The sequence below is a fragment of the Galbibacter sp. L-19 genome, from assembly GCF_056857615.1.
The window spans coordinates 1-57,671 of record NZ_JBSXNL010000042.1; the positions used below are offsets into that span (position 1 = coordinate 1).

The window sequence follows — 57,671 nt, forward strand, 5'->3', positions numbered from 1 at the left end:
CGCTAAATTTACCACTTTCAAAATCTGCAACAATAGATTTTTTATACGCTTCAGAAAACTTACGGGATTTCTTAATTAATTTTATAGTTGCTTTCATATAAATTGACTTTAAGTGGTCAACCTATATCAGGGAAGTACAACATCCCGCTTTCAGACTTCCAAAAACAGCTCACGGCCTACACCGGGGGAGTTCCCTTGGGCCTAAATGCCGCCAACCAACCCACGCCCTCGCCGGCACAGGCAGCTATGACGGGCGGCCTGCAAATAGGGGAGCTACAGGATGGGGAACAAATGCGGAGGATATTGCTCAGGTTTACGGACTTTGACAAGAATGACGTTGAAAAACTTAAGGAACAATTGATTTTTCTTCCGAATGGAACTACACGTCCGCTATCATTTTTCAGTAAAGTAGAAGTTGTCCCCGGGGAGATCGAGCAAAAGAGGGAAGACCTTAAATCGGTCATTGGCCTTACGGCAAGGCTCGATAATCGGGATCTGGGGAGCGCAGTTTCGGAAATCCAACAAAAGCTCAAAGAAAATCTGGCGCTGCCTAAGGGCTATAGCATTGTTTACGGGGGTGCCTATGCAGAACAGCAACAGTCCTTTAATGAACTTTTGCTTATTCTGGCAATGGCATCGCTCTTTGTGTTTGCTGTGATCCTGTTCCTTTTTAAGGATTGGGGGATCGGCCTGATCTTGTTGTTTATTTCCGTAATGGGGATTTCGGGGTGCATATTGGCCTTATTTATTTTCGGCATTCCGTTGAACGTCAGTAGTTATACGGGCATTATAATGATCGTAGGGATCATTGCCGAGAACGGGATTTTTACCGTCAACCAATTTAAACAGAACCTATTGAAAAGTAAGGATATTGATTGGGCTATAAATTATGCGACCGCCCTTCGTCTCCGGCCTATACTAATGACTGCCTTGGGGGCTATTTTAGCCTTGATGCCACTTGCACTCGGCATTGGTCTCGGTGCACAGATGCAGCAACCTTTGGCAATTGCCGTAATCGGGGGTTTTGTTGTTGGCCTGCCCTTATTGCTTTTCGTACTTCCCAGCCTGATTAGGGTTTTGTATAGAAAGAGAAGGCTGTGAGAATAAATTCAATCAAAATAGAATGAAAAAGATGTCTGTGAAAAATTAAAACCTATGGGATAAACTTTGCACACCCTATGCATCACAATTTTGTTATCTTTGCAACGTGAAATTACTAACATTCATATTCGGTTTATATGTGCTAACGCTCAATGCGTTTCCCTGTACTGATGTTAGTGCGGATGTGGTTTCCGATAATTCTCAGACCGTGGTCGTAGCCGCTTCAAATTTGGATCATAACCATAGCTTGTCAGATACTTGCCCCCCTTTCTGTACCTGCCATTGCTGTCACGTACATACGGTGGAATTTGCTTCAGCGAATTTTAAGCCAATTAATACAGAAATATCTTCTAAGGTTTTCCTTCATTTTGATAGTTTGGGCGAAGAGCCTATTTCGTCCCTTTTAGATCCTCCAAGAGTTTAATTCATTTTTTATAGGATAGCTATGCTATATCCTTTTTCGACAGGTCAAGATTCTTTTGGCCACTCTTTTACATTTCAAAAACTGAATTAAATTTTCAACTTTTATGATCAATAAAATCATCGCTTTTTCCATCCGGAACAAGCTTATCGTGGGACTGATGGTACTCGCACTCGTGGGAGTGGGCGTCTATTCAATGTCCACCATTAACCTGGGCGCACAGCCCGATATTACCAATAACCAGGTACAGGTTATCACACAGTCGCCCAATCTGGCCACCGAAGACATCGAGCAATTTGTAACCTATCCCGTAGAGTTGGCGATGGCCAACCTACCGGGCGTTACAGAAGTAAGGTCTATCTCGCGTTTTGGGCTTTCGGTGGTGACCATTGTTTTTAAGGACGATATGGGCACGTACCTGCCCCGCCAACTGATTTCTGAAAAGCTCAACGAAGTAAAATCCGAGATTCCCGAACAATTCGGTAGTCCTGGAATGGGGCCGATCACCACCGGTCTGGGCGAAATCTATCAATATTCCCTAGTACCACAAGAAGGCTATGAGGATAAATTTTCTCCGACCAAATTACGAACCATACAGGACTGGATCGTAAAACGCCAATTGGCCTTAACGGAAGGTGTTGTGGAAGTCAATGCTTTTGGTGGGAAGATCAAGCAATATGAAATTGCCATCGATCCCGCCAAACTCAATGCGATGGATGTAACAATGACGGAAGTCTTTGATGCCCTTCAGGAAAACAATGTGAATACCGGGGGCGCTTACATCGAAAAGAACAAAATGGCCAATTTCATCCGTGGGGAAGGTTTGGCACGTTCGCTGGACGATATCCGTCAGATCGTGATAAAAAACGAAAATGGCCTGCCTATTTTAGTGAAAGACGTTGCCGAAAAAGTACATTTTGGGAGCCAAGTCCGCTACGGTGCCTTTACGCAGGATGGTCAAGAGGCTGTAGGGGGAACAATTATGATGCTGCGCGGTGATAACCCCAATTCAGTCGTGAATACCGTTAAGGACAGAATTAAAGAAGTACAGAAATCTTTGCCGGAAGGATTGAAGATCGTGCCTTTTTTAGATCGAAGCGAACTCATCGGAAGGACTACGGCAACCATAGAGAAAAACCTTATAGAAGGGGCACTTATCGTGATTTTTGTACTGGTGCTGCTCCTCGGTAGTTTCCGTGGAGGATTGGTTACCGCTTCGTTAATTCCGCTTTCCCTGCTGTTTGCCTTTATTTTGATGAAAGCTTTTGGGGTCTGGGCCAACCTGATGTCCCTCGGGGCAATCGACTTCGGTATCATTGTCGATGGTGCTGTGATTATTGTGGAGGGAACGGTACACGAGATTGAAAAACGCATTAAACGTGGAAAACAGAGTTTTAATCAGTCCGAAATGGATGAAGTGGTCTATGATGCGAGTAGTACCGTAATGAATTCGGCCTTCTTTGGACAGATCATTATCCTGATCGTATTTACACCTATTTTATTCCTGACCGGGATCGAGGGCAAAATGTTCCGCCCTATGGCATTTACCTTCGGGTTTGCAGTATTAGGGGCGATTATATTATGCCTTACCTACGTACCGATGATTGCCTCGCTTACAATGAAACCGGCGACGAAAAAGAAAAATTGGTTTCATAAGATTGAAGATAAAATCTCGGGCTTTAGCAACGGGATGATGAGCCGTATCAACAACGGCTATCGGCCGGTAATCCTGAAATCCCTGAACCACCGCATTATCGTACTGGTCATCGCAGTTGTACTGCTTGTCGGTGCCGGATATTCTTTTAGCCGAATGGGCGGGGAATTTATCCCAAGTATCGATGAAGGCGATATCGCAATGCAGGCCTTGTTAAGGCCGGGAAGTTCTTTGACCGAATCCATCGAGACTTCAAAGAGGATAGAGAATATTGTGCTGGACAACTTTCCCGAGGTGGAAACGATGGTGGCCCGGATCGGGGTGGCCGATATCCCGACCGACCCGATGCCAATGGATATTGCCGATTCCTACATTATTTTGGACAAGGACAAGGATAATTGGACTTCGGCGGAAACAAAAGAGGAATTGATCGAAAAAATCAAAGAAAAATTATCGGTCGTTCCCGGGGTCAACTTCGTTTTTAGTCAGCCCGTGGAACTGCGATTTAACGAACTGCTTACCGGTGTTCGGGAAGATGTAGCGATTAAATTGTATGGTGAAGATCTTGATGTTTTAACTGAAAAGGCTTCTAAAATGGCCAATATAATCAAGACCGTGCCCGGTGCCGGCGATGTGAACCTGGAGGCCACCTCGGGACTGCCACAAATGACAGTTCGATTTAACCGAAGAAAGGTAGCCCAATACGGCCTGAACATCCAAAAACTGAACCAGTACGTAAGCACTGCTTTTGCGGGGAGTTCCGCAGGGGTCATCTTTGAGGGCGAAAAGCGCTTTGATATGGTTGTAAGATTGGACAAGGAACATCGCCAAAGCATCGATAATCTAAAAAACCTATTGATCGACCTGCCCGGTGGAAACCAGATCCCCATAAAAGAGGTGGCCGATATCAGTTACCAACCGGGACCGATGCAGATTTCCCGGGACAATACCTCTCGAAGGATTTACGTAGGGGTGAACGTACGGGGTCGAGATGTAGAATCAATGGTGCACGATATCCAGGCAAAAATGGATGAGCAATTGGATCTGCCGCCCGGCTACCATATTGAATACGGCGGTGCTTTTGAAAACCTGCAACGGGCGAAAGACCGTTTAGTCATTGTGGTTCCCATTGCTTTGGCGCTTATTTTCCTATTACTCTATTTTGCGTTGGGTTCGTTATCACAATCCATTATGATCTATATGGCGGTTCCCTTGGCGGCCATCGGCGGGATTTTTGCGCTTGCCATACGTGGGATGCCCTTTAGTATCTCCGCGGGTGTTGGTTTTATCGTACTCTTCGGGGTTGCGGTATTAAACGGCCTGGTACTCATCAGTAGATTGAACTCATTAAAAGAAGAAGGTGTTATGGATATACAGGAACGTATTTTAATAGGGACACAGGAACGGATCCGTCCCATTTTATTGACGGCCCTGGCCGCAATAATGGGCTTTTTTCCGATGGCACTTTCCCACGGGGCGGGTGCTTCGGTACAGCGACCATTGGCAACGGTTGTCATTGGCGGATTGATAACCGCGACCTTGCTTACGCTTATCGTAGTTCCCATTTTATACAGTTTTGTTGAAAAAACTGGAAAAAACAACAACGGAAAATCGGGTAAAGTTGCTATAAACCCTGCCCTGATCGCCGTTTTATTGGGTCTTATATCAATGGCCATCCCGGCAAGTGCAAGTGCGCAAACGCAGGATAGCCTCCAGCAAAATGCGCCCCGGCAGGATAGCCTTCAGGTTGAACAAGGGTTTACCCCAATTTCTTTACAGGATGCGGTTGAAAAAGCCAAAGCGAACTATCCCAAGTTAAAAGCGGCCCAATTGGAAATAGAGAATCAACAGGCTCTGAAAAAAACGGCTTGGGATTTGGGAACTACTAATATTTTTACGGGCGGTGAAGAGTTGCCGGACAGTCCCAATGGCGATGAAGGTATTTATACCACCATTGGCGTCCAGCAGCAGAATATCGATGTGTTCAGTATCGGTGCCAAAAATAGGGTACAAAATGAGAAAATTGCCCTAAGTGAAACGGCACTCGATCTAACCTCCCTTCAAGTCGAACGGGAAGTGAGCAAGGCCTGGGGCGATGCCTACACCTCCAAACGGAAGTACCAATTGTATGTGGAACTCGATTCCATTTTTAGCGATTTTGAACGGGCGGCGCGTATCCGTTATGAGACCGAGGCTTCCTCGAAGCTGGAATATTTGGCCGCCACCAATCAGGCCCGGCAGGTAAGCCTTCAGAAAATGCAGGTCTATCGGGATTATCTGGGCAATCTGCAAAAACTGAATTTATGGCTGGTGAGCGATACGCTCTTTACCGTTGCGGATGCAGGTGTAGATGAAATGGACACGCCCATACTACAGCGAAAGGATTCGATCACGAGCCACCCGATGCTGCAATATTATGAGCGGCAGATCGAGGTGGCCGATGCCGAGCGTAATCTCAGCAACAAAGCGTTTTTCCCAAAGTTCAACGCACAATATGGGCGGCAGAAAATTGCGGGACAGAACGGATTCTTCAACTTTCAGGTCGGGATTTCCATTCCGCTCTTTTTCGGCCCTGAACTGGGGCAGGCGCAATCGGCCAAAATACAGACCCAGATTGCGGAGCAGAATTTCAGGGAAAAACAGCTTCAGGTCAATTCAAAATATAAGGACCTGCAACAGGACTATCTAAAATGGCTGGAATCTTGGCAGTACTATGAACAGGAAGCCCTTCCGCTGGCCAAAGAGCAACGGGACGGGGCGGTTTTTGCCTATAAAGAGGGCGGTATCGATTATACCACCTTTCTGCAAACGGTACGCGACGCCATAGGCATTCAAAGTAAGTCCTGGGATGCACTTAACAATTATCTGAGATCAAAATACGAACTGGAATTTTTCCTCAATTCCGCTAAACAATAAAGACAGAAACTATGAATTTCAATATAAAATCAATTTTTTACGCAGCCCTGGTCCTATTCAGTTTAAGTTCCTGTAAACAGGAAAAAACCGCTGAAAGTGGGCACGAAGAGCATAATGAAACAGCTTCTGCCGAAAATGGTGGCGAGCATCAGGAAGAAAGCGCAGGCCTCGAGGGCAAAAAACTGCACCTGTCCCAACAAAAGTTTGAAGCGATGGGATTGAAGGTGGATAGCCTGCCCACCAAGAGCCTTACTGGGCTCGTGGAGGCCAACGGGCAATTGGAAGTGCCCCCGCAAAATGAAGCTGCCGTTACCGCAATTATTGGAGCCAACGTGACGAGCATAAAGGTCATTGAGGGCGATAAGGTGAGCAAAGGGAGCATTTTGGGGTATTTGAGCCATCCCGATCTTATCAAATTGCAGACCGATTATTCCAATGCCTATAATCGGATGAACTTTTTAAATAAGGAATATGACCGTCAAAAACGCTTGTACGATGCCGAAGTGGCTTCCGGAAGAAAATTTCAGGAAACTGAATCGGAATACAACAGTATGAAGGGGATGGTTAAGGGGCTGGAATCCAAGTTACGCTTATTTGGAGTTAGTCTGGACCGCATCAGGAACGGGAATGTTTATAGCCAAGTTCCCGTGGTAAGCCCAATCAACGGTTACGTGGAAAAAGTGAATATTAAAGTGGGACAATTTGTCCAGCAACAGACCGAAATTTTCGAGATCGTGAATACCGAACATATCCACGCCGACCTTATGGTATATGAAAAGGACGTCAGCAAGGTTAAAGAGGGACAGACGGTGGAATTTAATATCGAATCCCTTCCCGAATCCGATCTGAGTGCAAAAATTTATTCCGTAGGAAAAACATTCGAGCAGAATCCCAAAGCGGTTCACGTGCACGCTGAGATCGAGAAGAAGCAGGGCAATCTGTTTCCTGGTATGTACATTACGGGTAAGATAGCCACTTCAGAGAATCAGGTACCCGCCCTTCCCGAAGAGGCGATCATTACCGAAAACGGGGAGCCGTACATTTTTACGGCCAAAAAGGTAACCGAAGGTGGCGAGGAAGAATGGGCGTTGAGCCCCTTAAAAGTCGTAACCGGCCAAGAAGATGATGGATGGGTTGAGATTAAACTATTACAACCTTTGCAGTCCGGCGAAAAAGTGGTCTGGAACAAGGCATATTACCTGATCTCGGAAATGAAAAAAGGGGAAACAGAACACGGGCATTAAATTTATCATTAGCTGGGCTTGCCAAAGACTGTTTGTCAATAGGTTAGTAAAGATTTTGGTAAGTCCTGTTTTTACAAAAAAGTTTAACAGATAAAATCAGAAAAATGAAAGAAATTAAAGCATTTATAAAGCCCAACAGGGTACAAAAAACAATTGAGGCATTGAGTGATGCCGGATTCAAAAGTATGACGCTCTCACAAGGCGAAGGTACGGGCAGGTTCAAAGCTAAAGGAGCTTCCCCGTCTTTGGACTTTCATATAACCGATAGCCCGGTGGTCAAACTGGAACTGGTGTGCCAAAACGAAGAAGCGAAAAGGGCCATTGATATTATTATTGAAAATGGAAAAACACCAACCCCCGGTGATGGGATCATCTATCTTTCCAATGTAGAAGATGCTTTCCAGATCAAGACCGGAAAGTCGATAAAGCAATTTCAGAAGTAAAATGCATTGAAATATGAGTGAAATCGAAACCCTTCTGAACAAGCATAATGTGCGGCCCACCGCAATGCGCATCCTTATTTATAAGTTTATGGCGAAAAAGGAAAGGGCCGTAACATTGACCGAGATAGAGCAGGCCTTTGTTAAATCGGACAGGGCTACGCTATCCCGAACCATTAAAACCTTTGAGACCAATGGAATTGTACATCAAATAGACGATGGCACCGGCATACCCAAATATGCCCTCTGTGAAAGCGGGTGCAATTGTGAGGTAGATCAGGATTTGCATATTCATTTTCATTGTACCAACTGTGATGAGACGGTTTGCTTAACCGATCATAAAATACCCCACATCAACCTGCCGGAAGGGTATATGGCCGAAAATGTCAATTTGGTTGTTAAAGGTATATGCGAAAAATGTAGTGTCGTTTGATTATTTAAAGATGAAAGAAGCTGAAAAAATACTTGCTGGCAAAGGGATTAGACCTACCGAAACGAGGTGTACTATTTATAAATACCTCAAAAGGAAGTTTTATGCCATAACATTAAGGGAAATAGAAAAGACTTTCATCAAAAAAAACGATGATAATAAAACAGCGGACAGGACAACAATTTTTAGAACCATAAAACTATTTCAAGAAAAGGGAATAGTACATCAAATAGATGACGGAATGGCAGTCGCCAAATATGCGCTTTCCGATGAAAAAGGTTTGGATCTTCACCTGCACTTTCATTGTACACATTGCGGAAACACATTCTGCTTGCCCAATAAAGTACGCCGGGATAGTCTGCCGGATAAGTATGAAATAACCGATGTGAATTTAGTTATAAAAGGCCTGTGCATAAAATGTAGAAAAGCAAAAAACACAAAACGGAAAACGGATCAATCAGATTATAAAAATTTAAAGTTATCGCGTTAAAAATCAAATCAGATATAAACAAAACACCGATGGAAAATTATTCAAATGTCTTGATGTACGGTGCTATTGCCCCAATTGCGCTATTGCTGGGTGGAATCGTTTCCATTTTAAAAAAACCAAATGTCCAAGTACGGAGTGCTATCCTACATTTTGCCGCAGGGGTGATATTCTCGGTGGTTTCAGTTGAAATCCTTCCGGAAATTATGGCTAAGCACGACGTTCCGGAAATTGCAATCGGTTTTGGTGCAGGTGTACTTCTAATGCTGGGGATTCGCTATTTTTTAGAACCTCAAAAAGAGCAAAAGAAAGAAACCGGATTCCCCACAGCTTTTATACTGGTAATCGCGATCGACTTGTTGATCGACGGGGTGCTTATGGGCATCGGTTTTGTCACCAATCAGGAGACCGGAATTTTTTTAGCCGTGGCAATTTCTGTGGAACTGCTTTCATTGGGGATGGCCACCTCCATCACGCTGGGAAACGCTAACATCAACCGCAAAAAAATAATCTTTACCATACTTGGGTTATCCATTTTGGTTTTTGGAAGTACCTTGTTGAGTGCTGCCTTATTGGCGGGGGTTTCGACAGGTTTTCTGGAAATCATTTTGGCCTTTGGATTGGCTGCCCTATTGTACCTGGTTACCGAGGAATTGTTGGTGGAGGCGCACGAAAGCAAGCAAAATATTTGGTTGACCGCCGCTTTCTTCGGAGGCTTTTTGTTGTTTATGCTGCTGCCGGGAGGTTGATGAAATCGACGATAAACACTCCCGAATGAATATGAAGTAAATAAATATAAATCTGATTTTAAAACGGAGGTGGAAAAAAGGAAATTTAATCATATCGTTCTAAATAATAACGTAATAAGATGGACTCGATGTTCGAAGATTTTAAAACAGACCTAGATTCCCTTAATCCCCTTGTTAGGAAAAAGGCACTGGAAATTGCCAAACAACTGGTGTTAAAGAAAAACTATACGGAAAAAGAAGCTATCACTAAGGCCATTATAAAAGCAGAGGAATGGTTTTACGATTTAGAAGGATAATAATCACTTAACACCTAAAAAAAATGTTACATATAATCGAGTTGGAAGAAAAAAATATTGTTGCAACAAAAGCGACCGGCACACTGGGAAAAGAGGATATAGAAAAAATCTATCCGCTTATCCACGCTATACTGGACAAGGGAATGAAGGTTCGGTGGTATTTTGAAATGGAAGATTTTACAGGCTGGGATTTTCCCGGGTTATGGGAGGACCTGAAAATGGACACGGCCCACGCAAAAGATTATGAAAAAATAGCGATGGTGGGTGAAAAAAAATGGCAGGATTGGATTGCCCAATTTATGAAACCGTTTACCAACGCGGAGATCAACTATTTTGATTTGGAAAATAGGGAAATAGCTAAACAATGGATAAAAAAATAAAATAGATAATTATGGCACACGATCATTCACACGGTTCACAGAACTACGGAAAGGCTTTTGGTATAGGAATAGCACTAAATAGCATCTACGTTGCAGTAGAACTCTACTACGGATTTGTGGCAAATTCTTCCGCGCTCTTGGCGGATGCAGGCCACAATGCAAGCGATGTATTTAGTCTGATACTTGCTTGGGCGGCAATTAAAATAGCCACAAAAAGACCCTCAAAACGCTATACGTATGGTTTACGAAAAACCACTATTCTCGCCTCAATGATCAATGGCCTGATTATTATTGCAGCTGCGGGACTGATCGCTTGGGACGCCATTCAAAAATTCCAAAATCCAGCAGAAATTTCCGGTAACATCGTAATGATTGTAGCGGCTATTGGTTTGGTGGTAAACACCGGTACGGCTTTCCTTTTTTGGAAAGGTTCAAAAGGCGATTTGAACATACGTGGTGCATTTTTACATATGGCCGCCGATGCCGGGGTAACTTTAGGAGTGCTTCTTGGTGGACTTGCCATTAAATACACAGGATTAACGTGGATAGACCCTGCGCTTAGTTTGGTCATTGTCCTGGTCATTTTATATAGTGCCTGGGGGCTTTTGAGGGACTCCGTAAAAATAGCCATTGATGCCGTTCCCAAAAACATCGACATTGATGAAGTGGAAAAATATTTAATGAATATTGAAGGGGTCGAAGAAGTACACGATTTACATATCTGGGCGATGAGCACTACCGAAACCGCACTTTCTACCCACTTGGTCGTTCCCGATGGGCACGAAGATCAATTTTTATATGATATCCGGGAACAATTGCACGATAAATTTGAAATAACCCATACCACTCTGCAAATAGAACAAGAGTTCGGGGATAAAGAATATAAACCCTATCAAGGTTTGAAATAATAAAATCAAGATGAAGAAAAAACAAAATCTAAGGGATATCGATAACCAGAAACATTCTGGCGAACATAGCCACGATGATGGCCATAACCATAGTAGTCCGGAAAAGGCATCAAAATTTAGAACCTACCTACCCGCTATTTTCAGCTTTGTAATGCTGATTACGGGTATTGTCATCGATTATTTTGATGCCTTCCCGTTTTTCGAGGGTTGGGTTCGAATAATCTGGTACGTTGTAGCCTATATTCCTGTTGGGTTTCCCGTTATTATTGAAGGTTGGAAAAGTATAAAAAATGGGGATTTCTTTACCGAATTCCTTTTAATGTCAATCGCAACATTGGGGGCATTTGCCATAGGCGAATATCCCGAGGGCGTGGCAGTAATGCTTTTTTACGCTGTTGGCGAGCTCTTTCAAAGTGCTGCGGTCAAAAAAGCGAAGGGCAATATAAAAGCGTTGTTAGATGTGCGTCCCAATGAAGCCTTGGTATATCGAAAAAGTGATTATGTACCCGTTGACCCAGAAACGGTAGAGATCGGCGAAAAAATTCAGGTTCGCGTAGGCGAAAAAATTCCTTTGGACGGTAAGCTTTTATCCGAAAAAGCTTCGCTGAATACTGCTGCCATTACTGGCGAAAGCAAACCCGGTACCGTTACAAAAGGCGAGAAGGTTTTTGCCGGAAGCATCAACCTCGATGGCGTTATTGAAATCGAGACCACAAAAGAATTCAAGGACAGTTCCATTGCCCGTATTCTCGATCTGGTACAGAACGCCACTGCCCGCAAATCAAAGACGGAATTGTTCATCAGAAAATTCGCAAGGATTTATACGCCTATAGTAGTATTCCTTGCTATTGGACTGACCTTTTTACCATATCTATTTGTCGATAATTATGTTTTTGAAGATTGGTTGTACCGTGCCTTGATCTTCCTTGTTATTTCTTGCCCCTGCGCCCTGGTTGTTTCGATTCCGTTGGGCTATTTCGGTGGTTTGGGTGCTGCCTCTCGCAACGGTATTCTTTTTAAGGGAGCGTCATTCTTGGATACAATGACCAAAGTGAATACCGTGGTAATGGACAAAACGGGAACGGTTACCAAAGGCGTGTTTAAGATCAAGGATGTTGTTAATAATAATGCCTTCCCGGAAGCGGAATTTATGAAATACCTGATGGCGATGGAAGAACAGTCCACCCATCCCATTGCCAAGGCGATTCTGGAATATAAGACCGAAGGTGCGGATTTTGAAGCTTCCGAAGTATCCGAGGTGGCAGGAAAAGGCTTGAAAGGCACAGTAAACGGTAAAACGGTTTTAGTTGGTAACAAGGCCTTAATGACCTCAAACAATATTCAAGTCCCTGCGGAAACTGAAAGCATTGTAGAATCTATTGTAATGGTTTCAATTGATGGTCAATTTGCAGGCTACGTAACCATTGCTGACGAACTGAAGGAAGATGCCCACGAAGCAATCAAACAAATCCGTAAAGCGGGGATATCAAGAATCATAATGCTTTCTGGCGACAAGGATTCCATAACCAAAGAAGTTGGTAGGGAAATGGGTGTGGATAGTGCAATGGGAGGATTATTACCGGAAGATAAACTCAACGAAGTTGAGCGTCTCAAAAGGGAAACCGGTACCACAGTAGCATTTATTGGGGACGGTATCAACGATGCCCCCGTTTTAGCCACGAGTGATGTAGGTATGGCTATGGGAGGTCTGGGCAGCGATGTGGCCATTGAGACCGCAGATGTCATCATCCAAACCGACCAGCCCAGCAAAATTGCAAGGGCCATTCAAATAGGGCGTTCTACCAGACGAATTGTTTGGCAGAATATCGGTTTGGCATTCGGGGTTAAAATTGCTGTTATGGTCTTAGGTGCTTTTGGAATGGCTACAATGTGGGAGGCCGTATTTGCAGATGTAGGTGTCGCATTCCTGGCCATACTCAATGCCATACGTTTACAGAAAATGAATTGGAAATAATATAACTAGATGTCTCAAAACAGAAGAAATAGAAGAAAGAAAAAAGTTCAGAAGCCATCTAAGAACAAAATCACAAAAAAGGATAAGGTCAAGGGTATTATTGTACTTATCCTTCTGGTTATCGCCGCATTTCTGCTTTACTTTTTTGTGCTAAAAGGGAATATTCATAAGCATTGAGATTTTTTAACAAGGTGTAACTAACGGCTTGCTTCAATCAATGGTGTCTTTGTATTGATAAGCGGTTTTACCATAAGCTTTTTTAAAAATTTTGTTAAGGTGACTACCATCTGTAAAATTCAGTTCATCGGCAATTTCTGAAATGCTAAGGTTACTGAACTTTAACCTGGTTTTAATAAGTTCAATCTTATAAGCATTGATGTAGCTTTTAATTGTTTTGCCTGTTTCCCGCTTAAAATACCGGTTTAAATGATCGGGCGATTTATTAAAATTGTCAGCTAATGATTTAAGTTTAATAAGATCCTTTTCATAAATATTTTGTTGTATATAGGTAATGATTTCATATATCTTGTTTTTTGGATCCTTTAGTTTAGAATGTGCGATAATGTTTTCTTGAATATTTCTAGCCACAAGATGAAGTAGTAAAAAAACGATGTTTTGTGCTATAATAAACCTGTATTGTCGATTATTGTCTTCCTCATTTAGCAACTGATCGATCAGTGCCCGGTAAATCATTTTATCGTTCTCCGTAATAATATTCCCCTGTATATTGTGGTGGTTATGGAAAACATATTCCAGTTCTTTAAAGAACCTGCTCAAATCCGCTTTCCCAGTTTTCTTCTTGGGATTTTCGCTAAAAAAGCTTTCCGTAAAATCTATGATACAGAAGGTAGTTGTTTCGGCAACGGCAAAGTTATGTATATCTTCAGGAGTCAACAAAAACAGGTCTCCCTTTGAAAAATCATAGTGGTTTTTGTTGATCGTATGCTTGCCTTTTCCTTTTAATACATATATCAACTCAAAATAATTATGACTATGCGACCGTGATGTATTGGAACTAATGGTCTTGGTGAAAATTTTTACATCGGTATAAATATGGGCGGAATTCATTTCGCTAAGGTACTCAAAAAAGTCGTTTTTTTACCTAAATAATTTTACTTTGTTGCCATATATTTGTACGACACGGTCAATTTATATTCAAACAAGGGGTTATGGAAGCTACGCTCAGTACTAAAAAAGGTTTTTCGTTCGGTTTATGGGAAAGTCACGGGTCGGCAATCGTTACTTCGTTTTGCCTTCTATTTATCATTCTGGCCTATTTGGCGAGGATAAATGACCATTTCTTTCTTGAAATTACCCTATTTCTGTTTGCATATCTTATTGGAGGGTATCAAAAAGCACTAGAAGGTCTCCATACGCTGTTCAAGGAAAAGGATTTAGATGTCGATCTGCTAATGGTGATCGCCGCAATTGGTGCTGCCGCAATAGGGTATTGGATGGACGGGGCCATTTTGATTTTTATTTTTTCGTTGAGCGGCACTTTGGAAGGATATACGATGGAACGGACCAATAAGGATATTCGCTCCATTCTGGACCTCCGTCCGGAAAAGGCGGTTTTACTAAGAAATGCCAAACAAGTACCGATCAAAGCAGAAGAATTAAAGAAAGATGACACTATTTTGGTCAAGCCCGGGGAGCGTATCGCAGCTGACGGTATTATTTCCCAAGGATATTCTGCAATATATCAAGCTACCATAACCGGAGAATCGGTTCCCGTGGACAAAACTGTTGATGATGAAGTTTTTGCAGGTACGGTAAACGGTTACGGCGCCATAGAGGTCAAGGTAACCAAGCTGGCGGGAGAAACGATGCTCTCCAAAATTATTCATTTAGTGCAGGAAGCTACAAAGGAAAAACCGCCCAACCAGCTTTTCTTTGAAAAATTTGAGGGTATATATGCAAAAATCGTTGTATTAACGGCCATAGTCCTAATGATTGCCCCTCCTTTTTTGATAGGTTGGTCGTGGAAGGAAACCATTTACAGGGCTATGATTTTCTTAGTTGTGGCTTCCCCCTGCGCGTTGGTATCCTCTATTATGCCGGCTATATTGTCGGCAATATCGAACGCTTCCAAGGAAAGGGTTTTGTTCAAAGGGGGTGCGCACCTTGAAAATATCGCAGGGGTTAAGGCAGTAATTTTCGACAAAACAGGAACCCTTACTTACGGCCAACCCGTTGTGCAGGAGATCATTTCATATGAAGGTACTCCTGAAATGGAATTATTGAAAATAACGGCTTCCATAGAGGCTTTATCCGAACATCCCATCGCAAGGTCAATAGTTCAATATGCCATAAATAATGATCTTGAACTGGAGCACTCCACAAACTTACGGTCTCTTCAAGGTTTGGGGGTTGAAGGCTCATTGAATGGAATAAATTATAAAGTGGGCAAAAAGGATATGTTAGATAACATAGCCCTGACCAAAGAACAGGAAAATTTGGCGCTCAAATTTGAACAGCAGGGAAGGACGATCATATTTGTTTCCAACGAACAAAGCCTTATAGGAATGATTTCAATTTTTGACCAAGTAAGGCTCGAAGCTAGAAGTGTGATCAAACAGTTAAAAAATATGAATATTCGTGTAGCGCTTTTAACGGGTGATAACGAGGTAACGGCTAAAAAAATTGGGGAAAACGCAGGGATAGAAGAAATTTATTCTGGTCTTTTACCGGAAGACAAGGTTGAATTTATAAAAAAAATGACCACTAAATATGGGAAGGTGGCAATGGTTGGGGATGGAATAAATGACGCACCTGCCCTGGCCGCTGCATCCGTAGGTATCGCTATGGGCGCAGCAGGCACGGATATAGCAATAGAAGCTGCCGATGTCGTTTTAATGGCCGACAATATCGAAAAAATACCATTTGCCATTTCCTTGGGCAAAAGGACCAACAGGATCATCAAACAGAACGTGGCCTTTGCCATTGGCGTAGCGCTTACCCTTATTGTCTTAAATTTTATAGGAGGAATTATAAATTTACCAGAAGGTGTCGTTGGGCACGAAGGAAGCACCGTGTTGGTTATACTTAGCGGTTTGAGGTTACTGCGATAACTAAAAAAAACAGTAATACTATTTAAGATTTTCGATGATGACGCTTAATAGGTCTCAAAATATGATACCTTTGTTTATATTTAGTCTAAATAATAATTAGTTATTTAATATTATCCCAATGCGATTACAACTTCATTCAATCCCGTCATACTTCCTATATATTTTTATATTTTTCTCGTCTCTTCAGGTTTCTGCCAAAGAAAAGGATACTAATATTCAAAGTGTAATCCACCTTTTGGATTATCTTTCAAAAGATTATCCAATGGCGGTAAGGGATGGTGAGATACTGGATAATGCGGAGTATGCCGAAATGCAGGAGTTTAGCGACAAAATTTTCAACTTAGCACAAAAAATAAAATTACCATCCGAATCAGGGCAATCTATCCTTTCTGACTTAAATGATTTAAAAACCCTTGTTCGGAATAAAGCTTCCAGTAAAAAAATCAAGGATGTAGCGGAAAAAGCAAAATGGGCGATCATTAAAGCGACCGGTTATGAAGTTGCGCCCATAAATTGGCCGGACAATGCAAATGGCAAAAGTCTATATATGCAGAACTGCGTTCAATGCCACGGACCAAAAGGCGGAGGAAACGGAACTTTAGCCGCCGGCTTAAAACCTGCACCTGCAAATTTTTTAAATGATTCATTAATGGCAGGCCTGTCCCCATTTGAAGCCTATAATACAGTCAAACTGGGCGTGGAAGGAACAGCTATGCGGTCGTTTACAGAACTAACCGATAAAGAAGCTTGGGATTTGGCCTTTTATGTCAAATCATTACGGTTTCAAAAACAAAAAATAGATTCTGTATCCTTGAAAAAAATATTCGATGAAGAATATGGCAATACCACTCTAAAATATGTCGCTACCCTATCCGATAATGAATTAATAAACAAACTCGGCCCGGATATACAGGGTCAAAAAAAGTTGAAGGCGTTAAGGATTTTTTCCCCTTCGGGAAAACTATCGCAATCCAGTTTGACTGTTGCGAGAGATTACCTTCATCAAGCATTGTTAAACTATAAAAATGGCAAGAAAGACGAAGCCCGTCAAAAAGCCTTGGCTGCCTATTTAGAGGGTATTGAACCCGTAGAAGTAAGGCTAAAAGCCAATGACCCTGCATTTACTTCCCAATTGGAGCAAAAAATGATGGATGTTAGGCAGGTCATTGAACAAGGCAAAAATTCAAGTGAGGTCGAAAATAAAATAAATAATGCTCTCTCAACAATAGACAGCGCCGAAAAAATGATGAAAGATGAAAAGCTCAACTATTGGCTTTCTTTCTTTTTGGCAGCATCTATAATGCTTCGGGAGGGACTGGAAGCCTTTTTGATCATTGCGCTTATCTTGGCGCTAATACGGAGTACACCAAAGGCTAAAAAAGCCCTGCCCTATATACACGGCGGATGGATAACCGCTATTTTAATGGGGGTGGCAGGATGGTTTCTTTCAGATTGGATTATTGGCATAAGTGGACAGAATAGGGAGATAATGGAAGGGATTATTTCCCTGATAGCGGTAATCGTACTTGCCTTTGTCGGTTTTTGGCTTCACAACCATTCCCATTCCAAAAAATGGAAGGAGTTTATTGAAAAAAAGGTCGGGGCACAATTGAAGGGTGAAAGAATGATCGGGCTGGCATTCTTTTCATTTATGGTGGTTTTCCGCGAAGCTTTTGAATCGATTCTTTTTCTACAGGCTATTGGTTTGGAAACCGAATCCGGTGATCAATCATCTATCGGGTTTGGAGTGTTGGCGGCTTTTGCATTGATAGGTCTGCTCGCATTCCTTTTTCTGAAATATTCAAAAAAAATTCCGGTAAGGCAACTTTTTAGATATTCTTCTTGGGTAATTACCCTTCTGGCTATAATTCTAATAGGTAAAGGTATTCACGCCATTCAAGAGGCTGGTTGGCTTTCTGTAACAGGTTTCCCTGTTTCTCTTAAAATAGATTGGTTGGGGATATATCCTACCACAGAGACTTTAATATCACAAGTGGTCTTGTTAGGGTTTCTATTGCTATTATATTATTTGAGCAGTCATAGAAATAGGGTTGTTCAAGTCAAATAAGGAGGTGCGTAGAGTTGGTTTCCTCAATTATTTTTGAAAATTAAATACAAACTGAGAACATTTCAAAAGTTTTAAATCAAAACACTTAGACTATTTTTATTGTTAAAAAAATTAAAAAAATGTTAATAAGAACCGAAACTCTTAAATTTTCGTAAATTTGCTAAAGTGAAAAAAATCTTCAATAAAATACTATCTGTTTTAATGGCATCTATAGTGCTGTTTACTACAATGTCGTTCGCGGTAGATATGCATTATTGTGGAGATTCTCTGGTTGATTTTTCTTTATTTCATAATGTTAAGACCTGTGGAATGGAGAATCAACAACCCCAAAAAAGCTGTGAAAAAGGTTTCTCTGAAAAACCTTGCTGTTCTGATACGCAAATAACGATTGATGGTCATAATGAATTAAAATCATCATTCAATAATCTAACTTTTGAGCAACAAGCTTTCGTTGTCACTTTCTTCTATACTTACATTAATCTTTTTGAGGGCTTGGATGAGAACATCATCCCTTTTAAAGATTATACGCCGCCCTATCTCATACGGGATGTGCAAGAATTAAACGAGACTTATTTAATTTGATTTTAAAACAGTTCCCGATGATTATCGGGAAAATTAGCCCTATGGTTTCTACCATTTTGGGCTCATTTTGTTGTGTTTAATTTTCTGATACGATCAGGATTTTATTCAATGTATAACTGTTTAATTATCAATACCTATGTTAAATAAGGGTATAAAATTCCTCATAGAAAATAAACTTATCGCTGTACTTATGCTCACGATTTTTGTGGGCTGGGGCATCGTTAATGCCCCATTTAATTGGGACACCGGTTTTCTTCCCACAGATCCAGTTGCGGTAGATGCAATCCCTGATATTGGGGAAAACCAGCAAATCGTATTCACTAAATGGGAAGGCCGTTCCCCACAGGATATTGAAGATCAGATAAGTTATCCGCTTACCACCGCGTTATTGGGTATTCCGGGGGTAAAGACCATCCGTAGTTCTTCAATGTTCGGATTTTCCAGCATCTATATTATTTTTGATGAAGATGTTGAATTTTATTGGAGCCGAAGCCGCATTCTTGAAAAATTGAATTCCCTGCCCAATGGTCTTTTGCCTGATGGCGTAAACCCAAGTTTGGGTCCAGATGCGACCGGATTGGGTCAGATTTACTGGTACACTTTGGAAGGCCGTGATAAAGACGGAAATGTAACCGGGGGATGGGATTTACAGGAACTGCGCAGTATTCAGGATTATTACGTGAAATACGCCCTTTCTTCCGCTAGCGGGGTTTCTGAAGTAGCTTCTATTGGTGGTTTTCAAAAGGAATATCAAATAGATGTAGACCCCGAAAAAATGCGGCAGTACAACATCGGTCTAGGAGATGTTGTAACCGCAATAAAAGAGAGCAACAAGGATATTGGTGCACAAACCCTTGAAATAAACCAAGCTGAATATCTGGTGCGCGGTTTGGGCTATGTGAAATCGGTAGGGGATATTGAAAATGCAGTTGTTACTTCCGAAGATTATACTTCGATACGGGTCAAAGATATTGCCCACGTGCATTTAGGCCCTGCCCCACGTCGTGGGATTTTGGACAAGGAAGGCGCCGAAGTGGTAGGTGGTGTTGTAGTGGCCCGAAACGGGGCAAACCCGATGGAGGTCATCAACAACGTAAAGGGCAAAATAAAAGAACTGAGTTCGGGATTGCCGACCAAGAAATTGAAAGATGGCCGGACTTCCCAATTGACCATCGTTCCTTTTTACGATCGAACAGAGCTTATTAACCAAACATTAGGTACGCTCGATGAAGCACTGACCCTTGAAATATTGATAACGATTCTGGTGATCATCGTGATGGTCTTCAATTTAAGGGCGTCTTTACTTATTTCAGGATTACTTCCAGTCGCGGTGTTGATGGTGTTCATTGCGATGAAATTTTTTAATGTGGATGCCAATATCGTGGCTCTATCGGGAATTGCCATTGCCATTGGGACAATGGTGGATGTGGGGGTAATCCTCTGTGAAAATATTATCAGGTATTTAGACGAAGAAGATAAACGGGTTCAACAAGGGGAAATCAGACAGCCCATCAACACGCTTGTCTATAATGCTACTGCGGAAGTTTCAGGGGCAATTATCACTGCGGTACTGACCACAATCATCAGTTTTATTCCCGTATTTACGATGATAGGTGCGGAAGGAAAGTTGTTCCGCCCATTGGCTTTTACCAAAACAATGGCATTAACAGCATCTCTTATTGTTGCTTTATTCCTTATTCCGCCATTTGCCGCATTCCTGTTCCGAAGAAAAAGCATCCGAAAAACGACCGCGCATATCATCAACGTAGTATTGATCTTTTTGGGGATCACCGTGATAGTTTTTGGATATTGGTTGGGCCTTATTTTGATTGCCTTCGGAATTGTGGGTCTTTTAAAAGATGAAAAAATTGCATCAAGGGTTTCGGACAGACTGTGGCTTTCTGAAAAGCGTGCGAACATCGTCAATATGATTATTTCCGCAATCGCCATCATATTTCTTTTGGCAGAATACTGGCGACCCTTGGGCTTTGACCGAAGCATTATGATCAACCTTCTTTTTGTGGGGATTATCTGTTTTGGTCTTTTGGGTGCATTCTGGGTACTTAAACATTATTATTCCAGCATTTTGAAATGGGCTTTGCGCAATAAAGTGTTATTTCTTTGCATCCCTACCACCGTTTTCGTCTTGGGCGTTTTAATAATGACAAATATTGGCAAGGAATTTATGCCCTCGCTCAACGAAGGTTCATTCTTGCTAATGCCCACATCGCTGCCACACGCCGGTGTAGCGGAAAACAAGCGGGTATTACAGCAACTGGATATGGCCGTGGCAGGAATACCCGAGATTAAGACCGTAGTGGGAAAATCGGGACGGACGGAATCGGCGCTCGATCCCGCTCCCTTGTCGATGTATGAAAATATCATCCAGTATAAATCGGAATATATGGAGGATTCCGATGGAAGTCCACAACGCTATAAAGTGAACGAAGATGGGTTTTTTATACTGAAAGATGGCGGTTTGGTGACCAATCCTAACAATGAGGTTACCAATTCGGAAAACTACAAAAATGCTAAAATTGAAGATCCGCTCCTTATTAACACAGGAAACCTTATACCGGATGAAGACGGGGAATTCTACCGAAACTGGCGTCCAAAAATACAATCCCCCGATGACATCTGGAACGAGATCATAAAGGTCACCAAACTTCCCGGGGTCACTTCCGCTCCTAAATTGCAACCTATCGAGACCCGTTTGGTAATGTTACAGACTGGGATGAGGGCACCAATGGGTATAAAGGTCAAAGGTCAGGATCTGAAACAGATTGAAGCCTTCGGTTTAAAATTGGAAGATATTTTAAAACAGGCGAAAGGTGTAAAAAAGGAAGCTGTTTTTGCGGACCGTATAGTCGGTAAGCCCTATCTGTTGATCGATATAAAAAGGGAACGGCTTGCCCGTTACGGCATTTCCATTGAAGATGTACAACAGGTTCTTCAAGTTGCCGTGGGTGGGATGCCTTTAACGCAAACCGTTGAAGGCCGTGAACGTTATGGCGTTCGAGTGCGGTATCCAAGGGAACTTCGCGGAAACGCTAATGAAATAAAAGATATTTATGTACCCGTGGAAAAAGGCAACCCGGTGCCCCTTGGGGAATTGGTGGACATCCGTTACGAAAAAGGGCCTCAGGTCATTAAAAGTGAAGATACATTCTTGGTTGGTTATGTCCTCTTTGATAAACTCGATGGCTTTGCAGAAACCAATGTAGTGGAAAATGCCCAGGCACTTATCCAACAGAAAATCGATACCGGTGAACTTACCGTCCCAAAAGGGATCAATTACAAATTTACGGGAACTTATGAAAACCAGATACGAGCCGAAAAAACCTTATCGATAGTCGTTCCGCTTGCACTCATCATTATCTTTTTAATCCTTTATTTTCAGTTCCGTTCAGTATCGACTTCTTTAATGGTTTTTACTGGGATTGCGGTCGCTTTCGCGGGTGGATTTATAATGATCTGGCTGTATGGGCAGGACTGGTTCTTCAATTTCAACTTCTTTGGGGAGAACCTCCGGGATCTTTTCAATATGAAAACCATCAATTTAAGTGTGGCCGTCTGGGTGGGCTTTATCGCTTTGTTTGGTATTGCCACCGATGATGGGGTGGTTATGGCGACTTACCTCACCCAGACATTTGATAAAAATGACCCAATGGACAAAGCGGCCATTAGGGAATCTGCTTTGTTTGCGGCCCAAAAACGTATCCGCCCCTGCTTGATGACCACGGCAACCACCATACTTGCTCTGTTGCCCGTTTTGACCTCCACCGGCCGGGGAAGTGATATTATGATCCCAATGGCGATACCAAGTTTTGGTGGGATGATCATTGACGTCACCTCCTATTTTATTGTACCCGTATTATTTAGTTGGAAAAAGGAAGCTGCACTTTCGCGGAAGAAGAAAGCACTAAAAAACAAATCAGGGAATACCAAAAATATTTCGAGATGATAAAAAAAAGAAAATACAAAATAATTTTGGTACTTGTTTTTTGCTTGTATGCAGGTTTTGCCGAAGCACAACAACTGCAATCCTACATTCAGGAAGCCGAATCCAACAATCCGGATATCCAAGCGTATGAATTGCGGTATAATATTGCAGAAGAAAAAGTGAACGAGGTAAACTCGCTGCCCAATACCGAATTTGGGGCGGGCTATTTTGTGAGCGAGCCGGAAACCCGTACCGGGGCGCAGCGGTCTCGTTTTTCGGTCAAGCAGATGCTGCCTTGGTTCGGTACAATAACCGCAAGGGAAAATTACGCATCTTCAATGGCCGATGCAGAATACGTGGAGATTGCCATTGCGAAAAGAAAATTGGCACTTTCTGTTTCACAATCCTACTATCAGCTGTATGCCATTACCGCCAAACAGCAGGTTTTGGAAGAAAACATCCAGTTGCTCAAAACATACGAGCGGTTGGCACTTACATCGGTAGAAGTTGGTAAGGCTTCTGCCGTAGATGTACTTCGGTTGCAGATCAGGCAAAATGAACTGGAAAAGGAAAAGGATATTTTGATGGAAGATTTTCTTGCCGAAAAAGTCCAGTTCAACAACCTGCTAAACAAGGCAGAGAAAGCTCCAATATCGGTAGTTGATACGATGATCGTTCCTTTGGAAAAAGCTGATTTTTCTTCCGAAGACTTAAAACTTCATCCAGAGATTTTAAAGTACGACAAGTTATTTGAATCGATAGCACAGTCAGAAGCACTCAATCAAAAAGAGAGTCTGCCCAACATAGGTGTGGGACTGGATTATATACCCGTTGCCGAACGCCCAGCGATGAATTTCAGCGACAACGGAAAAGATATATTAATGCCAATGGTGTCTGTATCCATTCCCATATTCAACAACAAATACAGCTCACTTACCAAACAAAACAAGTTGAGGCAGCAAGAGATAACGGCTCAAAAACAAGACCGTTTAAACAAATTGAAGACCCTTTTTGCCCAGGCGATCCAAAACCAGAATTCAGCAAGGATAAGCTACGACACCCAATTAGAAAACTTGAAACAAGCAAATGATGCCGAAGATATCCTGATCAAGAACTATGAAACGGGAACGATAGATTTTAACGATGTGCTTGATATTCAGGAACTGCAATTGAAATTTCAGATGAACCAAATCGAGTCGGTTAAAATGTATTATGTGCAATCGGCCATTATTAATTATTTAACCAACTAAGAATGGAAACAACACTCTACATAAAAAATATGGTCTGCGACCGGTGCATCAAGGTTTTAAAGAATGAGCTGGCCGATGAAAACATTAAAGTATTGGGTATAAAACTGGGAGAAATAACGGCAGACATTCAAATAAGTAAGGAGAAAAAGATAATACGAAAAGTCGTGGAATCAAACGGGTTTTATATTATCGATGGCGAAAATTTTAAATTGGTCGAACAGACAAAATTAATATTGATCAACCTCCTGAAAAACTTGCCATTAGCTGGAAATGAGAAGCTTTCAGAAATACTTTCAAATGAGATGTACCACGAATATTCAAAAATAAGCAAGATTTTTTCTTACAATGAAAAGATCACCATTGAAAAATATTTCATCAAACTGAAGATTGAAAAAGCCAAGGAGCTTATACACTACAAGGAACTCAACTTTACGGAAATAAGTCAACTGTTAAATTACAGTAACCTCACACATTTGAGCAATCAATTTAAAACTGAAACAGGGATGAGCCTCACAGAATATAAAACTATGGAAAAGAATTTTAGGAGTTCATTAGACCAAATTATATAAGTATAAACCAAAATTATTAAACAACAATTTTAAAGTAAACAATATTTTTATTAAAAATCAATTCAATGAAAAAATTAGTATTGACATTTTTGGCAATGTTTGCGCTTATTGATTTGCAGGCTCAGACCGCCAACGGTTCAGAGGAAAATGTGGATAATTGGCCTGTTCACGAATATAACCTCACTATCGATTATGAAACGGTAAACTTTACAGGGAAAGATGTAAAAGCAATGACCGTAAATGGCGGGATTCCGGGTCCTAATCTGGTATTTACAGAGGGTGAATTTGCGGTTATAAACGTAACCAATAATATGGACGAGGAAACATCGGTCCATTGGCACGGAATGATATTGCCGAATTTCTATGATGGCGTACCCTATCTTTCCACTCCCCCCATACGGTCCGGTGAAACGTTTCAATACAAATTTGCCATCAAGCAGACCGGTACATATTGGTATCACTCCCACACGGGCTTGCAGGAACAGCGCGGTGTTTATGGTTCCATCCAGATCAACCCAAAAGAAAAAACCTTGGATTATGACAAAGATTTGGTTCTTGTACTTTCTGACTGGATGGACGAAGACCCATCTTCCCAGCTTAAAAACCTAAAACGGGGCAATGAATGGTATCTGATCAAAAAAGGACAGATCCAAAGTTGGGATAAGATCATAAAGAAAAAAGCAGTCGGCGCCAAGTTAAAAATGATTTGGCAACGGATGCCCGATTTTGCCATTTCCGATAATTTCTATGAAAACTTTTTTATAAACGGAGTTACTAAACAGGAATATCCAGATTTCAAACCCGGTGAAAAGATACGCTTGCGGTTTGTAAATGCTTCGGCAGCTTCTTACTTCTGGTTGACTTTTGGCGGCCAAGACCCGATGTTGGTTTCGGCAGACGGTAAGGACGTTGTACCCGTAAAGCATAATAAAACTCTTATCGCGGTAGCCGAGACTTATGATTTTATTGTTACCGTGCCCCAAAGTGGTAAGTTGGAAATTAGAGCAATGGCACAAGACGGCTCTGGTTTTGCAACTGCATATTTAGGTCAAGGCCCTGTGCTAAAGGCTCCGGTCGTCCCCAAACCTGATCTTATTGAAAATATGAAACGGATGATGGCTATGGATATGAAAATGGGTGCACCGGCTTCAAAATTTAACCCTTCAAAAAATGATTCCATTAAATATATGAAGAAGTACAGTATGGATATGGGTGGAATGAAGATGGGCAATATGAAGGATGGCGATGACAAGATGAAAATGAATGCAATGTCTATGAAGGATGAGAGTATGGATATGAAAGACAAAATGAAAAAGGATTCAACCAAGATGTCTCAAATGGATCATTCCAAAATGGAGATGAAAAAGGAAGGAATGAAAATGGATAGCAGCAAGGATATGGACGAGATGAAAATGGGCTACGTTGTCCCAGCTGACAAGGTTATTGGTGATAATATGAAGACTGGTGGAAACCCGCAGTTCAATTATGATTATTTAAAATCGCCCGTAAAAACCACTTTTGAAGGCGATAAACCCGTCAAGGAAATGCTTTTTAACCTGACCGGGAATATGAACAGATACGTATGGAGTATCAACGGTGTGCCACTTTCAGAGACCGATAAGATCAAGATCAAACAAGGGGAAGTCGTTCGTATTACGCTAAATAACCTGACGATGATGCACCACCCTATGCACCTGCACGGACACTTTTTTAGGGTGCTGAACAAAAATGGTGAGTATTCTCCATTAAAGCATACGGTGGATGTTGCGCCTATGCAGAAAGTGGTCATTGAATTTGATGCCAACGAAACGGGTGATTGGTTCTTTCATTGCCACATTTTATATCACCTTAATGCTGGTATGGCTCGTGTTTTTAGCTATGATGGCCCACGCGACAAACGCCTTAAAGGTTATCCCCTTACCAAACTGACCAATGAAGCCGACCATATGTTTACCTGGGGCGAATTGACCGCCGCAAGCCATATGACCGAACTCTATGCCACAGCGACCAATATCAGGAACCAGTTCACCTTTAGGGGCGAATATGGTTGGAACAAAAATATGGAAATCGAGGCGACCTATGAGCGTTATCTTAACGATTATTTTCGGGTCTTTGGTGGTGTGAATGTTGAAAACGAGCTCGATGATAGTTTGGATAAGATCAATACCACGGCCATAGGGGGAATCCGGTATTTAATGCCGCTGCTTATCAATGCCGATCTTAGGATAGACAGTGAGCTACGGCCACAGATCAGCTTTTCCAAAGCGACGATGATCTTCCCCCACGTCCTGCTTTATGGGGAATATGAATATCAAGCTGATTTTGGATGGGTCAATGATTTTGAACCCGGTAGGGATTATGAGAAAGAAACCACTTGGCAGGTGGGCCTTGAATATATTTTGGGAAGGAACTTTTCCTTAATGGGAAGTTATGATAACCGCTTCGGTGTTGGAGGGGGGCTTTCCGCGAGATTTTAAAAAGCAATGTTATGATGTACGAGTGGGACTGGTTGATTTTAATAGGCGTGATAATACTTGGTGTTTTTATCTATTCCGGGAGAAAAAATAAAAAGCTGAAAAAGCGGAAAGATGCCCTGAAAATACTGGATGAACGGTACGCCAAAGGCGAAATTACCAAGGAAGAGTATGTAGAACATAAAGAAACGATAAAACAAAAATAAAAAAGGATGAGGGTAGCAACCGCTCAATTTTAACAATTAACTCAAATATTAATTAAAACCAGAAACTATGAAAAATTCAAAATTGATTGAAGCATTGAACAACTGTGTTGCTCATTGTAATTATTGTGCAGATGCTTGTCTGGGCGAAGATGACATCAAAATGATGGTAGATTGCATAAAAACTGACAGAGCTTGTGCAGAAGTATGTAGTGCAACGGCAAAACTACTTGCCGCAAATTATTCAGATGCCCAGGAAATGGTGGAATACTGCCATAAAACCTGTAAAAAATGTGCTGATGAATGTGCAAACCACGATGCCCAGCATTGTAAGGATTGTGCAGAAGCGTGTAAAAAATGCGCAGAGGCCTGTGAAGCTTATTTAAGCTATTAATAATTAGTAATCTTCCCCTATTTAAAGGGGGAAGATTAATCAAAAATCCAATCTGGAATAGACCCTAAAATATGGGTATGACAGAAATTAAATTTTTAAACAACAATTAAAATTAAATCAAGATGAAAAAAATAAGAATGACAGTAGGTATTTTGACAATGGCATTGGTTTCGCTAATTACAATGTCCTGTAAGGATGGAAAAAAAGAAGGGGCTACAGAACCAATGTCCAATGAGATGCATCAAGAAGATGCAGCATCTGAAATGATGGCAGATAATTCAAGTAAAGAAGGTTCATCTGCAATTTTAGATAATTACCTGAAAATCAAAAATGCTTTGGTTGCAGATAACCAAGAAGATGCCGCTAAGGCCGGTGGGATGTTATTTGCAGATTTTAAAAAATTTGACAAAAGTAGTTATTCCTCTGATGAGCAGCAGGAATTGACAGATATAATTGAAGATGCTAAAGAAAGTGCGGAACATATCTCAGACAGTCCTATTGAACATCAAAGGGAGCACTTCGATATTTTGAGCAAAGATGTTATTGATATGATCGCCATAACGGGAACTGATCAAAAATTATATCAGGATTTTTGTCCGATGTACAACGATAATAAAGGGGCTCAATGGTTGAGCACCACTGAAGAAATTAAAAACCCATATATGGGCAGCAAAATGCCGGGATGTGGAAAAGTACAGAAAGAGATCAAGTAATTGAAGGTCTTTAAAACCATAGCGTGGATTTTATTGATTGCTTTTGTGGGGATTCAATTTTTCCCCACAGACCGCAATCAAAACGAAGCCGTGTATGTTTCCGATTTTATGAGGGTCAATAATGTCCCTCCTGTGATTCAAAATAAGATAGAGGTATCTTGTTATGATTGCCATAGCAATAACACCAAATATCCCTGGTACAATAGAATACAACCGGCTGCTTGGTTTCTCGAAGATCACATTAAAGAAGGCAAAGACGAATTGAACTTTAACGAATGGGACGATTATTCAGACCGAAGAAAAAACAGCAAACTACGTTCGATTATCAGTCAGATTGAAGATGATGAAATGCCGTTAGATTCCTATACCTTAATTCATAGGGATGCGAAATTTTCAGAATCGGAGAAAAAGGAAATTATAAAATATATGACCAAACTTAAAAATAATCTATAACATCTAAAATTTAAGTGGTTATTGAAAAATAAAGTAAATAAAGTTATACCCGAAAAAAGGAAAGAAATTTTTTCATTGATTGGTTAGTTAGAACTTTCCTTTTTAGGGTATAGTGATAAAGTCCTGTAAGGGAAGGGTATTCTTAATTTGGTTAGTTTAAAAAACCCCTTCCCTTGACAGGCACAAAAAGAAAGCCGATGAAAGATTGTTGCAAAACAGGAAATGAAAAAGAACAAAAGAAAGGTGGCTTTAGAAAGTGGTTCAACTATATCATTTATGGAATTATAGCCATTATAATTATGGGGGCATTGTGGCTCCAATTAACTGGAAACTAATTTAAAAACCATAGAAATGAAAACTAAACAACTATTTTTTACCGTATTGGTGTTGGTCTTTTTTGGAAACTTTTCAAACGCCTTTGCGGCAAATAATTCACTTACAGATAGTGGCGCAACTGAAATCTCAAATGAGAAATCTGTTGCAGCCTTTGAAAAAAGTGGTTCTGTACCAAATTTACAAACCGATCCTAAAGCCGATTTAGATGAATTTCCAAACCTGCACCCCTTGGTTGTTCATTTCCCCATAGCACTATTGCTATTGGCTGTTGTATTGCAATTGATACAACTTTTTACAATGAACCGGACGATGGATTGGGTTGTCCTGCTAACAGTAGGAGCAGGATTTATAGGGGCTTATGTCGCTGGAACATTTGTACATCCACACACCGAAGGACTTACAGAAGCTGCAAAAAAGGTATTGGAACAGCACGACAAATATGCTATGTGGACAATGTGGTCCAGTGCTGCCGCCGCTGTTTTAAAACTGGGAAGTCTTTTCCTTTTAAAGCAAAGAAGATGGTTTGAGGTTTTAGTGTTTTTGGTGCTTGCCTTTTCAGGGTATTCTGTTGGCTGGGCAGGACATTATGGTTCCCAACTGGTTTATATTGAAGGTGTAGGTCCTCAAGGAAAGTATTTGGGAAATGAATCTGAAGAAGGTCACGGTGGACATTCACATTAACCCTTATGTTCAATTTTGCATTTATTAGAATCCTTAAAATAAAATAATATATGAACGATTTTTTAAAACAATGGGGCGAAGCCGCATATACCACCACCGGATTTTTCTGGATGGCCTTGTGGGCATTCGTATTGGGCTACATCATCAGTAGTATGATCCAGATTTTCGTTACAGAAAAACGGATGCAAAAAACAATGGGCGGTGCAGAATCCAAGGGTGTATTGCTGGGTACGTTTTTTGGATTTATAAGCAGTTCGTGCAGCTTTGCGGCACTTGCATCCACAAAATCCCTTTTCAAAAAAGGAGCTAGTTTTATATCGTCCATTGCGTTTTTATTGGCTTCGACCAATCTCGTCATTGAGCTTGGGATCATCATTTCCATCTTTTTGGGATGGCAGTTCGTAGTGGGCGAATATGCCGGGGGAATTTTATTGATAGGGATCAGCTGGATTTTAATACGGCTCATCAATCCCAAAAAGCTTATTGACAAGGCAAGAAAAAATCTTGAAAAAGAGGACGGAGATTCAGGAATGGACGACTCCAAGGATTGGAAAAAGCAGATGCAAAAAGAAGATTCTTGGGCAAAAGTGGGCAAGAAATATAAGATGGAATGGCAAATGGTCTGGAAAGATGTAACCGTGGGCTTTACCATTGCCGGTATTGTTGCGGCATTTGTACCTGATGCGTGGTTTCAGACCCTCTTTATTGGGAGCGGTCAGGGAAATACGGACTTTTCTTTTTTTGAAATTCTGGAACACATTATAGTTGGCCCCGTTGCAGCGTTTGTAACATTTATAGGGTCTATGGGCAATATTCCCTTGGCTGCTTTGCTCTTCGGAAAAGGGGTCAGTTTTGCGGGGGTAATGGCCTTTATTTTCAGTGATCTGGTCGTTTTTCCAATTTTAAGGATCAATGCGAAGTACTACGGTTGGAAAATGTCATTATTTATTCTCTTCTTACTATTTACTTCGTTAATTGGAGCCTCACTTATTTTGCACTATTCTTTTGACTTGATGAGCCTTTTACCAGATCCATCACAGGTACAGGTTCAGGATAGCGAATATTTTAAGATCAACTATACCTTTTACCTAAATCTTGCTTTTCTGATTATATCAGGATACTTGATTTATCTGGGCTTTTTCAAAAAGAAGGATGTGGACAGCAAAATGGGTGAAATGGCTCCAAAAAGCCAATTGCTCGAAAACATCTTAAAATATGCGGCCTTTATCAGTTATATATGGATTGCGGGAGGATTGGCTGTAAAATTTTTAATCCAATAGATATGAAGGTTAAACTGAAAAATATGGTTTGCGACCGTTGCAAAACGGTCCTAAAACAAGAATTAAAGCAAGCAGGAATAGATATTTTATCTATTGAATTGGGCGAATTAATTGTTATGGATGAAGCGTCAGTTAGTCAAAGTGTTTTAAAAGAGATAGCAGAACGTAATGGATTTGAAGTTATTGATAGTAATACTTCCGTTCTAGTAGAGAATGTCAAAACAGCTTTGATAAAGAAAGTCGAAAGCCTCCAAGGCTTAAACGAAAAGACGTCCACTTTCCTTTCCAATGAACTCAATGTTGATTACTCTGTCATTAGCAAGTCTTTCAGTGCTTCAACAGGAATTACAGTCGAAAAATATCTAATAAAACTGAAAGTAGAAAAAACAAAAGAACTATTGCAAATGGGTAATAAGACTTTTGCTGAAATAGCATATTTCTTGGATTATAATAGTGGAAGCCATCTCGCAAAACAATTTAAAAATATGACGGGGATGTCGATGACCCAATACAGAAAACTACAAAAATGGAATCGTAGGACGCTGGATAGAATTGTATAAGAATTAACCTGAATTATCAAAGCTTCCACCTTGAAAGCTGCATAACTTGTTCACCTTAACATTAAATAGTTTTTAAGATGAAACATACATATCAAATTGAAGGAATGACCTGTAAGGGTTGTATGAGAAACGTTAAATCAGCCTTGTGCGATGTTCGAGATGTTATCGATGTTGATATAGACTTAGATGCATCAACTGCAACCATTGAAATGCAAAACCACATCTCAATAGATAAATTTGAAGAAGCGGTACAAAAAAAGAAAAGCAAATACCATATACATCCAGTTAAAGCCAATGGTATAAAGACGCGCACCTACCCGATTAATGGAATGACCTGCAACGGTTGCAGGTCTCACGTTGAAGATACACTTTCCAAAGTAAATGATGTTGTAAACGTATCTGTAAGCTTGGAAAAAGCCGAGGCGGTTGTTGATATGAAATCTGAAATATCAATAGAGAAATTTCAGGATATCCTAAAGAAAGATGGTGGCGGTTATACTATTTACAAAGCAGGTCAGCGTCCTGAACCTACCAAGGAAAAGATTGAAAAGCCAAAAGGCAAAGGAACGGGCGCGTTCTATTGCCCAATGCATTGCGAGGATGATAAGACCTATGACAAACCGGGTGATTGTCCAGTATGTGGGATGGATTTGGTCGAAGAACAAAATTTATTTGCTACTTCAGGTGATCAATGGACCTGCCCGATGCACCCTGAAATCGTAAAGGACGAAGCGGGTGCCTGTCCTATTTGTGGGATGGATCTCGTCCCGATGGAACCAGATCTTTCTTCTGAAGAAAAGACCTACAAAAAACTGCTTAAAAAATTCTGGATAGCACTGGGTTTTACATTGCCCATTTTCTTAATGGCAATGAGCGAAATGATTCCAAATAATCCATTGTACGATTTGATGGAACAGAAATGGTGGAACTGGGTTCAGTTTGGTTTATCCATTCCTGTAGTATTCTATGCTACGTGGATGTTTTTTGAACGCGCTTACCGCAGTATCAAAACGTGGAATTTGAATATGTTTACGCTTATTGGCATAGGGGCGGGCGTCGCGTGGCTTTTCAGTGTATTGGGGATGTTCTTTCCAGATTTCTTCCCCGAACAATTTAAAACGGATTCTGGCGCAGTACACGTTTATTTTGAAGCTGCTACCGTAATCCTCACATTAGTATTAATGGGACAAGTATTGGAAGCCCGTGCACATAGTAAAACCAATTCCGCAGTCAAGGAATTACTAAAATTGGCACCTAATAAAGCGGTGCGTGTGGTAAACGGTAACGAAAAAGAAGTTTCTATTGACCAGATTGAAAAAGAGGATATCCTAAGAGTTAAACCAGGTGATAAAATTCCCGTGGATGGCGTAATTACAGAAGGAAATACAACTGTAGATGAATCTATGATCTCGGGAGAGCCTATTCCAGTTGATAAAGCTGAAAATGATAAGGTAAGCAGTGGAACCATAAATGGCAATCAATCTTTCTTGATGAAAGCCGAAAAAGTGGGTAGCGACACCTTACTTTCCCAAATTATACATATGGTAAATGATGCGAGCCGCAGTCGTGCGCCTATTCAGAAATTAGCTGATACGGTTTCCGGTTATTTTGTTCCAGTAGTGGTTCTAATTTCCTTAATTACTTTTGCAGTTTGGGCGATATGGGGACCAAATCCAGCTTATGTATATGCCTTGGTCAATGCCATTGCAGTGCTTATTATTGCGTGTCCCTGTGCATTAGGATTGGCTACGCCAATGTCTATAATGGTAGCGGTTGGCAAAGGAGCGCAAAATGGGGTATTAATAAAAAATGCTGAAGCGCTGGAGAAAATGGACAAGGTGAATACCCTTATCGTAGATAAAACAGGAACGATTACAGAAGGAAAACCTACCGTCGAAAAAATAGGTGTTTTTGGTTCAAATTTTTCCGAAAATGAAATTCTAAAATTCATCGCTTCCCTAAACAGTTCCAGTGAGCACCCACTTGCAGAAGCGACTGTAAAATACGGAAAAGAGCAAAATACCGAATTCTCTAAAACCGAAAACTTTAGCGCAGTAACAGGAAAAGGAGTAGAAGGAACGGTTGATGGGAAAAAGCTCGATCTGGGAAATGCAAAAATGATGGAGTACGCTAATGCAACTATCTCAACAGAAATGGAAGCCGAAGTACAATCTTTTCAGAAACAAGGAAAAACAGTTTCATATTTGGCGATAGAAGGTAAAGTTTCGGGTTACGTAATGATAGGCGATAAAATTAAAAAGACAAGTGCCAAGGCCATTAAAGAACTGCAAGATAAGGGTATCGCGGTAATAATGTTGACGGGCGATAATCACGACACCGCACAAGCCGTGGCAAGCGAACTCAATCTCGCTGATTTTAAGGCAGGAATGCTCCCAGAAAATAAATTGCAGGAAGTGGAAAAACTGCAAAACGAAGGCAAAGTAGTTGCAATGGCAGGCGACGGTATCAACGATGCACCTGCTTTGGCCAAAAGTGATGTGGGGATTGCAATGGGAACGGGAACAGATGTGGCGATTGAAAGCGCAATGATCACATTGGTCAAAGGCGATCTGCACGGTATCGTAAAAGCAAGGAATTTGAGCGATGCGGTTATGAAAAACATTAAGGAAAACCTGTTTTTCGCCCTCATCTATAACACCTTGGGAATCCCCATAGCCGCTGGTTTACTTTACCCTTTCCTTGGAATTTTATTATCCCCTATGATTGCGGCCTTGGCAATGAGCTTCAGTTCGGTTTCCGTTATAGGAAATGCACTCAGATTACGAACAAAATCTATCAACTAACCAATAAATTATAAAAAAATGAATTCAACTGAAAAAAATAACATCGGAACGAAGAAAAGCAACTATGGCAAATTTATAGTGATGCTGGTGCTTTCATTTATAGCAATGTACATTACAATGTATTTGAACACCTATGAGTGGAACCACGTCTATTTCAGCCTTACACGGTTTTATATGGCTTGTTTGGGGATTTCGGCAATGGCGGTAATTATGCTTTCCTTGATGCACCAAATGTATAAAAACAGAAAAAAGAATATCGCAATTTATCTCGGCAGCCTAGTACTTTTTATTGGTGCCCTGTCTTTGGTACGTACCCAAAAACCGATTGGAGATGTGCTTTATATGAAAGCTATGATCCCCCATCATTCCATAGCCATACTTACCAGTAAAAGAGCCGCGATCAAAGATCCTAAAGTAAGGAAATTGGCAGATGGGATTATTAAGGCACAGGAAAAAGAAATCGCTGAAATGAAAGCATATATCAAGCGATTGGAAAATAATGAATAAATAAACTAAGGAAATAAGTTATGAATAAGAACCTAATATATATAGGCATTGCAGTACTCGTAGGACTGCTTGCGGGTTGGCTCATTTTTGGAACATCGGTAGATAAATCAATGGCGGTTAAGGACGTGTCAACTATGTCAGATGATCACGATCATTCCGCTGAAACCGCAGAAGGAATGTGGACGTGCTCAATGCACCCTCAGATTATGCAGCCCGAACCCGGTGACTGCCCCATTTGTGGGATGGATTTGATTCCGGCAGAATCGAGTGCGGATGGTCTTGCAGCCGACCAGTTTAAAATGACAAAAAATGCAATGGCGTTAGCAAATATTCAAACCAGTAGGGTTGGGAATGCAGAAGGGAAAAATGGGAACACCATTTCGCTTACCGGAAAAATTGTAGAAAATGAAGAAGCAAATTCCGTTCAGGCAAGCTACTTCGACGGAAGGATAGAACGCCTCAATGTAAGTTATGAAGGACAGGAAGTCCGGAAGGGACAGCTCTTGGCAACCATATATGCGCCCAATCTTGTCGCAGCACAACAGGAGCTTATTACAACTGCATCGCTTAAAGAAAGCCAACCGGCACTTTATAAATCTGTAAGGAATAAATTAAAGCTTTGGAAACTTTCTGAAGGCCAAATCAACAGTATTGAAGAATCAGGCAAAGTACTTGAAAATTTCCCGATTTATGCCACGGTTTCTGGAACAGTTTCCGAGAAAATGGTGGAAGAAGGCGATTACGTAAAACAGGGTCAGCCTATTTTAAAATTAAGCAACCTAAACTCTGTTTGGGCAGAGTTTGACGCCTATGAAAACCAAATTTCTCAATTTAAAAAAGGGCAAGAAATAAAAATGACCACCAATGCCTATCCCAATAAGGAATTTGATGCTATCATCTCTTTTATTGACCCGGTATTAAACACCCAAACCAGAGTGGTAACGGTACGGGCTACCATACAAAATAATAACAACCTTTTAAAACCGGGAATGTTTGTTGCTGGAAACATAGAGGGTGTTAGTGCTTCCAAGAAACAGCAACTTGTTGTTCCAGCATCTGCGGTAATGTGGACAGGAGAACGTTCGGTGGTGTACGTAAAAACCAATCCTGACGAACCTGTTTTTGAAATGCGGGAAGTAACCATAGGGAATAGAAACGGTGAAACCTATACCATAATAGATGGTCTTGAAAATGGTGATGAAATCGTAACCAATGGTACATTTACGGTAGATGCAGCTGCGCAGTTACGCGGTAAAAAATCAATGATGAACCAAGACAATGTTGAGGATGAAACCACGATACCAGAAATGAAGATGGAACTGTCTCAAGAAGCGCAAAAGACGATTGAGAAAAGCTTAAAACCATATCTAAATATGAAAGATGCATTTGTGGAAGGGAATATTGCCGATGTTTCTGCTTCCGCCAAAACTACATTGGAGCAACTAAAATTGATACCAGAAAGGGATTTGGGGAAAATGGAACAATCCCACATTTCCAAAATCAAGCGAATGCTAATTGCTATTAATGAAGCGGACAACATCAAAAATCAAAGAGATCATTTTGTTGTATTGAATCAAAATATGGTGCCCCTTGTAATGAATATTAAGAATATCGATCCTCAAATATTGATTCAAAAATGTCCTATGGCCAATAATAACAAAGGTGCATTTTGGCTAAGCACCAATAAAGAAATCCGCAATCCATATTATGGAGAGCAGATGATGACCTGTGGGAGTACAATTGATTCTTTGTAATAGATAATTCAGAATAAGACGTCGAATAAGCAAAACGTTAATCTTCTAATCAACCTGCCAAGCGTAAATTCTTAAACCCAAAAGTATAGTATAACTTTTCAATGATTCGGATTTTATTCAGTGAAGGCATACACCTTGATCAGTTTTGAGAGAAATTTTTACTCACTAAAAATACCTTTTCTGTTTTTTTAAGAAAAAACTTATCGCTATTTTCGCAAAGAAATTTTAGAATCAAATTTTTGAAGCTATTTAGAAATATATTATTCTTTACGGCAGCCTTCATTATGATAGGTCACGACATCGTGCCTCATAATGACATATCCTCTGATGGCAAACAGATTTCTTTTTCTATTGCTTCAACAACAGGTTCTCAACAAATAGCTCAAGAACATTTAGAACTAGGTCATATATTTGAACACTTTCAGCATACTTCTAATGAAAGGACTCTAAAATATGTAGTTGGAACGGCTAAAAACCTTAACTTTAAAACTAAAATCCTTCAAAATACCGCTTTAATAGTTGATATAGAAAATCAATTTATTTGGCATACAAACCTTGAAAAGCAACGCTTTCGGGATTGTCCCATAATTCCATATTTTTCAACATTTTCCTCCTATACCCTTCGGGGACCTCCTTCTTGTTAATTCCCTAAAGTGATATTTATATTCAAGTCTCAATTGAACTTGATACTACCTATATCACGATTTAGTTATGTAATACTCTTTTGTCATAACTATATTCATCTTTAGCATTAAAAAAATATAAGCACTTTTTTTAAAAAGGTTTATAAACTCAGCTCTTGGTGATTTCTATTTTCGTTTTTCCATTTTAAAATTCTTCTACTATAATGTTAGATAAAATCATTCAATTTTCGATCAACAATAAGCTTGTTGTCGGAATATTAACCTTGTTCCTTATTGGGTGGGGAACCTATTCACTTACCAAACTGCCCATAAGCGCCGTACCGGATATTACAGATAATCAGGTAATGGTCATAACCGTTTCCCCCACCCTTGCCGCGCAAGAGGTCGAACAGCTTGTTACTTTTCCGGTCGAACAGACAATGGTAAGTATCCCTGAAATAAAGGATATGCGGTCATTTTCCCGGTTTGGGCTTTCCATAGTAACCATCGTTTTTGAGGAAGATACCGATCTGTATTGGGCACGGCAGCAAGTGCAAGAACGCCTATCATCCGCAGCAGACGAAATCCCGGAAGGCGTGGGAAAACCTGAAATGGCACCGGTCACAACAGGACTTGGGGAAATATACCAATACACCGTACTTCCCGAAGAAGGTTATGAAGACCAATACGATGTTACCGAACTGCGAACGATACAGGATTGGATCATTAAACGGCAGTTATTGGGAACGAAAGGAGTTGCCGAAGTGAGCGGTTTTGGTGGCTTTGTAAAGCAATATGAAATTGCCATAGACCCCAATAAGCTTCAAAGTATGGATATAACCATTGAAGATATTTTTACGGCACTTGAAATGAACAACCAGAATACGGGCGGGGCTTATATTGATAAAGGCCCCAATGCATACTTTATTAGAAGTGAGGGCTTGGTCAACAATCTGGATGAAATAAATAAGATAGTTGTCAGGGAAAGTAATGGAACCCCCATACTGATAAGGGATGTCGCCAAAGTACAGTTTGGCCACGGGATCCGTTATGGTGCTGCAACCCGCAACGGTGAAGGCGAAGTGGTCACGGGAATTGTAATGATGCTCAAAGGAGCAAACTCTTCCGCAGTTATTTCCGATGTAAAGGAAAAAATTGAACAAATTAAGCAAACCCTTCCCGAAGGGGTGACCATTGAGCCCTTTCTAGATCGGAAACATCTTGTGGATCGTGCAATCGGCACCGTGACCACAAACCTTGTAGAAGGTGCATTGATCGTTATTTTTGTTTTGATACTCTTCTTGGGTAACCTACGTGGTGGCTTGGTGGTAGCATCGGTGATACCGCTCTCAATGTTATTTGCAATAGCAATGATGAACCTCTTTGGGGTCGCGGGTAACCTGATGAGCCTGGGTGCGATAGATTTTGGCCTTATTGTAGATGGGGCGGTGATCATTGTTGAATCTGTAATGTTCGGTATTCATAGCGGTAAAAAGAAGTATGCCGGGGTTGAAAAGTTGTCTTCTGGACAAATGGATGTTGAAGTAAAAAGCTCAGCAGGTAAAATGATGAATTCCGCTGCCTTTGGACAAATCATCATACTCATCGTTTACCTGCCTATTTTGGCTTTGAGCGGGGTCGCAGGAAAAATGTTCCACCCAATGGCACAAGCGGTGATGTTTGCTATTCTGGGGGCATTGATATTATCGCTTACATACGTTCCGATGATGTCTGCCCTTGCATTGGGCCGCAAAACAGCACATAAGAGGAATTTTTCCGATAAAATGATGGATTTTTTCCAGCGTATTTATAGCCCCATTATAGAAGCTGCCCTTCGCGCGAAGCTTTTGGTCCTTGGATTGGCAATAGGTTTATTCATTATTACGCTAATAATGTTTTCCTATATGGGTGGCGAATTTATTCCTCAATTGGACGAAGGGGATTTTGCGGTGGAAACCAGAGTACCTGTGGGAAGTTCCGTTCAGCAGTTGATCGATGTTTCCCAAAAAGCGCAGACCATTTTATTAAAGGAATATCCGGACGAAGTAACACAAGTGGTCAATAAAATTGGTTCTGGGGAAATCCCAACAGACCCTATGCCCATTGAGGCCGGCGATATGATGGTGATCCTGAGCCCGAAAGACGACTGGACAAGTGCCGATGGTAGGGAAGGTTTGATAGCGGAAATGCAGGAATCTTTATCAGTTATTCCTAACGCTACCTTTAGTTTTCAACAACCCATACAGATGCGTTTTAATGAATTATTGACCGGGGCAAAACAAGATGTGGTACTGAAGATTTATGGGGAAGAATTGTCCACGCTTTCAGATTTGGCCAATGAAGTGGGACAGAAAATAAAATCTGTAGAAGGGGTCAACGATTTATATGTGGAGAAGATTACGGGTTTACCTCAAATCAAGATCAAATTAAACCGTGATAAAATTGCGCAATATGGCTTGAATGTGGCCGATATAAATAACGCCATTGAAACCGGTTTTGCCGGAAAATCGGCGGGAATGGTATTTGAAGGGGAAAGGCGTTTCGATCTCGTAGTACGTCTGCAAGAAGAAAGCCGTGGCGATATAACAGATGTTGAAAATCTATACATAGGTACTCCCGAAGGCCAACAAATCCCGCTCAGTGAGGTTGCCAATGTATCCTTTGAGCCCGGCCCCGTCCAAATACAACGGGATAATGCAAAACGTCGGGTTATGGTTGGCTTTAATGTACGTGATAGGGATGTTCAAAGTATTATTGAGGACATCAAGCAGATTATGGCTACTAATGTTGATATGCCACCAGGTTATTATGTAACCTACGGCGGACAATTTCAGAACCTGAAAGAGGCCAATCAACGGTTAATGATCGCACTACCTGTAGCTTTACTATTAATCCTAATACTGCTCTATTTTGCTTTTGGCTCTATAAAACAAAGTTTACTCATTTTTACGGCCATACCTTTATCTGCTATTGGTGGCGTGTTTGCGCTGCTTCTTCGTGGTATGCCATTTAGTATTTCGGCCGGAGTTGGTTTTATTGCCTTGTTTGGAATTGCTGTTTTAAATGGAATAGTGCTTATTGCAGAATTTAACAGGCTAAAAGAAGAAGGGGTCACAGATACTTATGAACGTGTTCTTAAAGGTACACGCGTGAGACTCAGACCCGTATTAATGACCGCTACCGTAGCTGCCCTTGGATTCTTGCCAATGGCATTGGCCACATCATCCGGTGCAGAGGTACAGCGGCCATTGGCCACGGTGGTAATAGGTGGGCTAATTACGGCTACGGCATTAACCCTAATCGTGCTTCCTGTCCTGTATATATATTTTACGGAAGGAAAGCTAAAATTGAATTTAAAAAGAAAGAAAATTTCCACTGTTTTAGTTGTAATTGGAGGAATGTTCTTTCCGGCGATGCAACTTCAAGCACAAGAAATGGATCAGGTGCAGGAGCGGGAACTTACTTTACAGCAAGCCATTGAAATTGCACTTCAGAATAATAACCGTATTAAGATCGCACAATATGACATAGATGTTGAGGAAACAGGAAAGTACGGTGCGATAACCATTCCCAAAACAGAATTTTCCTATTCAAGTGGCGAATTTAACACACCCACAATAAAGGATAATTCATATGGAGTTATCCAGCGGATCAATTTTCCTACAGTTTACACTAGTCAGTTCAAGTTGGCAAAAGCCAGGGTCAAAAGTAGTGAACAACTTAAGGCCATAGCCGAAAATGAACTGATTGCCGACGTAAAAGTTGCCTATTTAAGGTATGTGTTCTTAATGGAAAATAAACAATTGCTACAGCGCCAAGATAGCCTGTACAGCAACCTTGACAGATCCAGCTCGATGCGTTATAAAACCGGCGAATCCACAAAGCTGGAAAGTGTGACCTCGGCAACACAATCGATGCAAATAAAGAACAAGCTTCAACAGAACGAGGCCGATTTGAGAATTGCCAATAAACGGTTACAGGTAGTCTTGAAAACCAATGATAATATTAGTGTTGCTGATGCTGAACTGGTTCCCCGGGAGATTGATTTGGATATCGAAAGCCAATCCGTGGAGCAAAGTCCCTTGTACGTTTATTTAAAACAACAATTGGCCGTAAGGAAACGGGAGACCAACGTGGAAAGGAACAAAGTATTACCTGACCTTATGTTCGGTTATAACAGCCAAACCTTTGTAGGGGATCAATTTATAGATGGTCAGGACATTCAATATGATAGTGGTGATCGGTTTTCCTATTTTCAGGTAGGTGTGGCTATCCCTATTTTTCCGGGAGGGCACCGTTCCAAGATCAACGCGGCAAAAATTGAAGAGGATATCGCCCAGTCTCAAATGGAGCTGAAGCAGACCCAATTGGAAGGCGAGTTACAAAACTTGTTACAGGAATATTACAAACTTCAGGGCACTTTAAATTACTATCAAAATGAAGCCCTGCCACAAGCGGAACTAATCATTAATAATTCGGAAAAGAGCTTTAAAAGCGGTAATGTTTCTTATGCCCAATACCTGCAAAACCTCACTTTGGCGAATAGTATTCAGACAGAATATTTAAATACACTTTATCAATATAACCAGTCCATCATAGTAATCGAAGCCTTATTGGGCCTGTAACAAACTTAATGCTACCATTAAAATATAAAAAGATGAAAATTCAATTCAATACAAAAATTTCACTGCTCATTTTATCCACCCTATTTATAGTGGCTTGCGGCAACAAGGATTCAGAAAAAATGGAAACTTCCGCAGGATCTTCTATGCCAAAAGAACAGCCTGCTGCAAACGGGGCCAAACAGATCACTTTTACAAAGGATCAATACAATCTTGCCGGAATAGAAACCGGGGAGATCGAAATGAGAAATCTTAGCAACATTATTAAACTCAACGGTGTTATTGATGTGGAACCCAAAAGTATGGCCTCTGTATCTGCCCCGTTAGGTGGGTATGTAAAAACCGCCGGAAAGTTACCTGGAGAAGAAGTCAAAAAAGGACAGGTCCTGGCAACGATCGAAAACCCTGAATTTATCCAAATCCAACAGGATTACCTTGAAAGCTTAGGCAAGCTGCAATTTCTTGAAGAAGAATATAATAGACAAAAACAATTAAGGGAAGAGGACATCAATTCTGCAAAAACTTTCCAACAGGTTTCTTCAGATTATAAAATAACACAAGGCCGGGTCAAGGCGTACGAACAACAACTTGCGCTTGTCGGAATCAGTAGAAAATCTGTTCAAAACGGGAACATTTCACGGACAGCAAACCTTTATGCACCTATAACAGGTTTTGTAAAAACAAGCAATGTGAATATCGGTGATTATGTGTCACCACAAGATGTGCTCTTTGAAGTGGTTAATTTGGAGGATATTCATTTGGCATTGAATGCCTTTGAAAAAGATCTGGGAAAAATCGAAGTAGGCCAAACCGTAAAATTCTCCCTTGCCAATGATAATAAATTCAACCGTACAGCAGAAGTTTTTTTAATAGGAAAAGCTACAGGAAACGATCGCATCACACCTGTTTACAGCCATATAAAAAAAGAAGACAAAAAAGGCATATTACCGGGAATGTACGTGAAAGCCTGGATAGAAAGCGGTACAGATAAGCAAAAGGCGATCCCATCGGAAGCCATTGTTCAATATGAAGGAAAGGATTTTATAATCCTTCAAACCGAAAAATCTGATAATGCTTATACTTTTAAATTGGAACAGGTAAAAAAAGGAATTGAGCAGGAAGGATACACGGCCATAACCTTTGCTGAAAATGCTGATGTCAGCAATTTCAAGCCGGTGGTCAAGAATGCCTATTCCATTTTGTCCGCATTGAGAAATTCGGAAGAAGAAGAATAGTCCCAATTTGAAAAATAATTTTAAGATATCAGGATGAAATTCGGCAAGGCCATATCCAAATTAACAGAACCCTTTCAGGCACTGCAAAACAAGCTGTTTGCGAAAGTATATCTGGCACAGACTATTATCCTGCTGGGGGATGCCTTTACCTGGGTTGGCCTTGCATTACTGGCCTATCAATTTGGGAAAGGAAGGGCTGCGGTAATTTTGGCCACGGCACTCACTTTACGGGTAACCGCTTTCATCCTCTTTTCTCCATTTGCCGGTGTGCTTGCAGACCGCATAGACCGGAAAAAGATTCTGTACACGACCCATTTTATCAGAATGGGGCTTGTCGCCTTGCTGCCGTTCGTTAGCGCCGAATGGCAAATTTACGTTTTGGTGTTTCTTATGAATGTTTTCAATGCCTTTTTTAGCCCTACCTATCGTTCTGTGATTCCTCAGATCGTAGATAAAAAATTATATCGGCAGGCTATCGGTTTATCGGCTGCCACGTATCAGTTATTAGGAGTTTTGGGTCCAGGACTGGCGGGCATACTTGCAGTTTGGTTGGGTGCCAGGGAAATATTCCTGGTTGATGCGGGAACATTTATTATCGCAGGGATTTTGCTCCTAACACTTCCGAAAAGCTTTTTAAATGCTCCAAAAGAAGAAAAGGTTCTACAGAAACACCCTACTACCTGGCAAGATGTTACAAAAGGGGCCAAGCTCTTGTTTCAAAATAGATATATATGTTTTGCCCTTTTCATAGAACTGGTATCGGCGATGGCCGGAGCTTTCATATTGGTAAATACCATCATTCTCGTAAAGGGTGGATTGAGCCTGACCGATAGGGAATATGGTTTGATTATGGCCGCTTTCGGTATTGGCGCAACGGTGGCCGCCTTCGTTTCCGGGGTTATTGATAAATCCAAATCGAGGCAGGTTTCCTTAATAGTGGGAGCACTGGTATTGGGACTGTCAATTAGTGCCGCAAACTACCTGAATTTCTCTTTGCTTTTTGTGTTCTGGATCTTTGCCGGTTTGGGGCAAAGTCTTGCAGAAATTCCTTCGGAAACGCTTATCGGTGAAAATATCGCTGACGAAGAACAAGGCAAAGTATATGGCTCCCATTTTGCATTTTCACATCTGTGGTGGGCTATCGCATATCCGATAGCCGGATTATTGGGAACTAATTTTCCTGAAAAGGAATTTCTCTACGGTGGTATCCTGGCATTATCGCTGTTACTGATAATGTTTCTACTGTTAAGGCCAAAAGAGAAGCCCAATATTAAAATCAATTTAAATTAAGAACATAGAATAATAAATTTTTTAATCACTAATATCAAAATCAATAAATTATGAAAAGAGTATTTTTTATTACAGCCGTTACAATGACCTTATTGGCATCTTGCAAGGACGAACCCAGAACTAAAATGGGACCAACAACGCAGGATGAGATTAAGAAAGACAATAATGCAGAAATGCTTAGGACCCAGGATAGCATCCAAATGGCCCACAAAAAAACAATGGATAGTTTAGAACAGGTAAAATCTCACGGGCACGCCCATTAATAACTATAATCCCATTTTAGCGTAATGCAAGATGGGATTTAATCAAGTTTACTATGAAAATAAAAAAGATAATATCCTTTCTGATACTGACCATCGTTTGCGCACTTTGTAGTACTGCATTTGCGCACGGTGTCGATGAAAACACACAAACGTTTTTATTAGGAAATAGTGGTGTTGCATTTGGCCCCTTTCTTTACATAGGAGCAAAACATATGATTACAGGCTATGACCATCTACTATTTTTGGTAGGCGTTATCTTCTTTTTGTTTAAACCGAAAGAAGTGCTTTTGTATGTTAGCTTTTTTACAATTGGTCACAGTACCACTTTACTATTAGGTGTTTTAGCCGACATCAATATTAATGCATACTTAATAGATGCTATCATTGCGCTCTCTATTGTATATAAGGGATTCGACAATTTGGGAGGTTTCAAACGTTTCTTTGGCAAACAACCAAACACGAAAGCAGCAGTTTTAATATTCGGGCTGTTTCACGGTTTTGGTCTTGCCAGTAAACTGCAAGAATTCAAGTTTGATAAAGAAGGTCTTTTCACTAACCTGATTGGTTTCAATATAGGTGTAGAAATAGGACAATTTATTGCTTTAGCGGTAGTGTTGATTCTTATAACCGTATGGAGAAGACAACGCAGTTTTATGAAATTTTCAACAATTACGAATACAGCTTTGATGGCCGCTGGGTTTTTATTGCTCGGTTTTCAATTAACAGGCTACTTTACATCTTAAAAAAAATAACTATGTCAGAAATGAAACATCCAGTATTGGAAAAAAGTAAAATTATAAAAGCAACCGCCATTTCACTAATCGTCGGTGCGCTATTATTGGTTATAGCGGTTTTACCGGCAGAATTTGGAATGGATCCCACGGGTGCGGGAAAATTATTGGGATTTAGCAAACTTTACGTTCCCGAAGAAACCGGCACATCTAGTTTGGGAGCTATGTCAACAAATCCCTCGACTCAAATAATCAAACTCGAAAAAGCAGGTTCGGGGCCCAAAGTGGAAAGACCTGTAGAGGCTGATAATCCTCCTCCGACCACGCAATTAAGTTCACGTGAAGATGAAACCAAAGTGGTTGTTCCAGCAGGGAAAGGTATCGAATTCAAAATAAATATGCTTAAATACGGGAAAATGAAATACGAATGGACTACCGCAAATGGTGAGGTTCTTTATTTCGATTTTCACGGTGAGGTAAAACAAGAAAAAGAAGTAAAGGAAGTTTACTTCGAAAGTTACACCATTGCCAATTCCAACAATATGGTGGGTACTTTTTTAGCCCCTTATGAAGGAAAACACGGATGGTTTTTTAGGAACACCGGTGATGAGGACGTTATAGTAAATTTAAGACTGAAAGGTCAGTATGCATTATAATTTTAAGTCCTGCAATGGAAGGTCAATTTCTACAACCTAATAGAAATAGCCTTCCATTCAGCAGGCACAAATCATATCCACATATTTCAAAAAATTATTGCTATTCCGGCAATTCAAACATATTTAAATTTTAAAAGTGAACTTATTTTGATATTACTCTACTCAAATAAATATGCAGTCTATATGATTGTCAAGGAAAAGGTTGATTTTCAAGATTGCAATCAGGCACTAACTTTCTTAAAATCAAAAGTTACGGAAGAGATTGATATCAGGCTGTACTTAGAAGTTAATGAATTTGCTATAGAGGAATTGTTGCGGGAAATCAGTTTCAAATTTCAAAGTAATATAAAGAAAATGGCAATCGTTTGTAACAACGAATCTATAGAAAGTATTCGAAAAATAACCAATAAATTTTATGATTCGGAAGTTAAATTTTTTGAAATTCAAGAAAATACAAAGGCTAAAAAGTGGATTCAATTGAAAGCTTGAAAGAATTATTTATGAACCCGGATTAGAGTTTTTGTCAATGTGGGTCTATTTAAATTAACAAATAAACCCAGATAGGATTTGGAAAAACTTTTACTTAGAATAATAGATGACTACAAAAAAGAAATGAAACCCGTAGAAGAATCCAACCTCAATGATTTCAGCATCGTTGAAAAGGGAATCTCGATTTCCAGACAGTATTTACAGAAATTACGAATATGCGTTCGTGAAAATGAGTTCAAAAATTCAGAGGAAGAAATCACATTTTTCAAAAAGCATAAGCCCTATGTTTACAGTCGCTTGAAATATTATGCTAAACTTTATAATTTTCTGATTAACCGGCCTGCCGGAACCATTAAATCGCAGCAACTTTTCATAGACGATGAGATTAAAAAACTTCAGGAAAGCAATCGCCGCCATTTAGACTTTATAAAGTATTATAGAGAAGGATCAACCATTCTCGATGAGTTCTATTTTTTGCGGGGAAAAGACAAAATCAGCTTGGTTTCAGACACCTCGCATTTTTATACCGATGCAGAATTTTCCACGAGCCACGATAATGCCGTTGCCAAAATTATGGCCTATGATCTTTTAGTCAACCACTACATTCAGGAACTGGACGATTTAAGGGATTTAACTTATGGCAAATCGCGGAAAATAAACACTTTAGCCAATGGAGATCGACTGAGTTGGACCGCTTCAAAAACCGACTTGATCGAATTGATATATGCTTTACAAGCCTCTGGAGCCATAAAAAGTGGAACTGCCGGAATCAAAGAAATGGCTATTGCTTGTGAAAGTATTTTTGATCTTAATCTTGGAAATGTCTATCGAACTTTTTTAGAAATACGTGAACGAAAAATTGACCCTACCAAGTTTATTGACAGGCTAAAATCCACACTTTTACAAAGAATGGAAGAAACTGACGGTTAATTTATATCAATCCTGAAAATGTTAAATTTTCTCCCAAGTGGGGTGCGACTTGGGAAAAAATAAGATTAATTTTTTTTAATGGTATTTGGTATTGGCTTTCCAAAGGCAAACAATCAAATAAAACCAATTTAACTCATTGAAAATGAGAAAATAAAAACACCCAACTTGGATGTAACTTGGGAATAAAACCCAATAAACCACCCCAAATTTGTAGAACGAAAGTCAAATCCTGCGAAGGGCTATCAAATTAGTTTAGACTGAGGCGATAGCCCTTTTCATTTAAAACCGTTCTATTATGCCAACAAGTATCATTACCACAGACGATCTTCGGGAATTCAAAATGGAATTGCTCGACGACATTAAAAAGCTCCTATCCCGACAAGCCACAGGGAAAATCAAAAAATATCTGAAATCTTCCGAAGTAATGGAACTGCTTCAGGTCAGTCCGGGAACACTTCAAAATCTTCGCGTCAATGGCACGTTACCCTACACCAAAGTGGGCGGTATCATTTACTACGATGCCGAGGAAATCCAGAATGTGATGACCGCAAACCGTGTGCAGCACGGATTAAATTCTTAAGCGATGAATTATATAAAGCTACTCAATGCGGCTTTTGAAAAATTCTTCTTCGATGACCGCTTGAACCCAACGCACATTAGCCTGTATATGGCCCTGTTCCAAGAATGGAACAGCAGCCGCTTTGCGGATGAGTTTTACGTCAACCGAAGGGAACTGATGCGCGTGGCCAAGATTGGTTCAAAATCTACGTACCATCGCTGCGTAACCGACCTTGATACGTGGGATTACCTATCCTATATCCCATCCAACAATCCGTACAAAGGCAGCAAAATCAAGATGGCCATTATCGGGACAAGTGATGAACCGGATATGGGACGGTACAATCCCGAATTGGAACAGCTTGCGGAACGGTACCATCCCATACGTGAACCAGTAGTGAACCAGCACCGTCCCACCAACGGACAAGCATTGGTATCTAATATAAACAATACCAAACAGGTAAACATTAATAAACAACCAAAGGGCAGGCAGGCGGTTTTGGATTTTTTTATTGAAAAAGATTTTAATGCTGATGAAGGAAAAAAATTCTTTGCGCATTATGAAGCCAACGATTGGAAAACAAGCGATGGAAAAGCAATTAGGGATTGGCGAGCCCTAGCCACAAATTGGATGGATCGAACCGAATTGTTTGCCGAAGAAAACACACCAAACAAGAAGGGAGCGTCCCAAAATAGGGACAACCTCAAAACCACTAAAACCAAAGATTATGGACAACCCCTCTAAAATAACCGAAGGCGGCGTGGAATACTCGCTGGGAAAATTTGACGGGAAATGTGTGCTTTACGACTTCCCAAAAATCCTGATTTATCTCAATGCCAAGGGCAAATTGCTTTTTGGCAAAAAATTCAAAATCTATGAAGAGGACAAGGATATTTTACTGAAACTCTGTTCCTACTTCATCAAGGATAAAGAAAACTGTCAAAAATTTGATCTCGATGTTGAAAAAGGGATTTTGTTATCGGGCCCAGTAGGGTGTGGTAAAACGAGTTTATTAAAACTTTTACGGCATTTAGTGCCGTTACAACGCCCTTATGAAATGATCCCTTGCCGAAATGTTGTGTTCAGTTTTAACCATCTTGGTTTTAAAACCATCGAGGATTATGGAAACACGAAATTCTTCTGTTTTGACGACTTGGGCGTAGAACCTGCCGGAAGGTTTTATGGCAAGGATCTGAATGTGATGGGTGAAGTTCTACTATCCAGATACGAGCTGTTCCTACAGACCAAACACAAAATCAAGACCCACGCCACTACCAACCTAAATGCCGAGGAACTGGAAGAACGCTATGGGAACCGCGTTCGTAGCCGGATGCGGGAACTTTTTAATTTGATTGCTTTTGATGAGAAGGCTGGGGATAAAAGGAAATAGATTTGAAAAAAACTGACACTATTCAAAGTATACTTGCTTCTGTTTTTTTTCAATTTCTCGGTGCATAATAAATAATGCAAACACCCAATAGTGCAATCAATGCTCCTATTATATCGTATTTGTCGGGCGAATAATTGTCAAACTTCATCGACCATAGTAGTGACATTACAATAAAGACTCCGCCATAAGTTGCATAAACTCTCGCAAAGCTTGCGGTTTGCAAAGTTGCAACCACACCGTAAAATGCAAGAATTAGGGCCCCTATTAAACCATACCAAATAGGCTTATCTTCCTTCAACCATAGCCAAATAAGATAACCTCCACCAATTTCGCAAAGTCCTGCTAAAATGAATATGGGAATTGATTTAATAATCTGCATTAGCAACAACTTTTGTTTTCTTGAATTGGCGGACAAGGTACAGTTCCATAAGAGCAATAAACACAACAATTACCTTCGTTTGGTTTTAGAACCGTTTTACAATTCTCACACTCGTAAAAGAATTGACAGGCGTTTGTTGGCATATCTTCCACTTTTTTATGTCCGCAGGTTGGACAGGTAATTTCTGATTTTAATATAGTTTCCATTCGATTTTTTGTTAAAGCATATGTGTTATGTCCGAAGCCAATGTTGGATATGAGAAAATCATTGTTCTAATATCATTAACCTTCATCTTTGTTTTTATGGCCATTGCGAAGAGATTTATGGTTTCTTCTGTATGTGGTCCGATTAAATGCGCTCCCAAAATTGTTTGGGTTTCATTGTCAATTATAGTTTTGAACGCATATTCTTCTACATTCAAGCGTTTAGCATTGAACCAATTGCCAACCCCTTTATAGTTTATCCTAATGTTGTAATTCAGCTCTTTCGCTTTCAATTCAGTAAAGCCAACAGAAGCCATAGTAGGCAAAGTAAAAACTACCGTTGGCATTGGTGGATAACTTATTTCTTTAGAATTGCCTTTAATTATATTTGAAGCAACAATATGACCTTCCAAAACAGCAATAGGGGTTAATGGCAAACCTGCTGAATCTGCGGCATCGCCCGCTGAATAAATATTTGGATTTGAAGTATTTTGAAGATATTCGTTTACTGAAATACCCTTTTTAGTAAAGGCTATATTGGCTTTATCCAAGTCTAAATCAAAAATTGCAGGTGGTCGTCCTGCAGAATTAAAAACAGCTTCGGCTTCAAAATATTCAGTATTCTCTGCGGATTTTCCTTTCACTCTATAATTGTTTTCGGTTTTTTCAATAGCCGCTACTTCGGTTTCAAGAATGAGTTTTATTCCTAATTTCTTTGTGGCAGAAACAAGATGTTTTACAATATCTTGTTCAAAATTTTCTAAAGGATTTTTACCACGATGAACAATGGTTACTTCTGCTCCACATCGAGCTGCTATATGTGCAAACTCAAAAGCAATATATCCACCACCGATAAATAATAATGATTTCGGCAATTTTTCTAAATTCAAGAAATAGGTACTGGATTTGGCATAATGACCACCTTCAAATTCTAAAATTCGTGGCTTCGCGCCAGCTGCAATTACAATTTTTTCAGCTTTTACCTTATCACTTCCAACTTCCAACGTGTTTTCTGAAAGAAATTTTGCTGAACTATGAAAAGTATCAATTCCGTTATTTTTGTACCCCTTTTCAATTTTTGGTGGCATTTCATCCACAAACGTTTGTTTAAAGGCCATTATGTCCTTCCAATTGACTTTAGGTATGGTGTCAATGCCATTACCTTTAAGTCTTTTGGCAAAGTCTCGTACTTCCGTAGCGCCTATAATCACTTTTTTTGGGTCACAACCTCTCAATGCACAAGTGCCACCGTAAGGTAATTCATCCGTTATCCCGACTTTCAGGCCTTTTGAGGCACATTTATTGGCGATGGTCATTCCTGCCATTCCCGAACCAATTATAAATACATCATATTCTTTCATACTAATTGATTTCTTTTTTGTCGGTTACTTTATAACCTGTTGATTTAATTGCTTTTTCGATTTCCGTTTCGTTGGTTTTAGTTTTGTCAAATTCAATGATTGCATTTCCATTTTCGTAGGACGCATTTGAGTTTACAATTCCGTTGAGTTTATTTACTTCGTGATTTACGTGTTCTTCGCAACTCGCACAGGTCATTCCGCTGATTTTAAATTCAGTTGTTTTAATGTCCAATTTGTCAACTACAATTATTTGCTTTTCTGTGTTTGGGTAAAAAATTCCTGAATAATATGGGAAAGACAACATTACAATTGCAAATACGGTCACAATTCCTAAAAACTTTTTTGATTGAATAAATTTTGGTTTTTCGTCCGTCTCACAATCACAGTCGATTTCTTTTTGAGGTTTAAGTTTTTGATACCAAGCAAAGCCAAGAACTAAAATTGTCAGTCCAATTAAATAAGGTCTAAAAGGTTCAATCCAAGAAAATGTTGAAGCAATTCCGCTTGTTCCAGCGATTAGAGCCAAAACTGGCGTAATACAACATAATGAAGCTGTAATAGCAGTTAACAAACCTGCACCAATTAATTTGTTTTCGCTTTTCATATCGTTTCTAAAATTTTGTTTTTGTCAAGTATCTCAAAGAATGGATTTAGTAATTTTTCGTATTCAGCCGTGAGTGAGTAAAAAATCGTTTGAGCTTCTCTATCGGTTTCTAATAGATTTCGGTCTTTCATTTTCCTTAAGTGTTGGGAAATAGCAGAAATGTTCATTCCAAGAATATCGCTTAAATCACAAACACAAAGTTTTTTTTCCTCAAAGAGTAAGTAAAGTATTTTAAGTCTTACGCTGTTTCCAACTAAAGAAAGTCCATTCGCTAAATAGTCGAACGATTCATTTAATTCTGAAACTATGTTTTTGCAACGATTTATTTGTTCAATATCGGCTTGTTGTCTTATGCAAGAATTATTTTCCATAGCACAAAGTTACATTTATTTCTTATTTAAGCAAATACTAAATTAATGAAGTGCAAAAAAACTTAGATTTTTTAATTTGGTAGCTTTTGAGTAGGCTGGTGATACAAAAAGTAAATTTAAATTGAATGCTTTTTCATAAACAGTGTATAAGGTTTATTCGGGTTTACTACCAGAAGCGACAAATACACCTCCATAATTAAAACTATCATCCACTTTAAAATTGGAAACCTTCGTCTCTAAATATTGGTATATTGGTCTGTCCACTTCGCCTTTCCCAATCCATTTTCCAAAATCGCCCTTTAAACTTGGTTTTTCAAGATACCAGTCGAGAATAACAATTCTACCGTTTGGTTTTAAAATTGAAATCATATTGTCGATTATGTTTCGCCATTCGGGCAGCCCAGACAAACCAAGGTCGCAAAAAACGGAGTCGATGATAATTTGTTCATCCCGATAATCAAGCCAATTCTGATCAATTTTTGTGGCGTTGTTTAATTCTATTTTGACATTTGTCCAACCGTTTTTTTCTATTTTTTGTTTGGCCTTATCAAGCATTCCACTCGACAGGTCAATGCCAATGATAAGTCCTGTATTGTTCAAATATTCGTTGAAATATTTAAAGTTGACCCCTGTTCCGCAGGGCACGTTTAATACGGTCTGTCCATTTTTGAGTTGAAGCTCTTTGATGGCATAGTTCCTGGCTTTTTTATAATACCAATTTGAGATGTAATCGTAAAGGACGGAAAGCTTATCGTAGTAACGAATAGCGTTTTCCTGTTCTTCCTTTGTTCCGTACATTTGAGTTTCCATTATGCTTTTTTATCTGGTGATGAACTTGTTGTATAAAAATACTCATTTCTTATTTTTCAGGTCATAAATCTGCCTTAGAACTTCTGACAAAAAAACTTTCAATACTTCTCGGATGCTTTTAATTGTTTCGATGAATACGTCTTTCATAATCGTTTATTTGAGTAGTTATAGATTCCTTTTAAAATAGCCATCGCCACGGCCTTGACTTTAGAAGGCTGCAAAAAATAGAACCCTTCATCTTCGTTGGAAAGAAATCCAACTTCTACTAAAACAGCAGGGCGGTAATCAACACTTTCTCAAAGCACCTGAAAATTCGCAAACTTCACGCCTCTACTCTCAAAACCCAATTCTTTTTTAAAACAAGCCTGCAACAGATAAGCAAGCAAGGTTGAGAGGCCTGAAAACTGAGATTTAGTATTAGTCACATAAACTTCAATGCCTCTTGCGTTAGCATTATCTGAATGATTGCAATGCAAGGAAATAAACAAATCAGCTTTAAGAGCCTTTGCCAACTTGGTTCTATCAGATAATGAAATAAGCGTATCGTTATACCGGGTCAAAAAAATATCCAACGGTGTTTTTGACTTTTTGTTAAGCCTTAAAACTTCCAGAGCGATGTTCAGTACGACATCCTTTTCCTGTACGAAATTAATTCCTACCGCACCGGAATCTTTTCCGCCGTGACCAACATCAATAACAATTCGTTTTTGAGTTGCTGGTTTCTGCCCAAAAACGATGCACATTTTTAGGAGCAAAAAGACAAAACTGACGTTTTTGAGCACTTTTTTCATTTTCAATCTTTGAGTTATCAACAACTTGCCTTCCAAAATTCATAAAATTTGATACCAAATAATGGCAACGGAATTCAATTAATACCAAATAATATTTTATTCACAAATATTTGATTTTCAGGTATTTGAATACAAATATATGTACTTTTCCCTTAACGAAAACGAATCAAAAAATTAAACTGTTCCGTTATGAAAAAATCAATCTACTTGGCAACTTTTCTTTCGTTGCTCTCAACATCACTTTTTGCACAAATTGGAGGAATCGAAGATTCAGTTGACGATGTTTCTAGCACAATTAGGACAATTTTTCCAATAATCCTTGGTGTAATCTTCCTGATTGGCTTCCTGTTCAACGCGGGACATTTCTTCGGGGAAAACGCCGATCTCAAAAAAGGGATTACCCGTGTGCTCGTCTTTGTCTTGATTGCTGGTGCAGTAGTAGGCATTTTCACCTACCTAATCGGAATCGTAGTATAATGAAGCGGTTCGAGGTTTATAAAAACATCAGGAAACGGGCGGTCATTTTTGGGCTGCCCATATCCCTCTTTGCAATAATGATGGTTTCCATTCTTGCTTCGCTACTCATCATCATCTTTTCGTTCAGCTTCGGGATTATCATTGGCGTATTGCTTATCAATTCAGTTCTATATATCGCCCTGACCCGAATTACAAGCAATCCACAAATTTTCCAGATGGCAAAAGCTTTCCCAAAAATCATCAGTAACAAAAGAAATTCCGGCATCAATTATGAACAAGATTAATCTTTCGGCATACCAATCCATCGCAGATATTCAGAACAATATCATCTTTGCCAACAATGGCAATGTGGTTTTGTGTTATGAAGGCAACCTGCCTGAAATATACTCGCTGTCCGAAAAGGATTTTGAGGATATGCACGGGGCTTGGTTTCAGGCCTTAAAATCATTACCTGTTGGTACGGTTGTCCACAAACAGGATGTTTATCTCAAAAAGAGCTATACATCAGAACAACTTCCCAATAAGACCTTTTTGGAAAAGGCGACCCACGACCATTTCAAAGGACGTGAGTATATGGAGCACCGCTGCTTCCTGTTCTTTGTTCTGACCAAGAACAAAGCGCTCAACAATCCCAAATATGTCAACCCGTTCCGAAAGGTTTCAAAGAGTATTATCAGGGAACTAGATGATACCGTGCAACGTTTTATCGGTTCGGTCAACGATTCGGTTTCCTTTATCAACAACAGCCGCAAAATGGAATTTTCTCCACTTGATGCGGATTCAATTCAAAATCTAACGAATGGCTATTTCAATGGCTTCAACGAAGGTTTTGATACCGATATTTTACTGGAAAAAAAGAACGTCAATATCGGCGAAAATTATTTTGATGCCCTGGCCATCAACAGCGAACTGTGCTTTGGCGAAAGTGTACAGAGCAGCAAGACCAATGAGAAATTCACTTCTGACGATTTTGTGTTTCATCAAGGGTTTATTGATGGCATAGGGCTTACGCTTAACGAAAGCCACATTGTCAACCAAATCCTGTATCTGGACGACAAACAAAAATGGCGCAAGCTGCTGGACAAAAAAGTCGAGGAACTGAACAAGAGTTCCAACTTTGGTTCGCAAAACAAAGTGGTATTAGGAAAAATCCAGCACATCCTTGACCAGATCAATGCCGATGATAATGCACGGATTATCCGTGGTCATTTGAACATCGTCTATTGGGATAAAAATGCCGCCAACCTAAGCCGCATCGGTTCTAAAATCAAGACTGAATTTAAGGAACTGGACATTATTCCATATTATCCAAGGGGCGAAGAACGTAAAAATTATATCCTGAACAGCTACTGCTGCTTTTCCTCCAATTTCTCTAACAATGATTTGTACGTAACGGATCTCAAACACGCGCTTTGTCTGTTCATCAATAATACCAACTACAAGTCGGATGATACCGGTATCATCTTCAATGACCGGGAACATAACATCCCAGTTCTGAAGGATGTTTGGGACGAACACAAAAAACGTATCAAGGCACGCAACTTTGCCATTTTCGCACCCACCGGTGAAGGGAAATCCTTTTTGGCCAATAATATTCTGCGCCAATATTTTGAAAGTGGCGTGCGCCTGGTCATCATTGATCTGGGCGGTTCTTATACCAAATTCGCCAAACTCTATCCAGAACAGTACACCGTCTTGCGCTATGAAAGTGGAAAGAACCTGGGAATCAACCCATTTTACATCAGCGATATCAATGACCTAACACCGGAACGCTTGGAAGATTTATCGGTGTTCCTATTTGAGCTGTTCGCTTCCGATTTAAAAGTAACCAAGGCACAATCTGTTTCCGTCAAGAAAATATTGCGCCATTATTATGATAGCACTTTAGAAAACCACTCCTTGGATGGTTTTTATCATTTTATCGAGCGCAACCAAAAAGATCTTTTGGGTCAGCTCAAAATCCATCCTGACTACTTCAATGTTACGGGCTTTTTGCACGTAATGTCGGAGTATGTTGGCGATGGGCTATATAGCTTCCTCTTTGAAGTTAGCGAAGATCAGACCTATAAAATCGAGGATAAACGGCTCATCGTTTTTGAACTGGACGAAGTGAAGGACAATAAGGAAATCCTTTCCGTAATGTTGAAACTGATAAAGTCTGCCATCCAAAGAACCATTTGGAAAAACAGAGCTGAAAAAGGCATCATCCTGTTCGATGAATTTGCCAAGCAACTGAAGTTTGAAAACGTACTGGAAAGTGTTGAATTCTACTATCAGGCCATCCGTAAACAGAACGGAGCGATTGGGATTATTCTGCAATCCATCAATCAACTTCCAAATAATTCAACTTCGGCAAGCATCATAGAAAATACACAGGTTATCTACAGCCTGAACAACGAGAAAGGCTATGCGGAACTTGTCAAGCGGCTTAACCTATCAAGCCACGATTTAAACCAATTAAAATCCATCAAGAACAATCTTTCCGGAAAACGAAAGTACACCGAAATGTTCATCAAGATTGGTAAGGAGAGTAACATTTTTAGGCTTGAAGTTCCCAAGGAAGTATATGCCGCTTATCTCACGGATGGAAAGGAAAATGAAGAAATAATGAAGCTTTTCGAAAAACATCAGGATATGGAAAAAGCAATCACGGAATATTCATCTTAAAATATATAAACAATGAAAACAAAACTCTTAATTCTCGCAATGGCATTACTGTTCAGCTTCAATATGAAAGCGCAAGGAATGCCTACTTATGACAATACCAATTTTATCAGCTTGGTAAAGCAACTTATAGAATCTGGGAAACAGACGGCTCAAATGATAAAGTCTGTAAAGTTCCTAAAAGATGCGAAGGAAAGCATTGAGAAAGTATCAAGCGTGGTACAACAGTTAAGAGCTGTTCAAGAAATTGGTCAGAATAATCAGCGCCTTATCAATGTAATGCAAAATGACCTACAGGATATCCTGAACTCGCCTTACATCAAACCAGATGAAGTTAGCAGAGTTGTGGAATCGTTCGATGCCATAGTTCAAAACTCCTTGGAAACGGTTGACTTTATTGATCAAGTCTTATCAAGTGATTATCTAAAAATGAGCGATGCCGAACGTGCAGAAATCTTGAAAGAAAAAGAACTGGAATCGAAAGAAATGGTTTCGGAAATCACATTGAAAACTAAACGATACCGAGATATAATTTCTTTCCGCAAGATGCAGGATAAAATCAATAATAGGGAAACAGGAT

Annotated in this window: 54 protein-coding genes (1 of these 54 running past the window's edge); 45 read left to right on the forward strand and 9 right to left on the reverse strand. The window is 40.2% G+C overall.

Annotated elements, in window-relative coordinates; genetic code table 11:
- The first annotated feature begins 87 nt into the window (after positions 1-87).
- The 12 genes from AC13CQ_RS05365 (at position 88) to AC13CQ_RS05420 (ending at position 13,001) form a co-directional block, all read left to right on the forward strand.
- Positions 88-1,101 (forward strand): efflux RND transporter permease subunit, encoded by a 1,014-nt coding sequence (locus tag AC13CQ_RS05365; protein WP_482882729.1) that lies wholly within the window; start codon positions 88-90, stop codon positions 1,099-1,101.
- Positions 1,102-1,207: 106 nt separating this feature from the next.
- On the forward strand, positions 1,208-1,525 hold the full coding sequence (locus tag AC13CQ_RS05370; protein ID WP_083833461.1) for a DUF6660 family protein: 318 nt from the start codon (positions 1,208-1,210) through the stop codon (positions 1,523-1,525).
- Positions 1,526-1,628: 103 nt separating this feature from the next.
- Positions 1,629-6,092, forward strand: a complete 4,464-nt coding sequence (locus AC13CQ_RS05375; RefSeq protein WP_482882730.1) for a CusA/CzcA family heavy metal efflux RND transporter — start codon at positions 1,629-1,631, stop codon at positions 6,090-6,092.
- A gap of 11 nt (positions 6,093-6,103) precedes the next feature.
- The gene (locus AC13CQ_RS05380; RefSeq protein WP_008612720.1) at positions 6,104-7,336 is read left to right on the forward strand and encodes an efflux RND transporter periplasmic adaptor subunit; all 1,233 of its coding nucleotides are present in this window, start codon (positions 6,104-6,106) and stop codon (positions 7,334-7,336) included.
- 104 nt (positions 7,337-7,440) lie between these two features.
- On the forward strand, positions 7,441-7,779 hold the full coding sequence (locus tag AC13CQ_RS05385) for a P-II family nitrogen regulator (RefSeq protein WP_008612721.1): 339 nt from the start codon (positions 7,441-7,443) through the stop codon (positions 7,777-7,779).
- A gap of 13 nt (positions 7,780-7,792) precedes the next feature.
- Positions 7,793-8,209 carry a Fur family transcriptional regulator gene (locus AC13CQ_RS05390; RefSeq protein WP_008612722.1) on the forward strand — a complete coding sequence of 139 codons (417 nt, stop codon included), beginning with the start codon at positions 7,793-7,795 and terminating at the stop codon, positions 8,207-8,209.
- Between the two features lie 10 nt (positions 8,210-8,219).
- Positions 8,220-8,696 (forward strand): Fur family transcriptional regulator, encoded by a 477-nt coding sequence (locus AC13CQ_RS05395; protein ID WP_050989681.1) that lies wholly within the window; start codon positions 8,220-8,222, stop codon positions 8,694-8,696.
- 29 nt (positions 8,697-8,725) lie between these two features.
- Positions 8,726-9,442 carry a ZIP family metal transporter gene (locus AC13CQ_RS05400; RefSeq protein ID WP_008612724.1) on the forward strand — a complete coding sequence of 239 codons (717 nt, stop codon included), beginning with the start codon at positions 8,726-8,728 and terminating at the stop codon, positions 9,440-9,442.
- A gap of 119 nt (positions 9,443-9,561) precedes the next feature.
- Positions 9,562-9,738, forward strand: coding sequence for a hypothetical protein (locus AC13CQ_RS05405; protein WP_008612725.1), 177 nt, complete (start codon positions 9,562-9,564; stop codon positions 9,736-9,738).
- A gap of 23 nt (positions 9,739-9,761) precedes the next feature.
- Positions 9,762-10,118: a SpoIIAA family protein gene (locus AC13CQ_RS05410; protein ID WP_008612726.1), complete on the forward strand. Its 357-nt coding sequence runs from the start codon at positions 9,762-9,764 to the stop codon at positions 10,116-10,118.
- A gap of 11 nt (positions 10,119-10,129) precedes the next feature.
- Entirely contained in the window at positions 10,130-11,026 is an 897-nt protein-coding gene (locus AC13CQ_RS05415) for a cation diffusion facilitator family transporter (protein WP_008612727.1), read from the forward strand.
- A gap of 10 nt (positions 11,027-11,036) precedes the next feature.
- Positions 11,037-13,001 (forward strand): heavy metal translocating P-type ATPase, encoded by a 1,965-nt coding sequence (locus AC13CQ_RS05420; RefSeq protein WP_008612728.1) that lies wholly within the window; start codon positions 11,037-11,039, stop codon positions 12,999-13,001.
- Positions 13,002-13,211: 210 nt separating this feature from the next.
- On the opposite strand, the gene AC13CQ_RS05425 is transcribed toward AC13CQ_RS05420, so the two are convergent.
- Positions 13,212-14,069: a helix-turn-helix domain-containing protein gene (locus AC13CQ_RS05425; protein ID WP_008612730.1), complete on the reverse strand. Its 858-nt coding sequence runs from the start codon at positions 14,067-14,069 to the stop codon at positions 13,212-13,214.
- Between the two features lie 101 nt (positions 14,070-14,170).
- Between AC13CQ_RS05425 and AC13CQ_RS05430 the strand changes: the two genes are divergently transcribed.
- The 30 genes from AC13CQ_RS05430 (at position 14,171) to AC13CQ_RS05575 (ending at position 49,431) form a co-directional block, all read left to right on the forward strand.
- Positions 14,171-16,072: a heavy metal translocating P-type ATPase gene (locus AC13CQ_RS05430; RefSeq protein ID WP_482882732.1), complete on the forward strand. Its 1,902-nt coding sequence runs from the start codon at positions 14,171-14,173 to the stop codon at positions 16,070-16,072.
- A gap of 118 nt (positions 16,073-16,190) precedes the next feature.
- Complete coding sequence (locus AC13CQ_RS05435; protein ID WP_008612732.1) at positions 16,191-18,140, forward strand: FTR1 family protein; 1,950 nt, start codon at positions 16,191-16,193, stop codon at positions 18,138-18,140.
- A gap of 165 nt (positions 18,141-18,305) precedes the next feature.
- Entirely contained in the window at positions 18,306-18,722 is a 417-nt protein-coding gene (locus AC13CQ_RS05440; protein WP_040879644.1) for an HYC_CC_PP family protein, read from the forward strand.
- A gap of 136 nt (positions 18,723-18,858) precedes the next feature.
- Positions 18,859-22,686 (forward strand): efflux RND transporter permease subunit, encoded by a 3,828-nt coding sequence (locus tag AC13CQ_RS05445; RefSeq protein ID WP_008612734.1) that lies wholly within the window; start codon positions 18,859-18,861, stop codon positions 22,684-22,686.
- Positions 22,683-23,915, forward strand: coding sequence for a TolC family protein (locus tag AC13CQ_RS05450; protein ID WP_008612735.1), 1,233 nt, complete (start codon positions 22,683-22,685; stop codon positions 23,913-23,915). The genes AC13CQ_RS05445 and AC13CQ_RS05450 overlap by 4 nt, the downstream gene beginning before the upstream one ends.
- A gap of 2 nt (positions 23,916-23,917) precedes the next feature.
- A complete protein-coding gene (locus AC13CQ_RS05455) occupies positions 23,918-24,484 on the forward strand; it encodes a helix-turn-helix domain-containing protein (RefSeq protein WP_008612736.1) in 567 nt (188 codons plus the stop codon).
- A gap of 65 nt (positions 24,485-24,549) precedes the next feature.
- Positions 24,550-26,961 (forward strand): multicopper oxidase domain-containing protein, encoded by a 2,412-nt coding sequence (locus AC13CQ_RS05460; protein WP_008612737.1) that lies wholly within the window; start codon positions 24,550-24,552, stop codon positions 26,959-26,961.
- Between the two features lie 11 nt (positions 26,962-26,972).
- Positions 26,973-27,164 carry an SHOCT domain-containing protein gene (locus AC13CQ_RS05465; RefSeq protein WP_008612739.1) on the forward strand — a complete coding sequence of 64 codons (192 nt, stop codon included), beginning with the start codon at positions 26,973-26,975 and terminating at the stop codon, positions 27,162-27,164.
- A 67-nt stretch (positions 27,165-27,231) separates the two neighbouring features.
- A complete protein-coding gene (locus AC13CQ_RS05470; protein WP_008612740.1) occupies positions 27,232-27,555 on the forward strand; it encodes a four-helix bundle copper-binding protein in 324 nt (107 codons plus the stop codon).
- Positions 27,556-27,677: 122 nt separating this feature from the next.
- The gene (locus AC13CQ_RS05475) at positions 27,678-28,268 is read left to right on the forward strand and encodes a DUF3347 domain-containing protein (RefSeq protein WP_008612743.1); all 591 of its coding nucleotides are present in this window, start codon (positions 27,678-27,680) and stop codon (positions 28,266-28,268) included.
- Positions 28,269-28,721, forward strand: a complete 453-nt coding sequence (locus tag AC13CQ_RS05480; RefSeq protein WP_008612744.1) for a heme-binding domain-containing protein — start codon at positions 28,269-28,271, stop codon at positions 28,719-28,721.
- Between the two features lie 197 nt (positions 28,722-28,918).
- The gene (locus tag AC13CQ_RS05485; protein ID WP_008612746.1) at positions 28,919-29,056 is read left to right on the forward strand and encodes a hypothetical protein; all 138 of its coding nucleotides are present in this window, start codon (positions 28,919-28,921) and stop codon (positions 29,054-29,056) included.
- 16 nt (positions 29,057-29,072) lie between these two features.
- Positions 29,073-29,738, forward strand: coding sequence for a DUF2231 domain-containing protein (locus AC13CQ_RS05490; protein WP_008612747.1), 666 nt, complete (start codon positions 29,073-29,075; stop codon positions 29,736-29,738).
- Positions 29,739-29,788: 50 nt separating this feature from the next.
- On the forward strand, positions 29,789-31,018 hold the full coding sequence (locus AC13CQ_RS05495) for a permease (RefSeq protein WP_008612748.1): 1,230 nt from the start codon (positions 29,789-29,791) through the stop codon (positions 31,016-31,018).
- 2 nt (positions 31,019-31,020) lie between these two features.
- On the forward strand, positions 31,021-31,578 hold the full coding sequence (locus AC13CQ_RS05500; protein ID WP_482882733.1) for a helix-turn-helix domain-containing protein: 558 nt from the start codon (positions 31,021-31,023) through the stop codon (positions 31,576-31,578).
- Positions 31,579-31,655: 77 nt separating this feature from the next.
- Complete coding sequence (locus AC13CQ_RS05505; RefSeq protein WP_008612750.1) at positions 31,656-34,382, forward strand: heavy metal translocating P-type ATPase; 2,727 nt, start codon at positions 31,656-31,658, stop codon at positions 34,380-34,382.
- Positions 34,383-34,400: 18 nt separating this feature from the next.
- Positions 34,401-34,889: a DUF305 domain-containing protein gene (locus AC13CQ_RS05510; RefSeq protein ID WP_008612751.1), complete on the forward strand. Its 489-nt coding sequence runs from the start codon at positions 34,401-34,403 to the stop codon at positions 34,887-34,889.
- A 20-nt stretch (positions 34,890-34,909) separates the two neighbouring features.
- The gene (locus AC13CQ_RS05515) at positions 34,910-36,643 is read left to right on the forward strand and encodes an efflux RND transporter periplasmic adaptor subunit (protein ID WP_008612752.1); all 1,734 of its coding nucleotides are present in this window, start codon (positions 34,910-34,912) and stop codon (positions 36,641-36,643) included.
- 239 nt (positions 36,644-36,882) lie between these two features.
- Positions 36,883-37,287 (forward strand): hypothetical protein, encoded by a 405-nt coding sequence (locus AC13CQ_RS05520; protein WP_040879647.1) that lies wholly within the window; start codon positions 36,883-36,885, stop codon positions 37,285-37,287.
- Positions 37,288-37,490: 203 nt separating this feature from the next.
- Positions 37,491-41,891: a CusA/CzcA family heavy metal efflux RND transporter gene (locus AC13CQ_RS05525; protein ID WP_482882734.1), complete on the forward strand. Its 4,401-nt coding sequence runs from the start codon at positions 37,491-37,493 to the stop codon at positions 41,889-41,891.
- 32 nt (positions 41,892-41,923) lie between these two features.
- Positions 41,924-43,123 carry an efflux RND transporter periplasmic adaptor subunit gene (locus tag AC13CQ_RS05530; protein ID WP_008612755.1) on the forward strand — a complete coding sequence of 400 codons (1,200 nt, stop codon included), beginning with the start codon at positions 41,924-41,926 and terminating at the stop codon, positions 43,121-43,123.
- A 33-nt stretch (positions 43,124-43,156) separates the two neighbouring features.
- Positions 43,157-44,413 carry an MFS transporter gene (locus tag AC13CQ_RS05535; protein WP_008612757.1) on the forward strand — a complete coding sequence of 419 codons (1,257 nt, stop codon included), beginning with the start codon at positions 43,157-43,159 and terminating at the stop codon, positions 44,411-44,413.
- 50 nt (positions 44,414-44,463) lie between these two features.
- Positions 44,464-44,676, forward strand: coding sequence for a hypothetical protein (locus tag AC13CQ_RS05540; RefSeq protein ID WP_008612758.1), 213 nt, complete (start codon positions 44,464-44,466; stop codon positions 44,674-44,676).
- 53 nt (positions 44,677-44,729) lie between these two features.
- Complete coding sequence (locus AC13CQ_RS05545) at positions 44,730-45,419, forward strand: HupE/UreJ family protein (RefSeq protein ID WP_008612759.1); 690 nt, start codon at positions 44,730-44,732, stop codon at positions 45,417-45,419.
- Positions 45,420-45,430: 11 nt separating this feature from the next.
- A complete protein-coding gene (locus tag AC13CQ_RS05550; RefSeq protein WP_008612760.1) occupies positions 45,431-46,063 on the forward strand; it encodes a hypothetical protein in 633 nt (210 codons plus the stop codon).
- Between the two features lie 183 nt (positions 46,064-46,246).
- Positions 46,247-46,552: a SpoIIAA family protein gene (locus AC13CQ_RS05555; RefSeq protein ID WP_008612761.1), complete on the forward strand. Its 306-nt coding sequence runs from the start codon at positions 46,247-46,249 to the stop codon at positions 46,550-46,552.
- A gap of 78 nt (positions 46,553-46,630) precedes the next feature.
- Positions 46,631-47,482, forward strand: a complete 852-nt coding sequence (locus AC13CQ_RS05560; RefSeq protein ID WP_008612762.1) for an RteC domain-containing protein — start codon at positions 46,631-46,633, stop codon at positions 47,480-47,482.
- 295 nt (positions 47,483-47,777) lie between these two features.
- Positions 47,778-48,062 (forward strand): helix-turn-helix domain-containing protein, encoded by a 285-nt coding sequence (locus AC13CQ_RS05565; RefSeq protein WP_008612763.1) that lies wholly within the window; start codon positions 47,778-47,780, stop codon positions 48,060-48,062.
- A 3-nt stretch (positions 48,063-48,065) separates the two neighbouring features.
- Positions 48,066-48,785: a hypothetical protein gene (locus AC13CQ_RS05570; protein ID WP_008612765.1), complete on the forward strand. Its 720-nt coding sequence runs from the start codon at positions 48,066-48,068 to the stop codon at positions 48,783-48,785.
- Positions 48,769-49,431 (forward strand): P-loop NTPase family protein, encoded by a 663-nt coding sequence (locus AC13CQ_RS05575; protein ID WP_008612767.1) that lies wholly within the window; start codon positions 48,769-48,771, stop codon positions 49,429-49,431. The genes AC13CQ_RS05570 and AC13CQ_RS05575 overlap by 17 nt, the downstream gene beginning before the upstream one ends.
- A gap of 49 nt (positions 49,432-49,480) precedes the next feature.
- On the opposite strand, the gene AC13CQ_RS05580 is transcribed toward AC13CQ_RS05575, so the two are convergent.
- The 7 genes from AC13CQ_RS05580 to AC13CQ_RS05610 form a co-directional block, all read right to left on the reverse strand.
- On the reverse strand, positions 49,481-49,810 hold the full coding sequence (locus tag AC13CQ_RS05580; RefSeq protein WP_008612768.1) for a YnfA family protein: 330 nt from the start codon (positions 49,808-49,810) through the stop codon (positions 49,481-49,483).
- Complete coding sequence (locus tag AC13CQ_RS05585; protein WP_083833466.1) at positions 49,810-50,016, reverse strand: GDCCVxC domain-containing (seleno)protein; 207 nt, start codon at positions 50,014-50,016, stop codon at positions 49,810-49,812. The genes AC13CQ_RS05580 and AC13CQ_RS05585 overlap by 1 nt, the downstream gene beginning before the upstream one ends.
- 11 nt (positions 50,017-50,027) lie before the next feature.
- Complete coding sequence (locus tag AC13CQ_RS05590) at positions 50,028-51,374, reverse strand: dihydrolipoyl dehydrogenase family protein (RefSeq protein WP_008612769.1); 1,347 nt, start codon at positions 51,372-51,374, stop codon at positions 50,028-50,030.
- Position 51,375: 1 nt separating this feature from the next.
- Entirely contained in the window at positions 51,376-51,978 is a 603-nt protein-coding gene (gene merTP / locus AC13CQ_RS05595) for a mercuric transport protein MerTP (protein ID WP_008612770.1), read from the reverse strand.
- Positions 51,975-52,349: an ArsR/SmtB family transcription factor gene (locus AC13CQ_RS05600; protein ID WP_008612771.1), complete on the reverse strand. Its 375-nt coding sequence runs from the start codon at positions 52,347-52,349 to the stop codon at positions 51,975-51,977. The genes merTP and AC13CQ_RS05600 overlap by 4 nt, the downstream gene beginning before the upstream one ends.
- A 153-nt stretch (positions 52,350-52,502) precedes the next feature.
- A complete protein-coding gene (locus AC13CQ_RS05605) occupies positions 52,503-53,159 on the reverse strand; it encodes a class I SAM-dependent methyltransferase (protein ID WP_482882735.1) in 657 nt (218 codons plus the stop codon).
- A 296-nt stretch (positions 53,160-53,455) separates the two neighbouring features.
- Positions 53,456-53,950 carry an N-acetylmuramoyl-L-alanine amidase family protein gene (locus AC13CQ_RS05610; protein ID WP_008612774.1) on the reverse strand — a complete coding sequence of 165 codons (495 nt, stop codon included), beginning with the start codon at positions 53,948-53,950 and terminating at the stop codon, positions 53,456-53,458.
- 189 nt (positions 53,951-54,139) lie between these two features.
- Between AC13CQ_RS05610 and AC13CQ_RS05615 the strand changes: the two genes are divergently transcribed.
- Positions 54,140-54,427, forward strand: a complete 288-nt coding sequence (locus AC13CQ_RS05615; RefSeq protein ID WP_008612775.1) for a hypothetical protein — start codon at positions 54,140-54,142, stop codon at positions 54,425-54,427.
- 16 nt (positions 54,428-54,443) lie between these two features.
- Here the strand turns inward: AC13CQ_RS05615 and AC13CQ_RS05620 are convergent, their stop codons facing one another.
- On the reverse strand, positions 54,444-54,692 hold the full coding sequence (locus AC13CQ_RS05620) for a hypothetical protein (RefSeq protein WP_040879650.1): 249 nt from the start codon (positions 54,690-54,692) through the stop codon (positions 54,444-54,446).
- 5 nt (positions 54,693-54,697) lie between these two features.
- On the opposite strand from AC13CQ_RS05620, the gene AC13CQ_RS05625 reads away from it, so the two are divergent.
- Entirely contained in the window at positions 54,698-57,094 is a 2,397-nt protein-coding gene (locus AC13CQ_RS05625) for a TraG family conjugative transposon ATPase (RefSeq protein ID WP_482882736.1), read from the forward strand.
- Between the two features lie 12 nt (positions 57,095-57,106).
- A protein-coding gene (locus AC13CQ_RS05630) for a hypothetical protein (protein WP_008615582.1) crosses the window boundary here: on the forward strand, positions 57,107-57,671 show its 5' portion. The gene runs 5 nt beyond the window's last position; the window shows 565 of its 570 coding nt (coding positions 1-565); it begins with the start codon at positions 57,107-57,109; the stop codon falls past the right edge of the window.

What these genes read in the sequence shown, in the direction of transcription:
- AC13CQ_RS05485 (WP_008612746.1), top strand. Translation starts at nt 28,919, where the DNA reads ATGAAAGATTGTTGCAAAACAGGAAATGAAAAAGAACAAAAGAAAGGT.
- AC13CQ_RS05390 (WP_008612722.1), top strand. Translation starts at nt 7,793, where the DNA reads ATGAGTGAAATCGAAACCCTTCTGAACAAGCATAATGTGCGGCCCACC.
- AC13CQ_RS05465 (WP_008612739.1), top strand. Translation starts at nt 26,973, where the DNA reads ATGATGTACGAGTGGGACTGGTTGATTTTAATAGGCGTGATAATACTT.
- AC13CQ_RS05425 (WP_008612730.1), bottom strand. Translation starts at nt 14,069, where the DNA reads ATGAATTCCGCCCATATTTATACCGATGTAAAAATTTTCACCAAGACC.
- AC13CQ_RS05600 (WP_008612771.1), bottom strand. Translation starts at nt 52,349, where the DNA reads ATGGAAAATAATTCTTGCATAAGACAACAAGCCGATATTGAACAAATA.
- AC13CQ_RS05510 (WP_008612751.1), top strand. Translation starts at nt 34,401, where the DNA reads ATGAATTCAACTGAAAAAAATAACATCGGAACGAAGAAAAGCAACTAT.
- AC13CQ_RS05585 (WP_083833466.1), bottom strand. Translation starts at nt 50,016, where the DNA reads ATGGAAACTATATTAAAATCAGAAATTACCTGTCCAACCTGCGGACAT.
- AC13CQ_RS05555 (WP_008612761.1), top strand. Translation starts at nt 46,247, where the DNA reads ATGATTGTCAAGGAAAAGGTTGATTTTCAAGATTGCAATCAGGCACTA.
- AC13CQ_RS05575 (WP_008612767.1), top strand. Translation starts at nt 48,769, where the DNA reads ATGGACAACCCCTCTAAAATAACCGAAGGCGGCGTGGAATACTCGCTG.
- AC13CQ_RS05605 (WP_482882735.1), bottom strand. Translation starts at nt 53,159, where the DNA reads ATGGAAACTCAAATGTACGGAACAAAGGAAGAACAGGAAAACGCTATT.
- AC13CQ_RS05610 (WP_008612774.1), bottom strand. Translation starts at nt 53,950, where the DNA reads ATGAAAAAAGTGCTCAAAAACGTCAGTTTTGTCTTTTTGCTCCTAAAA.
- AC13CQ_RS05380 (WP_008612720.1), top strand. Translation starts at nt 6,104, where the DNA reads ATGAATTTCAATATAAAATCAATTTTTTACGCAGCCCTGGTCCTATTC.
- AC13CQ_RS05475 (WP_008612743.1), top strand. Translation starts at nt 27,678, where the DNA reads ATGAAAAAAATAAGAATGACAGTAGGTATTTTGACAATGGCATTGGTT.
- AC13CQ_RS05515 (WP_008612752.1), top strand. Translation starts at nt 34,910, where the DNA reads ATGAATAAGAACCTAATATATATAGGCATTGCAGTACTCGTAGGACTG.
- AC13CQ_RS05385 (WP_008612721.1), top strand. Translation starts at nt 7,441, where the DNA reads ATGAAAGAAATTAAAGCATTTATAAAGCCCAACAGGGTACAAAAAACA.
- AC13CQ_RS05535 (WP_008612757.1), top strand. Translation starts at nt 43,157, where the DNA reads ATGAAATTCGGCAAGGCCATATCCAAATTAACAGAACCCTTTCAGGCA.
- AC13CQ_RS05565 (WP_008612763.1), top strand. Translation starts at nt 47,778, where the DNA reads ATGCCAACAAGTATCATTACCACAGACGATCTTCGGGAATTCAAAATG.
- AC13CQ_RS05470 (WP_008612740.1), top strand. Translation starts at nt 27,232, where the DNA reads ATGAAAAATTCAAAATTGATTGAAGCATTGAACAACTGTGTTGCTCAT.
- AC13CQ_RS05445 (WP_008612734.1), top strand. Translation starts at nt 18,859, where the DNA reads ATGTTAAATAAGGGTATAAAATTCCTCATAGAAAATAAACTTATCGCT.
- AC13CQ_RS05500 (WP_482882733.1), top strand. Translation starts at nt 31,021, where the DNA reads ATGAAGGTTAAACTGAAAAATATGGTTTGCGACCGTTGCAAAACGGTC.
- AC13CQ_RS05570 (WP_008612765.1), top strand. Translation starts at nt 48,066, where the DNA reads ATGAATTATATAAAGCTACTCAATGCGGCTTTTGAAAAATTCTTCTTC.
- AC13CQ_RS05490 (WP_008612747.1), top strand. Translation starts at nt 29,073, where the DNA reads ATGAAAACTAAACAACTATTTTTTACCGTATTGGTGTTGGTCTTTTTT.
- AC13CQ_RS05460 (WP_008612737.1), top strand. Translation starts at nt 24,550, where the DNA reads ATGAAAAAATTAGTATTGACATTTTTGGCAATGTTTGCGCTTATTGAT.
- AC13CQ_RS05540 (WP_008612758.1), top strand. Translation starts at nt 44,464, where the DNA reads ATGAAAAGAGTATTTTTTATTACAGCCGTTACAATGACCTTATTGGCA.
- AC13CQ_RS05410 (WP_008612726.1), top strand. Translation starts at nt 9,762, where the DNA reads ATGTTACATATAATCGAGTTGGAAGAAAAAAATATTGTTGCAACAAAA.
- AC13CQ_RS05550 (WP_008612760.1), top strand. Translation starts at nt 45,431, where the DNA reads ATGTCAGAAATGAAACATCCAGTATTGGAAAAAAGTAAAATTATAAAA.
- AC13CQ_RS05415 (WP_008612727.1), top strand. Translation starts at nt 10,130, where the DNA reads ATGGCACACGATCATTCACACGGTTCACAGAACTACGGAAAGGCTTTT.
- AC13CQ_RS05530 (WP_008612755.1), top strand. Translation starts at nt 41,924, where the DNA reads ATGAAAATTCAATTCAATACAAAAATTTCACTGCTCATTTTATCCACC.
- AC13CQ_RS05495 (WP_008612748.1), top strand. Translation starts at nt 29,789, where the DNA reads ATGAACGATTTTTTAAAACAATGGGGCGAAGCCGCATATACCACCACC.
- AC13CQ_RS05395 (WP_050989681.1), top strand. Translation starts at nt 8,220, where the DNA reads ATGAAAGAAGCTGAAAAAATACTTGCTGGCAAAGGGATTAGACCTACC.
- AC13CQ_RS05450 (WP_008612735.1), top strand. Translation starts at nt 22,683, where the DNA reads ATGATAAAAAAAAGAAAATACAAAATAATTTTGGTACTTGTTTTTTGC.
- AC13CQ_RS05420 (WP_008612728.1), top strand. Translation starts at nt 11,037, where the DNA reads ATGAAGAAAAAACAAAATCTAAGGGATATCGATAACCAGAAACATTCT.
- AC13CQ_RS05590 (WP_008612769.1), bottom strand. Translation starts at nt 51,374, where the DNA reads ATGAAAGAATATGATGTATTTATAATTGGTTCGGGAATGGCAGGAATG.
- AC13CQ_RS05400 (WP_008612724.1), top strand. Translation starts at nt 8,726, where the DNA reads ATGGAAAATTATTCAAATGTCTTGATGTACGGTGCTATTGCCCCAATT.
- AC13CQ_RS05455 (WP_008612736.1), top strand. Translation starts at nt 23,918, where the DNA reads ATGGAAACAACACTCTACATAAAAAATATGGTCTGCGACCGGTGCATC.
- AC13CQ_RS05435 (WP_008612732.1), top strand. Translation starts at nt 16,191, where the DNA reads ATGCGATTACAACTTCATTCAATCCCGTCATACTTCCTATATATTTTT.
- AC13CQ_RS05430 (WP_482882732.1), top strand. Translation starts at nt 14,171, where the DNA reads ATGGAAGCTACGCTCAGTACTAAAAAAGGTTTTTCGTTCGGTTTATGG.
- AC13CQ_RS05545 (WP_008612759.1), top strand. Translation starts at nt 44,730, where the DNA reads ATGAAAATAAAAAAGATAATATCCTTTCTGATACTGACCATCGTTTGC.
- AC13CQ_RS05375 (WP_482882730.1), top strand. Translation starts at nt 1,629, where the DNA reads ATGATCAATAAAATCATCGCTTTTTCCATCCGGAACAAGCTTATCGTG.
- merTP (WP_008612770.1), bottom strand. Translation starts at nt 51,978, where the DNA reads ATGAAAAGCGAAAACAAATTAATTGGTGCAGGTTTGTTAACTGCTATT.
- AC13CQ_RS05505 (WP_008612750.1), top strand. Translation starts at nt 31,656, where the DNA reads ATGAAACATACATATCAAATTGAAGGAATGACCTGTAAGGGTTGTATG.
- AC13CQ_RS05620 (WP_040879650.1), bottom strand. Translation starts at nt 54,692, where the DNA reads ATGCCGGAATTTCTTTTGTTACTGATGATTTTTGGGAAAGCTTTTGCC.
- AC13CQ_RS05580 (WP_008612768.1), bottom strand. Translation starts at nt 49,810, where the DNA reads ATGCAGATTATTAAATCAATTCCCATATTCATTTTAGCAGGACTTTGC.
- AC13CQ_RS05615 (WP_008612775.1), top strand. Translation starts at nt 54,140, where the DNA reads ATGAAAAAATCAATCTACTTGGCAACTTTTCTTTCGTTGCTCTCAACA.
- AC13CQ_RS05405 (WP_008612725.1), top strand. Translation starts at nt 9,562, where the DNA reads ATGGACTCGATGTTCGAAGATTTTAAAACAGACCTAGATTCCCTTAAT.
- AC13CQ_RS05625 (WP_482882736.1), top strand. Translation starts at nt 54,698, where the DNA reads ATGAACAAGATTAATCTTTCGGCATACCAATCCATCGCAGATATTCAG.
- AC13CQ_RS05525 (WP_482882734.1), top strand. Translation starts at nt 37,491, where the DNA reads ATGTTAGATAAAATCATTCAATTTTCGATCAACAATAAGCTTGTTGTC.